Here is a 57,671-nt window from a genome sequence, read left to right as displayed (position 1 = left end):
AGTAGAAACCGTACCACAAATCTTTATTGATGAAAAACCAATCGGTGGTTGCACTGATTTTGAAGCATTAATGAAAGAACAATTTGGTATCGTTGCTTAATTTTTCTTTTAATTTACAAAAAAGCCACTTTCAATCGAAAGTGGCTTTTTTCATAGGTTAGTTTTAACCGTTATAACGTTTAAAAATTAATGTTGCATTTGTACCACCAAAACCAAAGCTATTTGACATGACAGTTTGTAATCCTGCATTTTCTTTCGTCTCAGTAACGATGTTGCAGCCTTCAGCGGCTTCATCTAAGGTTTCGATATTAATACTTGGTGCAATAAAGTCATTATCCAACATTAATAACGTGTAAATTGCTTCGTGTGCACCTGCCGCACCTAAAGAGTGACCGGTCATTGATTTAGTTGAAGAAATCGCTGGGATTTTATCACCAAATACATTTTTGATTGCACCTAATTCTTTCACGTCACCTACTGGTGTAGATGTGCCATGTACGTTGATGTAATCAATTGGGGTATCTACAGTTGCCATTGCTTGTTTCATACAACGCTCTGCACCTTCACCGCTTGGTGCAACCATATCGTAACCATCAGAAGTTGCGCCATAACCTACAATTTCAGCGTAGATTTTTGCACCACGAGCAAGTGCATGTTCTAATTCTTCCACAACCACAACTGCACCACCACCTGCAATAACGAAACCGTCACGGTTTGCGTCATAAGCACGAGATGCTTTTTCTGGCGTTTCATTGTATTTAGTTGAAACTGCCCCCATTGCATCAAACTCAGTAGCACATTCCCAAGATAATTCTTCTGCACCACCAGCAAAAACGACATCTTGTTTGCCTAATTGAATTAACTCAACCGCATGACCAATACAATGTGCAGAGGTTGCACAAGCAGAACTAATTGAATAGTTCACACCACGAATATTATAAGGTGTAGCTAAACAAGCTGAAACACTCGATGCCATGGTTTTTGTTACAGCGTAAGGACCAATCGCTTTTACACCACGAGGACCACGAACCGCATCACACGCCACTAATTGATTATGTGCAGAACCTGTACCTGCACCAATCACTAAACCAGTACGATCATTAGAAACCTGATCTTCTGTTAATCCAGAATCTTCAATCGCTTCACGCATAGAAAGATAAGCATAAGCCGCTGCATCACCCATAAAACGGAACACTTTACGATCAATGTGCTCGCTTGGGTTTAATTTGATTGTTCCGGCAACATGGCTACGCATATTCATTTCTACAAATTCAGGCACAACTTCAATACCTGATTTCCCTGCTTTTAATGAAGCCAATACTTCTTCTTTGTTGTTACCGATACTTGAAATAATCCCAAAGCCTGTAATTACAGCTCTTCTCATTGCTTCTTCCTTATTGTTTTATATGTAAAAATAACGGCTCAAAATTACTACGAAATAAAAATATTTCAAGCAATAATTCATTTGTTCGACCAGTTTAGAAAATCGCGTTATTATACGCAAATTTCATTAGGCAAGGAAGGAATAAAAAATGACCTTTAGCGTGCAACATGCTGAGATTCACTTCAATCAAAACCATATTCCCGTCTCAGATCAATTCGATGATATCTATTTTTCTAACGAAAATGGATTGGCAGAAACAAATTATGTTTTTTTGCTAGGTAATCAACTTTGGGAACGTTGGATAAGCCACAACGAGGCTAATTTTGTCATCGCTGAAACAGGATTTGGTACAGGATTAAATTTCTTTGCGGCAACCAAATTGTTCCGTGAATTTCGCCAGCAACACGAGAATCATCCTTTAAAACGCCTTAATTTTATTTCCTTTGAAAAATATCCGCTAAAAATTACCGCACTTTCGCAAGCGCATCTTGCCTATCCTCAGTTTGAAGATTTAAGCGTTCATTTGCAACATTATTGGCCTTCATTGATTCTCGGTTGCCATCGTATCCATTTTGGAGAGACAACATTAGATTTATGGTTTGGTGATATATCAGAAAACTTGCCACAACTTGGCGATTATATGAATGAACGTATTGATGCTTGGTTTTTAGATGGCTTTGCGCCGAGCAAAAATCCTGAAATGTGGAATGATGATCTCTATAACTTGATGTTTCGTTTCACGAAAACAAATGGTTCTTTTGCTACCTTCACCGCAGCAAGTTCGGTCAGAAAAGGACTTGAATCCGCAGGCTTTAACGTGACAAAACGTAAAGGCTTCGACAAAAAACGGGAATGTTTAAGTGGGCTAAAAATACACTCAAAATCTACCGCGCTTTCCACACCTTGGTATCTTGCTCAGCCTGCTAAAATGGAAAAACAAGATGTCGCTATTATCGGCGGTGGTATTGCCTCTCTTTGCGCTGCCATTTCCTTAGTAAAGCGTGGGGCAAAAGTCACTATTTATTGTGAAGATGATGTGCTCGCACTTAATGCTTCGGGCAATAAACAAGGCGCGTTTTATCCACAACTTAGCGATGATAATACGCTCACCATTGATTTTTACCTGCACGCTTTCAGCTACGGTCGCCAATTACTTGATTGCGCAATCGCACAAAACATAGCGTTTGAACACGAATTTTGTGGCGTTGCACTATGTGCTTACAACGAAAAAAGTGCGGTCAAATTAACAAAGATTTCTCAACTTGGTTTGCCGAGCGAAATCTTCCAAATGCTGAATGCTGAACAGCTAAGTGAAAAAGTGGGATTACCGCTTAATTGCGAAGGAGGTTGGATTGAACAAGGGGCTTGGCTTGCGCCAAGACAATTTGTTCAAAATTCCTTTTCATTTCTTGAAAAGCAGGGTGTCGCCATTAAAACCTCACAAAAAATTACCGCACTTTCTCAACAAGAAAATGGTTGGGAACTAGAAAATACGCAAGGCAAAAAATACCGCCATGAAGTCGTCATTCTTGCGAACGGATATAAAATTACTGATTTTGTTCAAACAGAAAAGCTACCGCTCTACCCTATCCGCGGGCAAGTTAGCCAAATTCCAACATCAGAAAACTTACTCAAACTGAAATCTGTGCTTTGTTATGATGGTTATCTCACCCCAGCCGATCAATTAAAAACCTCACATTGCATCGGCGCAAGCCATGTTCGTGATAATGTTGATCGCCATTTTAGCGAACAAGAACAACAAGAAAATCAACAAAAACTTCAACAAAATATCGCCCAACCTTGGACTCAAGATGTAGATACATCAGGTAATCTCGCTCGTGTAGGCATCCGCTGCTCCGTAAGAGATCTTGCCCCAATGGTTGGAAATGTACCTCATTTTGAACAGCAACAAGCGGATTATTACAATTTATTCAACCTCCGCCGTCGTAAACAACCTATTCAAAGTGCGGCCAATTTTCAGAATCTTTTCTTAACAGCCGCCTTAGGTTCTCGAGGTCTCACCTCCGCTCCACTATTAGGAGAAGCCTTAGTCTCAATCATTTATGGCGAGCCATTACCAATAAGCGAAGCCATATTGCATAATCTTTCAGCTAACCGAGCTTGGGTGAGAAAGTGGTTGAAAGGAAGCGTCGTGGAATAATTTTACTTCAAAAAAATAACAGCACAGGTATTAAACTTGTGCTGTTAACATAATAAACGTAAATTTTACTTCACGCTTCCACAATTCAAACAATACAAATATTGACCTTTAGGATCATTAAATTTAGTTAATACATTCAATTCTTTTTGTAATTTTTGAATTGGAGCTGGTATCCCTATCCAGCTAGAAAAAGCACGTTGCGTTGTTTTTTTCGTATCGTGTAATAATGTCTTTACAAAACTATTGCTATCATCATCTATCAACCATTCTACGCTAAAAGATTCCATTGCTTTTTCTTGACGTTGATTTACTAATTGTTCAGCTTTATTGATTACTTCATTAAAAGAACCAATCTCATCCACTAAACCATTTTGGAATGCATCACTGCCTAACCAAACCTGACCTTGAGCAAGTTTATCTACTTGTGTTTTTGAAATTTGGCGGCCTTTGCTGACAATTTCTAAAAACCGGTCATAACCATGCTCAATCTCTGTTTGATAAATATCTTGCACTGATTTTGCTAACGGAGAAAACGCTGATGTATTAGCTAATTCAGTAGTTGAAACACCATCTGCATTCACTCCTATTTTCTTAATGCTATTTTCGAAAGTCGGGAACATCGCGAAAATACCAATAGAACCCGTAATGGTGTTTGCATCGGCAATAATATAATCCGCAGTAGATGAAATCCAATAACCACCAGATGCCGCCATTGCCCCCATAGAAACAATCACAGGCTTTCCAATTTTCTGTAAATTTTCAGTCTCTTGTCGGATAATTTCAGAAGCAAAAGCACTACCGCCTGGTGAGTTGACTCGTAAAACAACAGCTTTTACGGAGTTGTCATCATGAGCTTTACGAAGAATTCGTGCAATGGTATCCCCACCTGCATTTTCTTCATCACTTTCCCCATCGATAATCGTTCCCTCAACATTCACGACTGCAATTTTATTCGGTACATTGTAATGTTCTAAACGATCAGGCAGTTGAGTTAAATAATCATCCAGTTCAATAAGATTCGCTTTTCCATAACTCCCTTTACCAAAAAGTGCGGTGAGTTTTTTATCTAAATCTAAACGAGTTACAACATCGGTTACTAACCCACGTTGTTGAGCATAACCAGTACTATTGCCTTTTAATGCTTTAAGATCCGATAAATATTGTTTCGCATTCGGCAAAACGTTCTCTTTCTTAATCTTGCGATTTTCGCTGACTGATAAAACATAGTTGTTCCACATTTCACCTAACCAACGCTGCATATTTGCTTTTGCCTCAGCCGACATATCGTTGCGTAAAAATGGTTCAACTGCTGATTTATACGTTCCCACGCGGAAAATATGTGGTGTAACGGCTAATTTGTCGAGCATCTCTTTGAAATATAAATTCTCTTGCGATAAACCATGAATATCCACACTCCCAATTGAATTTAGATAAATTTCATCAGCAAAGCTCGCTAAATAATATTGTCCTTGAGAATAATTATCCGCATAGGCGATCACTGGTTTCCCTGCATCTTTAAAGTGACTGATAGCGCCACCAATAAAATCTAATGCGGGTAAATCTGCCCCTTCAAAATAATTGAGATCGAGCACTAATCCTTTAATTTTAGGATCATCTTCCGCTTGTTTAATGGCAAATACCACATCAAACGTCGAAATTTTTCTAGGAACGTGCTCGCCATTCAATTCGCTTAACGCATCTTGCCAACGAAGTGTTTCATCTCGGTTGTCCGCTAGATAGCCATCTAAATTCAGTAATAACGCGCCTTCCCCTGTTAATGTTGTAGATTTTTTTCCACCGCTTGAAAAGCTAATAATCGCCACTAGCAATAGCACAAATCCTAAAAACACAACATTCATCACAAGATCACGAATGAAACACAGCGCTTTCCAACATAATTTCAATACTCGAAACATAAAAATTACCTTTAAAAAATTTGCGCTAGCGTATCACAAAGCCTTGTCAAAAACTATGCTATAATCCACCGCACTTTTACTTATAGGGGATAATAAAATGGATGCGTTAACTCTTTTAATAACAAGAAAATCAAACAAAAAATTGACCGCACCTGCGCCTAATGCAGAACAACTTGAACTTATTCTCCAAGCAGCAATGCACGCACCAGATCATGGAAAATTACATCCTTATCATTTTGTTGTAATGGAAAATGATGGATTAAATAAATTGGAAACGCTACTTAAAGCAGCCGTTGTGGAATTTGATTTGGGTGAAGAAAAATTAAAGAAAGCCGAAAATTTAGCACATCGAGCACCTATGGTAATCGGTGTTGTAGCAAAAGTTGATCCTACAATCGCAAAAGTACCAGGATGGGAACAAATGCTAAGTGCAGGTTGTGCAACTTACGGAATACAGTTGGCAGCACAAGCACAAGGATTTGATAATGTTTGGATTTCAGGTAAATGGGTTAATGGCACTGCATTACGAGAAGCTTTCGGATGTCGTGAACAAGATCGTGTGATTGCGTTAGTCATGATTGGCACGGGTATAGAGAAAGCTGAACGCGAATGCCGAGTTATCGATATAAAAGATTTTGTAACCTATCTATAAAATATTGCTTGCTTTCCTCAAGACTTAGAGGAAAGCAAGATATTGCCTATTCTTCTTCCAATTCATCCGCCATTGCTGCCAATATTTCTCGTGTAAGAAGGGCTAATGCACGATAAAAAGGCAAAGTTGCTTGATTTTCTACTTGAGTTAAAAACTTCGCTGCACAAGGCAATAAAAAGGTTTCAAAGAATTCTTGCTGAGCCACTAAAGAATCCGAATTATCTTCAAGCCAAGAGGCTGTTAGCAATAATAAAGCAAAATGATCCGCACTTTCCACCTCTGGCATATTGCGTACAAGGCGAAAATTCACAAATTCTTCAACATCAATGCCATAAGCTGAAATAGCGGTCATGACTTTGCCATTGGTACCAAACAATTTTTGATACTCTTCGTTCAATAAATCGAGATCAATTTTAGCTTGTAGGCTATTCAGAGCTAATTCACTTTCTTTATCAGTATCTAACGCCCAAACTTGACTCAAACCTTTTTGTTGTAACCAAGCAAATGCGCCTGCTAGCACTTCATCGGTAGGAGAACGATAAAAAAGATTACCGAATAATCGACTAATTAATGAAAAATTATTAATTTTTTTTTCAGACATTACGCTTTTTCCTTTAAAAGTGCGGTCAATTTTTCTTTTGTTTTTTGAGCGGCAAGTTCAATCATTGCTTTACGCGCCTCATCATCAATTAAATGAATATCACCGAATAATTCAAACTCAACATTTTCAATGCCACAGTAATTAAATAATCCATTAATTAAACAATGATTAAGCGATTTATCCACACCAAATTCTTTATATTTATCAACATTACTGCCAATCGTAATAAATTGCTGCATTTGCTTATTTTTGAGCAAACCCACTGATTCGCCGTTTTCCGTTTTATAGGCAAAGCCATGACTTAATACGCGATCCAAATAACCTTTTAATATTGATGGAAACCCCATCCACCAAAGGGGATAAACCAACGTAATTAAATCCGCTTGAAGGATAAAATCATGCTCTTGCTGAATATCTTCTGGAATAATACCTTTGTTAGCATTCTGCAATTCTTCATGAGATAAAATTGGATTGAAATTCATTTCATAAAGATCACGAAAAAATACATTTACCCCCTTCTCTTGACTGATTTGCTCAATACGATTGGCAATCGCTCGTCCAAAACTACGCGCTGAATTAGGATGAGCAAAAATAATTAAGTGGTTCATTTTTCTTATCTATTTGTAGGGAAATAAGACGTGGCAGAAGTCTATCAAAATAGACCGCACTTTGCATATAAAATCACATAAAAAAAGCGGGCATAGCCCGCTCTCTTATTTGCATCATCATTATGCTGCGTTTTTACGTTCTTCTTCCATACATACTGCCGCAGTAAATAATACGTCAGTTGATGAGTTTAATGCCGTTTCAGTTGAGTCTTGTAAAATACCGATAATGAAACCAACACCGATCATTTGTGCAGCGACATCATCAGAAATACCAAATAAGCTACATGCTAATGGGATTAATAATAATGAACCACCCGCCACACCAGATGCACCGCAAGCACAAAGAGAAGCGACGATACTTAATAAAATCGCACTAACAAAAGATACTTCCACACCTAATGTGTGTACTGCTGCTAAAGTTAAAATAGTAATCGTGATTGCAGCACCCGCCATATTGATGTTCGCACCCAATGGAATAGAAACAGAATAAGTTTCTTCATCAAGGTTTAAACGTTTTGCTAATTCAATATTCACTGGGATATTTGCCGCAGAACTACGTGTGAAGAATGCAGTTACACCACTTTCGCGTACACAAGTCCATACTAATGGGTACGGATTACGACGAATTTTCCAATAAACTAATGCAGGGTTAATAACAAAAGCAGTGAATAACATTGTACCGATTAATACTGCAAGTAATTGCACATAACCTCCTAATGCGACTAAACCTTTATCAGATAAGGTTTCAGCCACTAAACCGAATACACCAAATGGCGCAAAAGAAATAATGACGTGAACAATTTTTGATACGCCTTCAGCGAAATCAGATAATACGTTCTTAGTTGCATCAGATGCATGACGTAACGCCAAACCTAAACCGATAGACCATGCTAATACACCAATAAAGTTTGCTTTGAAAATCGCATTTAATGGATTATCTACCACATTTAAGATAAGGGTAAATAAAACTTGGCCAACAGCTTGCGGCGCTGAGCTTGCATCTTCTTTGGTTGCAAGAACCACTTCCGTTGGGAATACGAAACCCGCAATAACTGCAACAATCGCTGCCAAGAATGTACCAAGAAGGTAAAGCACAATGATTTCTTTCATGTTGCTTTTCGTACCAATCTTACGGTTTGCAAGCGCAGCCATAACAAGGAAGAAAATCAAAATTGGCGCAACAGCACGCAACGCTTTAACAAAGATGGTACCTAAAACGCCTACTTTTTCCGCAATATTAAAACCTAAAGCACCTTCAAGTGCAGGTCCAACAAGCGCAATAATGATCCCTAGAACTAAACCAGTTGCAATTCTTTTTACTAAATTGCCCTGGAATAACAGACGAAATAAACGAGATGTGTTCATACTTTTATCTTTCTTTTTAATAAATTTAACTTCAGATTGTTACCAATCCACCTACAAGGGAATTAAAGATAGCGTAAATTCTTATCGAAAGAAAATATTTTTTGTTATTTTTTATCCAATAAGTGAACTTTTTTCTAAATTTGTTAGATATTTTCTAAAAACATACTTATAAAAAAATTTTTTATTTAACCTATTGACACCCTGTATGAAAAACCAGTAAAATTTAACTGTACAAAAAAACAGGGTAAAAGGTTATTTATCCATATTATTTAACAGGAGATAAGAGAATGAACAACCAAACTTTGACTGCGCAATATGAAATGGATTTTTCTTATAATCCACTCCCCTTTTTCAGTGATATGGATGACACCCTTAAATTCAATAAAAAACTAGACTTGAATCTTTATTGTATTAAACGTCCAAAGCAAACTTGTTTTATTCATGTAACCAATCCAAATATGTTAGCTTGGGGAATTGAAAGTGGAGATATGCTAGTCGTTGAAAAAAATGACGATCTTTATTCAGGTGATCTTGTTGTACTAGAAGAAAATAACGAATTTCATGTCTATGAATTTATGGCGAATAACGGCAATTACCTTTTCATGGCATTGGATTCCACCACACCAAATATAAATACCAAAGATTGGTCGAATTTACCTATTGTCGGCACAGTAACCAATACGATTCATCAAATGAAACGTCGCGATAAAATGAAATGGACTGCGTAGTTAAAGGCAAAATAAAAAAGTGCGGTGAAAATCAACCGCACTTCTATCTAGTATCTAGATTATATTTCAATTAATTACTCGTCGTACGTCTAGCAATAATTGCATCAGAAAGTTGTTGCAATAATCTTTCAGAATCTTCCCATCCAATGCATGCATCCGTAATACTTTGTCCATAAGTCTGTGCTTTGCCATCAACTAAATCTTGACGACCTTCCACTAAATGGCTTTCCACCATTACGCCAAAGATTTGTTTAGAACCAGATGCAATTTGATTACATACATCTTGGCAAACGTCCATTTGTTTTTTAAATTGTTTACAGCTATTTGCATGGCTGAAATCAATCATTACATGAGGGATTCGGCCAGATTTCTCAATATCTGCACACACTTTTGCCACATCTTCAGCATTGAAGTTTGGTCCTTTATCTCCGCCACGTAGAATAATATGGCAATCTTCATTTCCCTTAGTTGAAACAATTGCAGAGTGACCAAATTTAGTGACAGATAAGAAATAATGAGGTGCTTCTGCTGCGCCAATTGCATCTAAAGCGACTTTCACTCCTCCATTGGTTGCATTTTTAAATCCAACAGCACAAGATAAACCTGAAGCTAACTCACGGTGAACTTGTGATTCAGTCGTGCGAGCACCAATTGCGCCCCAGCTCATAAAATCTGCAACATATTGTGGCGTGATCATATCTAAAAATTCGCCAGCAGATGGCACACCTAAATCATTAATATCAGAAAGTAATTTTCGTGCAATGCGTAAACCATCATTTAAACGATAAGTATCATTTAAATACGGATCGTTAATTAAACCTTTCCAGCCCACCGTTGTACGTGGTTTTTCAAAATACACACGCATAATAATTTCAAGGCTATCTTTATATTTTTCACGTAATGGTTTTAAACGGTTTGCATACTCAATTGCCGCTTTAGGATCATGAATAGAGCAAGGACCGATAATCACTAATAAACGATCATCTTTACCATGAATAATATTATGTGCCTCATGACGGGTTTGCTTCACTAATGCCGCTGCATGTTCACTAGCTGGGTATTTTTCTAATAAGGCAATGGGTGGTAACACCTGATCGACTTTTTCAATTCGCGTATCGTCGTTTGCCACGACAATTTCAATTTTCTCTTTAGCCATATATCACTCTCAAACTTTCAAACGTTGTGTTTTAATTATGTAGGTAATCTACACCTATTTCTTGTACTAGTAAACTAGTTCGTTGTATTTTTTTAAGAATAAAACCTACAGATTCTCTATTAAACTATCTTTGGCGCATGCTTGCAAGCTGAATAAAGTGAAATATTGAGTGAATAAAAGACAAAAAAATACCGCACTTTCATGCGGTATTCACAAAATTAATGGCTACTTAATACCTGGGCTGGTTGTAATTTAGCGGCCCTACTTGCTGGATAAAGACTAGCAATTAAACTCAATACTAGAGCTGCAACTAAAACCATCAAAACATCCAACCAATGTAACTCGCTTGGCAAAAAATCGACAAAATACACATCGCCCGATAATAATTTCTTACCGATAACCCACTCAATGCCTTGAATAAAGGTTGTAAGATTTAGTGCAAGTATAATGCCTAACACAATACCAATTAAGCAACCTTTCATTCCTGCCTGTAAGCCATACCAAATAAAAATACGTTTAATGAACGCATTGTTCGCCCCAAGCGTGCGCATAATAGCAATATCACCCTGCTTATCTTTTACCGCCATAATCAACGTAGAAACGATATTAAAACATGCTACCCCAATCACGAGCACCATGGCGATGTACATCACTGTTCTAATAAGTTGAATATCACGATACATATAACCAAATTTACCAATCCAATTTTGAATATAAAGCATCTGCGGATAATCATTAAGCATAGATAAATCCAGATTTTTCACAGAAAAAGGATCATCTAATTTCAATTCAACACCTGTTATTTGATCAGATTTATAAGTCAAAAATTCTTGTGCTTGAGCAAGCGGCAATAAGGCATAACTATAATCAAGTTGTCCATCTAAACGCAAAATTGCAGTGACTTGCACGCGTTCACGAGTTGGTTGAGCAAGTTGTTCATCGCCGTTTTGCTGAGAAATAAGTAAGGTAACCCAATCACCCGCTTTTACATCGAGTTCTCTAGCAATACCTGATCCCAAGACTAATCCACCTTCTTTCCCAAATTTATCCCAGCCTTGCTCTTGTACGAAATTACCAAGAGAGCTCACGCGATCTTCTGCTTGTTTTTCAATGCCCTTCACCTGAACCACTTTCAGTTTTGAGCCATTTTCTACCAATGCAGTAAAGCTAACAAAAGGAGAAATACCTTTAATTTGGGCATTTTGTTGTAAGCGTTTTTCTAAATTTTGCCAATGGTGAATGGTTGGATCCGTCGCATTGGGCGCAGATAAAATCTCTGAATGGGGAACTACTGCAAGAATTCGTTGGTTAAGCTCACGCTCAAAACCATTCATCGCACTTAAACCAACAATTAAAACAGCAACACCCAGCGCAATACCGATAGCTGAAAATTTTGCAATTAATGCAACTAAAGGATTTTTCTGCTTGCCACGTTGATAACGCCAACTAATGAAAAAAGGCGTATTCATTATGCACCTTCCTTCAAAATACCATCTTGCATAACTAAACGGCGTGATAATTTTTCAGCAAGTCCCATATCGTGAGTAACTAATAAAAAAGCGATATTTTGCTCTTGGTTAAGTTGTTGAATGAGTTCAAAAATGCTTTCTGTGGTCTTGTGATCAAGATTCCCTGTTGGCTCATCCGCTAAAACTAACGATGGATTATTCACTAAAGCACGCGCAATCGCCACGCGCTGACGTTCCCCCCCAGAAAGCGCAGAAGGACGATGCGTAATTCTATGACTTAATCCCACCGCACTTAGCATTTTTTCGGCACGATCTTTCGCTTCTGTTTTATTTTGATGACCAATCAACATCGGCATCATCACATTTTCAAGTGCGGTAAAATCTGCCATTAAATGATGGAATTGATACACAAATCCTAAATAGCGATTACGCAAAGCAGCTAATTCATTAGCCGATGCTTTTTGCAAGGATTGTCCATTAATAAACACTTCCCCACTACTTGGCTGATCAAGTCCCCCTAAAGTATGCAATAAAGTACTTTTTCCTGAACCTGAACTCCCCACAATCGCCACCAACTCTGCAGGTTCCATAGAAAAAGAAACGCCTTTTAACACTTGCGTTTGATTTTCACCTTCTTGATAAAATTTATTGATGTTTTCGCATTTTAATAAATAGTTATTCATTTTTTACTCGTTTTAACCGCACTTTAGCAGCAAATCATCTCATTAAAAACTTGCTCGAGTCTATCACACTTTTCCCTGAGCTTAAATTTCAATGCGCCCAAAGTATTCAAATCCCGTCTCAGGAAAATATCTTTTAAGATAACCTTTTAAATAGCCTTGTGTCTCTTGACTAATGATTGGATCATATTCCGGATAACCATTATACATCACGCTTAACACTGACACCCCATGGGAACGGCAAGCCTCTAAACTTAATAATGTGTGGTTGATGCTACCTAATTTTCCCGATGTCACCAAAATCAAAGGGTAATTGTTTGACTGGATATAATCTAACGTCGTCGCATCGTCACAATAAGGCACCATTAATCCTCCCGCCCCCTCCAACAATACACAATCATATTTTTCTGCCAAAAGTGCGGTGGATTTTTCAATAATTTTTTCATTAATTTCTCGCCCTTCGAGCTTTGCCGCTAAATGAGGAGAACAAGGATATTCAAAAAGATAAGGGCAGGTTTCGCCTTGTAAATCTTCTTCCGTCAAATCAATGCCTTGAATCTTTCGATGTACAAGCAAATCATCAGCAATATTTTTACAGCCTGTTTGAATCATTTTTTGTGTAATAACGGAAAAGCCTTGCTCCATCAACTTTTTAGCATAAATGCCTGTTGCAACCGTTTTACCTACATCGGTATCAATGCCCGATACAAAAATAACCTTGCCCATAAATACGCCTTACTGATTTCTAGCACGAGAATAACGTGCGATAAAAAACAATGGATGATAAGTTAACTGCACTTTACCCGATGGCAACATAAAAGCCTGTAAGTAATCATCAATAAATTTGTTGAGATTTTTTCTTGTCCAATTTTTCTGGTTAGTCGCTGTTACACCGGTATATTTCAGATGTTTGAGTACATCCAATGGCGTATCAAACTCTAGTATTACATTAACATCGTCATGCCATAAAAGATCAAAATCATTGGCTAACCAATTTTGCCATTGAGATAAATTCGGATAACTTAACCCCACATTAGTCATTTGGCGAATCTCTTTTAAATTATCTTCACCAAAGCCCGTAATCGCCAATAAACCATTAGGTTTCAATCCTGTTTTACAATGGGAAATAAAATTGTCAGGATGATGGAACCACTGTATAGCTGATGCACTTGCAATCAAATCAAATTGTTGTTGAAAAGGAAAGTTCTCTGCATCACCACAATAAAAATCAAAAGGTTGAATCAGCTTTTCAGCGAGTAGAGAGCGCACATCGCACAAATCATTAAATAACCAATAATTGGCTGAAATCTGTTTTTGCAACAATGAACTCAACATACCAGAACCACAACCGAGTTCCAAAACGCTATCTAGTGGCCCATTTGGTAAATAGTCTTGTAAATGCATCATTAACTTAATATTCATTTTTTGTTGAATTAACGCATGTTCATCATAGCTATTTAAGGCTTTTTGGAAGGCGTGTTGAATGCGCAATTTATCTACAGAAGTTAATGATTCCATAATGCCGACCAGTGGGTAAATCTTGAAAACACATAATGCTCCCCCTCTATTTCCCGAATCGCACAACGCGATGCCCAATATTGGTGCTGATTAGCCGGCATAAAAATTTTATCGCGAGAACTAACCCATGCATTTGTCCAGTGAATAAGATCTGTGCGTTTATCCTGCTGAATCATCGCAAAAAGTGCGGTGAGTTCTTGATGAATTTTGTTAAATGGTCGTGCAGAAAATTGTTGATAACGTTCAAAAGATACTTTATCACCACAGATTCTACGTTCAAACTTTGAACGAGTATTTTCTGTGAGATTATCTAACGTACCTTTAAAAATAGCGTAGGGAATACCGAAGCTATCATCACAAGGTAAACCTGTACCATTCACTGCTGTGGCAGATTGTACGGTGATTCCTTGTAATACTCGTTCTGCCACCCAAACACCCATTGACCATGCCACCACACGAATTTGCTGATAGGCAGAAAAATCAAAATCTAACGTCAAATCTTGATAATCGTAGCAAATTAATAAATCATGATCTGTTGGCAAAATCAAATGAGCCACAGCATCAAGAGGTGTCCCCCAGCCAGCAAAATAAACTATTAAATACTCACCTTGATGATCATAAAATTTCGTTTTCACATTATTTCCTTATAAGCATGCCACAAACTGTTTTACTTCATCCATTGTCATATCTGCCGTCAAAGACAATCGTATTCTGGATGTACCTTTTGGTACTGTCGGTGGTCTAATCGGCAAGCAATAATAACCTTCCTCTTGCAGATCTTTCGCCTTGGCAAGAGTTGCTTCGTTCTCACCTAAAATATAGGGAATAATGCAAGTTTGGCTTGGCATTATTTGCGTTCTATGCTCCACTTCTTGGCGTAAAAATGCACTTAACTGCTCAAGATGCATTCTTTCTTTTGAAAGTTGTGGTAATCGTTCAAAAATAAAATGAGTCCAAGCTACATTAAATGGTGGAAGTGCGGTTGAAAAAATCAATGGGCGCATTTGATTAATCAAGCACTCTTTTAATATTTTATCACAGACGACATAAGCCCCCATTGAAGCTAAGGCTTTGCCAAAAGTGCCAACTAATAAATCTATATCAGCTATCACATTAGCTCGCTCAGCAATACCTAATCCGTTTTTACCGTAAACGCCTATTGCATGGGCTTCATCCACATAAAGATAAGTATTTGGAAACTGTTTTTTTAATTGAGCAAGATACTTCAAATCAGCTACATCGCCATCCATACTAAAAACCGATTCTGTCACAATAAAAGTCCGGTCAAATTTTCCGGTATTTTTTTCGAGCAGACTCTTTAGATGTTCATAATCATTATGACGATAACGAAAGAACTCACATTGGCTTAAACGAATGCCATCAATCATGCTGGCATGCACTAATTTATCTGCCAAAATTAAACTTTTTGTTGTCGTCAACGCTGGTAAAATACCAAGATTGGCGTGATAGCCACTATTAAATAATAAAGCGCTTTCTCGTTGGAAACGTTGAGCAATAAGCTGCTCAAGATCGGTATAAACAGGAAAATTTCCCGTTAATAAACGAGACGAAGAACTGGTAAAAGAGGGGAAATTACCGCCATATTGCTGTAAAAAAGACTGGCGTAAGTTTTCATTTGATGCCAAACCTAAATAATCATTAGATGACATATTCAACATTGTGCGATTTTCTCGCGTAATATATCGTCCTTGATGAACTAAATCAGGAATTGAACGATATTGATTTTGTGCCCTAAGCTGTTCCAGTTGCTGTTTAAAAGCATCCATTTTTTATCCTAATGTTCATATTCCTGAGTTAAAACCAGAATCATGCCTTCTGTTAATTTCTGAAGTTCATCATCTTTAATCACAAATGGTGGCATCACATAAACCAATTTTCCGAAAGGTCGAATCCAAACACCTTGTTCCACAAAACGTGGGACTAAAGTTTTCATATTTACCGCACTTTTCATTTCGACCACCCCAATCGCCCCTAATACGCGAACTTCTTTGACATACTCTTTTTCAGCTAAAGGCGAAAGCTGTTGTTTTAAGGAATGCTCAATTCGCTGAATATTTTGCTGCCAAGGGCTTTCCAACAATAAACGGATAGATTCTGCTGCAATCGCACAAGCCAACGGATTTGCCATAAAAGTGGGTCCATGCATAAAACATTTAGCCTCACCGCGACAAATAGTTTGCGCAATTTCAGTGGTCGTAATGGTTGCCGATAAAGTTAAATAACCACCGGTTAAGGCTTTACCGATACACATAATATCTGGCGAAATCCCAGCATGCTCGGCAGCAAATAATTTCCCTGTACGGCCAAAACCCGTGGCTATTTCATCAAAAATTAGCAATACACCATATTGTTTACAAAGCGCTTGCGCTTTCACTAAATAAGTTGGCGAATAAAAATACATACCACCTGCACCTTGCACAACAGGCTCTAAAATAAGTGCGGCGATTTCGCTACCTTTTTTCTTAAGTAAATCAGCTAAAGGTTCAATGGCACCATCATTCCAAGATTCATTAAATGGAATATTGGGTTGAGGAAGGAAATATTGTACGGGCAGGCTATGATGAAATAAATGATGCATACCTGTGGTTGGATCACACACCGACATCGCATTCCAAGTATCACCATGATAACCCGAACGGATGGTGGCGAATTTTTGTCGTTGTACTTCCCCTTTAGCGTGCTGATATTGAATAGCCATTTTCATCGCTACTTCTACAGCAACAGAACCACTATCAGCAAAAAAGATCTTATCTAATCCATTTGGCAAAATTGGTACCAATAATTGAGCTAATTCCACCGCGGGTTCATGGGTAAAACCGCCAAACATAATATGGCTCATTTTTGCCAACTGATTCTGTGCCGCTGCATTTAAACGAGGGTGATTATAACCATGCAACGCCGCCCACCAAGAAGACATGCCATCAATCAAACAACGTCCATCTTTTAAGGTTATCATCACGCCATCTGCACGTTCTACCGCATAAAGCGGCATATCAGAAGAAACGGAAGAATAAGGATGCCAAATATGTTGTGTATCAAAAGCTAAAAGTGATTGTTCATCTATCATTCATTTACCATTAAAAAACTTATTCGTATCGCAAGGCAGTGGCAGGTTCTACTTTTGCAGCTCGATAAGCGGGATAAAGTGTAGAAAGTAAAGAAAGTAACAAGGAAAATCCAATGACAAAAATCATTTGAACAAAGGATAATTCTGTCGGTAAAAAAACACCTTGTGGATTTACCGCACTTACAATGTCTGTTAAGTTCAAGGTGACTAAGACACCTAAAATAGCACCGAGCAATGTGCCAACAAATCCCACCAGTAATCCTTGATAAATAAACACTGAACGCACTTGGGATTTTGTTAAGCCCTGAGTTTGCAAGATCGCAATTTCCCCTTGTTTATCCACCACCATTAAACTTAATGAAGTCACGATATTAGAAATCGCCACGACAATGATCAAACTAATCAGCAATCCCATCATATTTTTTTCCATCCTCACCGCTTGGAAAAATTCACCTTTTTGTACGCGCCAATCCGTGATTTTTTGTGTTGGGAAATATTGTGGGAGTTCTGTAATTTGGAACGGATCATTCAGAAATAAACGATAGCCCTGCGCTTGCTGCGGTTGAATACGCATTAAGCGACCAATATCTGTAATATTAGCAAAGGCTTCATAACCCGATGTTTCGCCATAATCATAATAAATATCGCTAACAGTAAATAAACGCTGCATTGGCACCCGACCGAATGGTGTATATTGGCTATTTTCCGTAATCATCAAACGGATTTTATCCCCAATATTCACGCCCAATTTTTGCGCCAGTTGATCACCAATGACCACTTTAAATTCACCACTAGGTAAAATTTCGTTAAATTTAGCCTGATCAAAAGATTCAACCAAAGGATCATCAGAAAATGATTGAATACCAATAATTTGTCCTGCACTCACGCCTTTTGTCGTTTGGTAAATCACATTTGTTGTATTGATCGGCACCGCTTTTTGGACAAAGTGCGGTAAATTTTCTAATGTTTTTTCTGTCGAAATAGGCTGTTCTTCACTCACAATCGCATGAGGAATAGAAGATAGTACCTGCTGTTTTTGGTAACCTTCTAATCCATTCATCACAGAAAGCACGATGATCAATGCCATCACACCTAGCACAATCCCCAGGCTTGCAAGATTAGTCACTAATCGCCCAAAACGATCCGCACTTTTCGCACGCCAATAACGTAGCGCAATATAAAGAGAAATAGGAAAATTCATTATTTTTGATTTAGTTGTTGTACAAATTCTTCGATGTTTTGCATTACTTTGCCAACTAATGTTGTCACTGCACTATCACTCGCCCAAGCAATATGCGGGGTGATAATTAAATTAGGCATAGTTTTTGCAGCTAAAATTAACGGATTATCTTTTTCTGGTGGCTCTTTTACCATTACATCCAAAGCCGCTCCGCCTAAATGCCCCGTTTTTAACGCATCAACTAATGCAAATTCATCAATTAAAGGCCCACGCCCTGTATTAATCAAAAATGCACCTTTTTTCATTTTGGATAAGGTTTCTACATTAATTAAATTCTTTGTTGTTTCAGTTAATGGGCAATGCAAAGTCACAATATCCGCTTGTTTTAAGACTTCATCAAAGGGCGTATAACCTTCACGGCAAACAGTGGCATCTTTATGTTCTGCATAAAGCACTTTCATTCCCACTGCATTAGCCAAACGCCCCACATCTGTCCCTAAGCAACCTTTACCAAATACGCCTAATATCGAACCTCGCATATCTGTAATTGGGTAATCAAAATAACAAAACTGTTTACTTTCCGACCATTTTGCTTCCATTTGATCGCGTAACCAACCTGCTAAACTATGTTTTAAAGCAAAAATTAATCCCATGACATGTTCTGGTACTGTCGTGCTGGAATAACCTGTCACATTACGCACGGTGATTCCCATTTCTTCTGCGGCCACAAGATCAACATTATTTGTACCGGTTGCAGTAATCGCAATTAGCTTTAACTTAGGTAATTGTTTTAACGTTTCTCGATCAAAAATGACTTTGCTCGTAATAACAATATCAGCATCTTTCGCTCGTTCAATCGTTTCTGCAGAAGAAGTATGCTCATATTCAGTCCAAGTATGCGCAAAAGTTGGACGAGGAATAGGGATATGCTTCGGGATAGCCGTACTATCTAAAAAGACGATATTCATCATTTCTACTTTTATATACACAGTGATCTGCCCCCCAAAAGTTGGACAGGTTAGTTAACTTAAATATTGAGCTCGGTATTGCACTGGGCTCAATCCTTTGAAAGCAAGTTTAATTCGTTTTTAGTTGTAATACACTAAATATTCTTCAATTTCAGCCTGTAATTCAGCGATTGAGTGATAAGTCCGAGAGTGGGGTGCAGATCACTTAAGCCGATTATTTATCTAATTGAACAGGAAGAAATAAGCTTAATGGACGTTTTTTCACAATTTGACAAACTTCATACCAAATTGGCCACCAGCTATCAATTTCCGCATTCAAAGAACGCAGTGCAACCCAAAGCGTTAATGAAAAACTGACAACTAAATTCACTAAACCAATCAGCAACACAAAACCAATGCATTGTAAAAGCAATAAATAGGTGAATTGTCCGCTCACTGCAATATAGCCTACATTCGCAGATGAAAATGCTACATGACGAATATCTAACGGAAGATGCGTTAAGTAACCTACCACACCGGTAATCCCAAGTAACATACCAAAGCAAAGGTTACCGATAAGCGAGCCATAATTCTCATGCATATAATTAGCAAATTTAACGCGAGATTTCTCAGACATTAATTTTTTCAATAACGGATGTTGGGTTAAACGCATACGCATATTCAAATAATTGCTGCGGTTATCAAAATAACCCGAAATAATCCCTGAACAGAATAACCATACACCCGCAATGGCTGCAAACCATAAAGTTCCCGCAAAAGGATCAATGCTATGCAACTGATAAGCGATTTGATCAGCATTCATCAACGGCTCACCTGTTTTATATTGGTAACCAAAAGCAATCAATGCAGCCAATCCCATCGCAATGAGCACATTACCTAGCACCGCAATACTTTGAGAGCGAAATACATCCACTAATAATTGAGCTAATTTCATATTGACGCTTTTACCTTGAGGTGTTTTCTCAACAGCCTCAGCAAAACGGGCTGCAGTCATGGCTGGCTGTTTCGTTGCAACCGTAAAATGCAACATAAAGATCACCATAAAACCTAAGCCGTAATTTAAGCCTTCGGCAATCCCTTTCCAGACTTTGTCATCAATAATGCTGCCTAGATAGATTTTAAATAGCGCCATCAGTGCAATTAATACACCACCACCTGCCGCAGAATAAAACATTGCCCAATACTCTTTTTTATCTCGAGTAATGTAATGCTCTCCGTGATCGCCCGCATTTTGGGTAATACTACGTGAAATTAATCCTGAGCTTTGTTTCCATAATCGGATGATGCTATGTTTTTCTGCTGCTGCGCGGGCAAAACAGCCAGTTAATAACAATATTCGGCGTGGTAAATAGCGATTTGAAACAAAAATCGCCATCAAGGTTTCTAATCGTTCTAAGGTCTGAGAAAGACGCTCCAATAAATAAGCCGTATTTAAAGAAGAACCCACCACTGCTCCACGTTTTTGCAAACGCTCAACCAATTTTTTACATTGGCTAAACATTACCTGTAAATGGCTATCATCAAAAACGGTTGATTGGCGGCGCGCCTGTAACCAATTCACCAGTTCATGGTGTAATGCCACAAAAGGGGAATCTGCGTTCAACAGAGAGGGCTCCATTCGCATCAGCTCAGGATCCATATCTTCAGCAGCAATCCAAATTGAAAGCATCTCAATGGCAAATAGCCCTTCACTTTCAATATGATTTTTTAAACGCTCACGATCTTTTTGTTCTGTACAACGGGTTAAGACGCCAAATACGCCTCGCCACGTTTTTAAAGGAACGGCATCAATCCAGCGTGCATCATTTTTATCGCTAAATAATAAATAAAAAATATCACGTAAATCATTAATATCTTTAAAAGAGGGGTTAAAACGCTCATAAATACGCGTTTTCATCTCCTGTCCAAAACCGCCACGTGTAAGAATACCGCTACTAATAAACAAGGGGTAAAGGCGTAAACCACATAACCAACCACATAATAATTTCGAAACAGAACATCCTAATTCTTTATCTTTCTTTAAGATAAACTTAAACAAATGCAAGGTCGGAGAAATTTTTTCTGTGGAGCTGCTACGTAATAATTGGCACAAGCCCTCCACGAGACCAAAGGCATCGTTTTCCGCCACTTTGTTACGCAAAAATTGCGGTAAGGTATCGATTTTAATCATGAGCTTCCCCCTCATATCGTTTATATTCAAAAGCGTGACATTATACAGCGCTGTTGGATAAAGTAAAAATTAACGGAAAAAGCGATCTGCCCCCCAAAAAAGTTGGACAGGTTAGTTAACTTAAATATTCTTCAATTTCAGCCTGTAATTCAGCGATTGAATGATAACTCCGTGAGTAAAAGCACTCTGATTTTAGTATCGCAAAAAAACTTTCAATCACCCCATTATCGTAGCAATTTCCTCGGCGACTCATACTTTGAACCGCTTTACCTTTTGGCGTAATTTGAGCGTCATGGGGCGATAACCATCTCGGTTTTTGTTCTTTTTATACGGCGATAAAATAGCTTCTTTAGCTTCGTGATAGTTTCGCTTAATCTCTTTATAGTAAAAGCTTGAGCGAGGCATTTTAGCCACTCGAAATAAATCATTTAACGCGTGGTTTGGCTTCAAGCTTTCAATGATTTTTCTTTTTTCTGTCGCTGTTTTTGACGGTCGAGCGCCTCTAACTCCTTTAGGTAGGCAATCTCCGCACTAGCCAAGTGCGAGCTCTCGTTGTAACTTTTTAAACGCTTTAGGTGAAAAGTCTGTGGTTTCTTGAATTTCAATGTCTTTCTTTTTCATCTTTGGCTTCACTATTTTCGGTGTTTTAAGGTTTGTATAAGGCGATTTTACGCCATCAAGCCCTCTTTCCCGAAATGCTTTTAGCCAATAAATGACGAGAACGTGGGAAATTTGATGAAGTTTAGCCACCTCACGGATACAATAATCCTGTTCAGTGACGAGTTTGATAATTTTCAAACGAAATTGATAAGAGTAGGACATAATCTGCACCTCAAAATAGGTGTCCAGGTTTTGGGGTGCAGATCAAAGTGCGGTCAAAATTAACCGCACTTTTGCTTAAATATTTTCTTAGATAGAAGTATCCAATTCTGGGAAAGATTTTACTAAATCATCAATCGCTTTCATTTGAGACACAAAGCCTTCAAGAGCAGAAAGAGGCAATGCAGAAGGGCCATCACATTTCGCTTGATTTGGATTTGGATGCGCTTCTAAGAATAAACCTGCAATTCCTACCGCTAAACCTGAACGCGCGAGTTCGGTTACTTGTGCGCGACGGCCACCTGATGCCGCTCCAAATGGATCACGGCATTGAAGTGAATGGGTTACATCAAAAATAACTGGGCTACCCTTAGATGCTTTTTTCATGACGCTGAAACCAAGCATATCCACAATTAAATTATCGTATCCAAAGTTTGTTCCACGATCACAAAGAATGATTTTATCGTTACCACATTCTTCAAACTTATCGACGATATTGCCCATTTGACCTGGGCTTAAGAATTGTGGTTTTTTCACATTAATCACTGCGCCTGTTTTTGCCATTGCTTCAACGAGATCTGTTTGACGCGCCAAAAAGGCTGGAAGTTGAATAATATCGACAACATCTGCAACAGGCTGACATTGATAGATTTCGTGTACATCAGTAATAATTTTTACACCAAACGTATCTTTTAATTCTTGGAAAATTTTTAAGCCTTCTTCCATGCCTGGGCCACGGTAAGAATGAATAGACGAACGATTCGCTTTGTCAAAAGAAGCTTTAAACACGTAAGGCACGCCAAGTTTCTCCGTCACTTTCACATAAGCTTCACAGACTTGCATTGCCATATCTCGGCTTTCAAGTACGTTCATTCCACCAAAAAGCACGAAAGGTTTATCATTTGCAACATCAATATTGCCGATTTTTACAATTTTATTTTGCATAAATTTTCCTTAAATCAATGGAGGGCAAAATGATCTTTATCAATCTCGCCCTTAAGTTCTAAAAGTTGAGTTCGGATTAAAGCCGCAGTTGGGTCTTCCGGACAACGTTCCACAAAAAATTCTAAATCTTTTAATGCCGAAAGGTAAGCACCCATCTGAGCTAAAACTAAACCGCGATCACGGATGTGATAAGGATCTTCATCATTGCCAATCAATAAATTCTCAATATAACGGTATGCCATGTCGTTATGTTCTTCGCGGATGAGCGCATTCTTCGCCAGTTGCTCAAAACGAGAATAAAGTAAAGAAAGATCAGCTCTATCAAGTTCTTCAGGTTGAATTTGCACACCAAAGCCAAATGCCCCTTCATAAAATTGCTGTAATTTTTCTTGCGATATATAAGTGCCATCCCAAGGATCAATAAAAGCCACTTCATCTCTTACTTCAGCACGTAAAATGAGCTGTGTTGGGAAATTTACTGGGTAAATCGGTAAATCCAATACCTCAGCTAAATAAAGCACAATTGCCCCAAGAGTCACTGGCATACCTTGACGATTTTGAAACACATAAGGCAAATATAAATTGCGAGCATAAAAATAATCTTCTGGATCGCAATGAAAGCCCCAATCACCATAAAATAACTGTAATAACTGATGAATTTGCTCTTCTTTCGGCCAATCTGGCGAAATTTCTTTACGCGCTCGACGCACAAGCCCACCGATTTTTCCCCGAAGTTGCGCTTCTGATGTGCCATCATCTGAGATGGTATTATAAAAATGCACAAATTGATCGTATAACGCACGTCGATAATATTTCATTACTTCTTCCAAAAACCTAAAGTGACGCGCTCATTGTCGCCATAATCACGCACGGTTTCAACCATTTCCCAATGATTTTCTTGGAAAATTGACCGCACTTTTTCGCCTTGTTGCCATCCGTGTTCAAGTAATAATGCGCCATTAGAATTCAAATAACTCGGCGCTAATTCAATAATATGACGCAAATCAGCATAACCCGCATCATTGGCAACTAATGCAGAAAGCGGTTCAAAACGCACATCGCCTTGACGTAAATGTTCATCTTGAGCATCAATATAAGGCGGATTGCTGACAATAAGATCAAACTGCCCTGTTATATTTTCAAACCAACGGCTCTGCAAAAATTGTACATTTAACTTATTTCTTTCTGCATTAGATTGAGCTAACTCCACAACATCAGGCATAAGATCAACACCAATTATTTCTAATGAAATTTGTCGTTTTTGACAAATAGGTGAAAGCTCCGATGCTAATGCTAACGCGATAGCGCCTGTGCCTGTGCCAAGATCAAGAATACGAAAGTGCTGTGGATTTTTTTCCAGTTTTTTCAAAGCAATTTGTAATGCTTTCTCTACGAGAATTTCAGTATCTGGACGAGGAATTAATGTTCCTTCAGAAACATTTAATGTCAACGACCAAAATTCTTTTTCACCAAGAATATAAGCGATAGGTTCGCCTTTTAGACGACGATCTAAAAGTGCGGTCAAATTTAACCGCACTTTTTCATCAATCTCGGTATCATCAAAAGCAAGGATTTGGGTACGCGATTTACCAGTAGCATGTTGAAGAAGTACAAGCGCATCAATTTTACTATTTTCAGTGGGATTTTTTTGTGCTAAATCCGCAATCGCTTGTGCCAGCCATTCTTTATAATTCATTATTTTTCGTCTTTTAACACAATTGTGCCAGCCAATAAATCAGTTAAAGAACGACGATCATCGCGCACAAGTGCAACAATACCGCTAATAATCAATAAGAAACTTGTCCATGCCAATAAAATATCAATAATCTCACGGCCGATGTATTTACCAAATTCAACAGGCTGATTAGTATGATAATTAAATACTCGCAAGCCTAACCAGCGTTTTGCCATTGTCTGGCCATAAGTTTTCATGAAATATAACTGAAAACCAGCATATACAATCGTCCCCACTACACCAGCAAAATCCCCCAATGCAAAACCGAGACCAACCATTATCCAAAGTACAAGCCCATTAATCATACTCGCAAGCCAACGTTTAAAACGGCTCGCTTGAGCGGGTTGAGAAGGTTTGAAAGCAGAAGAAAATTCAGCATCTTTTTGATTTTCAATGATCATTTTATTTCCCTGTAAAGTTAAAAAGGACATCTGAAACCAGATGCCCCTATCATTAATTCTGTTCAGACAATGCCGCCAACTGATCCGCTTGATATTCGGTAATAATCGGCTGAATCAGTTCATCAATTTTACCATTCATCACTTCATCCAAACGGTAAATAGTGAGATTAATACGGTGATCGGTTACTCGACCTTGCGGATAATTATATGTACGGATTTTATCGGATCGATCGCCCGAACCTAATAAGTTACGGCGCATATCTGTTTGTTCTGCAGCTTGGCGTTCTTGCTCTGCTTGAACAATACGTGACGCTAATACCGACATTGCTTTCGCTTTATTTTTGTGCTGTGAACGCTCATCCTGACATTCCACCACAATACCTGTTGGAATATGTGTAATACGCACCGCAGAATCCGTTGTATTTACGTGCTGACCACCAGCGCCTGATGAGCGGTAAGTATCAATACGTAAATCTGCTGGATTGATTTCTGGCATTTCAGATTCAGGTAATTCTGGCATAACCGCAACAGTACAAGCAGACGTGTGGATACGCCCTTGCGATTCGGTTTTTGGTACACGTTGCACACGATGACCACCAGACTCAAACTTTAACTGACCATACACACCTTCGCCAGTGACTTTAACAATCACCTCTTTATAACCGCCTTGCTCACTTTCGTTAGCACTTAGCATTTCTACACGCCAGCGTTTACTTTCTGCATAACGGCTATACATACGGAATAAATCACCTGCAAAAATACCCGCTTCATCACCACCAGTTCCCGCGCGGATTTCTAAATAGCAGTTATATTCATCATTAGGATCTTTCGGCAATAAAAGAATTTGAAGTTGTTGTTCTACTTCTTCAATTTCCGCTTTGGATTCTTCGATTTCCATTTGCGCCATTTCTTTCATTTCAGGATCGTCGAGCAATATTTCAGCTTCTTCGATATTTTGATTTAATTGCGTCCAACGATTAAAACATTTCACCACTTCTTCAAGTTGCGAATATTCTTTAGAATACGCACGGAATTTATCCTGATCACTAATTACAGAAACATCGCCCAATAAGGCTTCTAGCTCTTCATAACGTTCTTTTAAACTTTCTAATTTTGCAATAATGGAATCTTTCATCATTTATAAGTCACCGAAAATAAAATCGGCGTATTCTAGCCGATTTTAGGGAAAATTGACAGTGTCAAAAGTGCGGTTAAAAATCACCGCTCTTTAAATACGCGTCACATCAAATTTACTTAAATCAATACGATCTTCTGTGCCATAAAACATAGCAAGCGCATGACGTAGCGTTTCAGCTCGTTTTGGTAAACCTTTTTCCGCGTAGATTTTCACTTGCTCATACACGGCTTGTTTAAAAGGCTGTGTATCACCCGGATTGCCATTCAAATTATCCGCACTAGCAAAATAACGAAAATCTGCCGCCGTCGCCAAAATCCACTCTAATGCTTGCGGTTTAACTTCAACTTTTTCAAAATCACGCTGACGTTCTTCTGAACGTCCATCTGGCTCATACCAATAACCAAAATCTTCTAGTTTACGGCGTTCTTTGCCTGCTACTAACCAATGGGCAATTTCGTGCAAGGCACTGCTGTAAAAGCCTCTAGCAAAATAAATCGCGTTATAAGGCACTTCATTATTTGCGGGTAAATAAATCGGCTCATCACCGCCTTTGACTAAGCGAGTGTTGTATTCCTCTTCAAAACATTGATTAAAAATTGCAATAATATCTTCTAATTTATGTTCCATAATATCGACTCCTAAAAAGCTGTGAGATTATATCACCAGAGGCTCATTTGTTCTTGTTTATTTTCTTCAGGTAAATTGACATGTAGCCCAATTAAACGAATCGTTCGCCCTTTTGCTCTCATAAAAATTTGAGGAAGTAATTGCTGAAAACTCTCCAAAGAAAGAGGCAAACCAGTTTTCTCTAAAGTGGTTACTTGAAAATCTTCAAATTTAAACTTTACGCCAATTTTATGGAATGAAGATAACGGTATATTAGGACTAACACGTTCAAGGCGACGAATTAACTCTTGATAAAGATTATTCAATAAGGCTGAAGCTTGCTCAATTGTGTGAATGTTTTCAAGCAAAGTTTGTTCTACGCCAACTGATTTACGTTCACGATGGGCTTGTACTTCACGATCATCAATGCCATGACTAAAATCCCAAATACGTTTACCCGCTTTACCAAATTGATTTAATAAGACGATTTGATCAAAGTTTTGAATGTCAGCACAAGTTTCTAATCCCATATCAAGTAATCGTTGTGATGTTACTTTACCCACACCAGGAATTTTATTTAAAGGTAAGGTTTTAATGAATTCACTGACTTCGTTCGGCTTAATCACAAATTGCCCATTAGGTTTATTCATATCCGAGGCAATTTTGGCAAGGAATTTTAAAGGCGCAATACCCGCTGAAGCCGTTAATTTCAATTCATCAAAAATAGCTTGGCGGATTTCTTGTGCGATCCAAGTCGCTGAACCTGAACATTTTTGGCAATGCGTAACATCTAAATAAGCTTCATCTAAAGAAAGTGGTTCAATAATATCGGTATAACGCTGGAAGATTTGATGAATTTGCGCCGAAACTTGTTTATACAACGTCATATTCACAGGCACAAGAATAAGATTAGGACACTTTTTTATGGCCTGAGCCGTTGGCATTGCACTATGCAAACCAAATTTTCTCGCCTCATAATTACAAGTTGTTAATACACCACGTTGACGAGAAGAACCACCTACAGCAACAGGCTTTCCCTGCAAATTAGGATTTTCACGAATCTCAATCGATGCGTAAAAACAATCCATATCAATGTGAATAATTTTTTTATCTTGTAGCATAAAAAAAGTGCGGTTAAATTTTATTTAGTATAACCGCACTTTAATTACTGTTCAAGTATACATGATTAATTATCAGAAACGACTCTCTTATCTTTAAACATGACTGAACGTTCAATTTTATACACATGAATAGGTTCTTGTGTATTCATAAAAATTGAACGGTATTTTTCATCAATTTGAGCAAATGGAATTTGTAAATTGATTGTCAGAGACTTGCCTGGTAATAAGGTATTTTCTAATTCTATTTGCATATCTTGGCTATGCACAACTTGACGATTATGCACATACACACTCATCCATTGAATATTTTGAATCGGGAATTCACTTTTATTCGTAATGGTATATTTAAAGCGAGAAAGCGCTTGACCATCCTCACCTACCACAATATCTCTATCGCCAACATCAATAGAAATAGCATAGTTAACATACTTAGGGTAGCTTTTTTCTTCAGTTGCAGTTTTTTCTACACTTTTAGGTTTTTCCTTTGAAACATTTTCTTTTGCAATTGCAGAAGAAATTGAACAACTAGCTACAAACAAAGCGAGTACTAAATATTTAAAAAATGACATTATTTTCTCCTATAAAACGCCGAAATTTTACCCTAACTCTCGCATTTAATAAATACCGCTCTTTTTCTTCTGCTTGTTTTTTGTTAGACTAGTCTACAATTTTGGGGCTGATTCTGGATTCGACGGGATTAGCGAAGCCCAAGGTGCACGTCGAGGTGCGGTAGGCCTCGTAAATAAACCGCAAAAAAATAGTCGCAAACGACGAACAATACGCTTTAGCAGCTTAATAACCTGCATTTAGCCTTCGCGCCCCAGCTTCCGCTCGTAAGACGGGGATAACGCGGAGTCAAACCAAAACGAGATCGTGTGGAAGCCACCGTTTGAGGATCGAAGCACTAAATTGAATCAAACTAGCTTAAGTTTAGCGTGTCTGTCCGCATGCTTAAGTGAAATTAAAGACGAGACTAAACGTGTAGTGCTGAAGGTAGAGTAATTTCGGACGGGGGTTCAACTCCCCCCAGCTCCACCAACAATCAAAATCATACGTCATTATACGACATTACAAAGCCTTGATTTTACTGGAATCAAGGCTTTTTTATTCCCTATACGCCACTATAAAACACTATTTAACCCTAGAATTTTAGGAGTAGATTTAGTAGGATCTTTTTTAACAAGGAAAAAATTATACTCCTAAAACGCTAAAACCCCTTGCAAACACTGGGTGCAACCGCTATCAGTTTTATACTACTAAAATAAGGCTGTACTACTATGGCACGTACTACTAAAACTCTTTCTAATACCCAAATAGAGAAAGCGAAACCAAAAGATAAACCCTACAAGCTAATAGATGGACAAGGTTTATTTTTATCTATAACGCCCAATGGCTCTAAGCTATGGCGATTTAATTATTACAAGCCTTTTACTACTCCACCTAAACGCACTGAAATTAGTCTAGGGTCATTCCCTGATTTATCGTTAGCAGAGGCGCGCACAATCCGTGAAGAATATCGTGCACTATTGGCGCAAAATATAGACCCTAAAACTCACAGGGAGCACCTACACAAAACAAAGACAGATGATTTAGCTAATACTTATGAATCGATGGCGTGGGCGTGGTTCGAATATCGTAAGACAAAAAAGAACTTTTCTTTGGATTATCAAAAAGACGTGGCCAGCCTAATAAGAAGAAATCTTTTACCGCACTTTGGCGCATTGCCTATCTCTGCAATTACCGCCCCTATGGCATTGAAAGCGTTCAAACGCTATCAAGATGAGGGAACGCTAGAGAAACTTAAGCGCACCATTCAAAAGCACAATGAAATAATGTCTTACGCCTTGCATAGAGGCTACATATCAAGCAACCCTACCGAAAAAATATCTAAAGAATTTGATAGCCCTACGGTAGAGCACTTTAAAACCATTAAGCCAGAAGATTTAGGGGAATTTCTTTACACCTTAAACAATGCTCAAATTCACTTACAGACTCGTTTTTTAATTCTATGGCAGATGCTCACTATGACACGCCCAAATGAGGCGGCTACCGCAAGATATGAGGATATTGATGAGCAAGCGAGAATATGGACGATTTACATCAAAAAAGGGATTAAAGAAACAGACAAAGGGCGTGAGCATAAAATCACTCTATCACGGCAAGCGATGGCATTATTGCGAGAAATTAAAAAACGAAGTGAAAGTAAGGTTTATTTATTCCCTAGCGCAAAGAACCCTCAAACCCACGTAAACACACAAACGGCAAATTCTGCAATAAAGCGCATGGGTTATCACGGTAAATTAGTTGCGCACGGATTGAGAGCTATCGCAAGCACCTATTTGAATGACAAAGGCTATGATAGTGAATTAATCGAGGTTGCTCTATCGCACATGAAATCAGACAGAATCAAGGCGGCCTATGACAGGGGAGAACGATTAGAGCAACGTTTTAAACTCTTACAGGTATGGGGCGATTTTATCGAGGAATGTTCAAACGGTGCATTGCCTAAGCATCATTTGAAAATGGTTGTTTAAGCCACCACCGATAGCCGATAACAAGTAACGTTATCGGTTATTTTTTTGTCTATTTTTTTATATACCCCTTGTGATTTTTTTTATAAATCTTAATCACTTATTCACTTATTCACTTCTAATATTTATATCTTTTTGATTTTAAATAAAAAAATAGAGTAAAAAGAGAAGTGATTAACAAGTGATAAAGTGATTACTGGAATAGGCAAGATTATTTTTTAACCAAAAAAGTGGTAAGGCTAATTGGAGAGTGAAGAATAGAGATGCAATTGTGATGCTGGCGGCAGGTAAGGAAAGCGAAGAAAATTTATACTTGAACTGTACAAAATAGCAGGTAAAATAGGCGCTATAAAGCACTATATAACAATATAGACTAGCATTGCGATATAGATTCAAATTAAGTGCGGCTAGGTGCGGACTAATTACCCACACCGAAAGAATAAAACCCTATTTTTATTTTGCCGCACTTCCTTTCATAAATAGGGGCAACGCATAGGGGCGTTTTATGATTGATATTCAAGGCGAGCTATTACAGATAAAACAACAACGAGAGCAAAAATATATTTCAATCACTGAGCTGTTAGATTTTATAAAAAAATACAATCCAAATTCCTCATTCCAAGATATAGCGACATACCTTTTAGTAAAACTTGCACCTAACGATATTAGAAAAACGGACGAAGATATATGGGGAGATGAGCAATATGATTTCTGGCAAGAGCAAAATGGAATTGCAGTATTTAATATACCTAAATCGATTGATGAAAAAGAAACTTATATTCATCCAAATTTTTTCTTTGAGGCTTTAGAAACTGTTAGAGATAACCCAGAAGGTGTAGACTTCTATGAAGGTTGGGGATTTGCTGAAGAGGCAAGAATTTACCTAAAGAAGGGACAGCAGGATATTTATATTGATAGAGCACGTATAGAAAAACTTTTAAGTATTGATACTCTTACGCAGCATGAGCAATATAAGCCAACAGAAATAAATAATACTCACAATGAAAGTGCAGAAATTAACAAGCTAAATGCCCGGATTACTGAGCTTGAAAATACTCATATAGATACAGAAAAAGATTCAATCATTGCGCAATTACAGTTAAAAAACGCAGAACTACAAACGCGTATTTCTGAACTTGAAGACAAAGCACAACAAAGTGCGGTAGATTCTGAACCAGTTTTAGGAAATGGAAAGGTAACACGAATTAGTAAAATTCAGAGAGATATTTTTACCTTGCTTATATTGAAAAACTATCAAGGAATGGAAAGTAGAAATGCGCTTTTTGATGTAATCAATGCAGATCTAAAAGAGCAAGGAATCAACAATAAGGGCGCAAGCTATCAAACCTTTGATAATCTAATTGATGAAAATATCCGTTTAACTAAAATAGGTTTAGATGGAAAGCAAATATCGCATAGCCCGTTCCCTAGCAAAATTACAAAGTAACTTTTAAATTAAGCCCTTTAATGTTTTAAATTAAGGGCTTTTTTATTGCTATTCTTTTAAATTAAGCCTTAATTTAAAACCACTTTCTTAATAACAAACCAACAAATAGAACCCACCTAAATAATTCCCCACAATACCCCTCGAACCGCAAATGACACTATAAGGCGGTATATGTATCTATCTACAACATAAGGGGGCATTATGCCAGACAAAACGATCACACCACCAAACGACACAGAACAAGCACCACGCTTTTTAAGACGTAAATCAACTGCTGAACGATTAGGCGTGAGCCTTACCACCTTAGACGACTGGCGCAATCCAAAAGCCAAACGCTATCGCCCTGACTTCCCTAAGGCAATCAAGGTAGCAAACGGGGCGACTTGTTTCCTTGAATCTGAAATTAATGCTTACGTTTTAAAACTCGCCAACGAATGTAGAGTTAGCTAAGGCGGAAATGATGGCAATCAATACAACTAGCGTTTATGAGCAACAGAAATACATTTTACAGCGCTTATATGTGCGCCCGCATAGTACCAACGAATTGCGAGAGCTAGGGATTTACTTCCCACCTGCACGAATTAAGGAACTCAGAGATAAAGGTTTTCATATTGATACCTTTTACCGCAAAGAAACCGACTCAAGCGGATTGGCGCACCGCGTGGGCGTGTATGTACTGCACCAAAATGAAGTAAGCCAAAATCATCAATATAACGACTAAGGAAAAATTAAAAATGACCGATTGCAAAGACTGCACAACAGAACAAGGGCGTAAAGATTTAATTAATACCCCGATTTCAATTACTTATTCAAAGGCGCAATTTCCGCATTTAACGGTAACTTCTGAAGATTGGGAGGTAAATACCGTTTTATGGCTTGATGTGGGCGATTTTCTGCCGTTAGGCATTGACGCTGACACAATGCAAGAGGCGTTGATCATGATTGCTTTTCTTCAACAAAGCACAAAAGCCCCATTACTGATTGATGAGGAAATGCAACAAGAGCTTACCGCACTTTCTGAAAATGGCATGGCATTTAACCCGATGAAAAAAGGAAATGGCGCACTCATTCCACTTGCTGAAATCCTTTCCACTGATACCAAACAAGAAACCATGCGACACCTTGAACAACAATTTTGCCAAGATGAAAAACTGACATTTACCGAAATGGGCGGAATGTTGAATTAAACGAGCAAGGAGCGACTGAAAAAATGGCTAATACAAATCAACAGACCAACACCCAAAAATGCAAGCACGTAACGCTATGGACGATTTCGGACACGTTAGACCGCTTACGATACCTAACCGATACTGCAATCAACGGCACGATTCTTGATTATCCCGATAAAGATGGGAATGAGCCACCAGCAACCCCTAAGCAAATCTATGAATTAATCCTTGAAGAAGTAGATTGTGCCATTGAGCAAGTAAACGACTTAAAACGGCAAATCGAAGTGTTGGCTATTCATCAAGAACATAGAGCCGATGCGAATTATTTACCGCTGGTGGATTAACAGGAGTTTTGCGACCAGTACGCGCGCGCGAGGGGTGCGCCCAAATTTAGGCATACCCAAAGATAAGAGGTTTAAAAAATGAGCTACGGAAAAGAGATAGAAAGCCAATTTGCGAAAGCCTATGCCCGAATGGGTAACGCTAAGCACGCTTTATTGGCAGTTTTAGGTGATGAGCGAGCTAATCGAATGAAACCGCACACACTACGAGCAAGAGCCAGTGACCTACTGAATCATTGCCGAGTATGGGAACAAATTGAGCAGGAAAAAGCAGAGATGCAACAACGTGGGGAGACCTTACCGCATTACAGGGGAAGAACATGGCGGGCGGATTTGATCAGTAATGAAGTCTATGAGCCGATAAAGATACCGCCCCGCCCTTTTGTTATTCCTCGTGGAATGAAAGGGTTGTTTAAGGAGATGGGGCGGTTAAAAAGATCCACCATGAAAACCCCATGATTTTTTTAATTAGTAACAAGAAGATCCGCTAATAAAAGGGTAAGTATTTAATGAAATGCACCATAGCAAAAAAACAATCTTTTTCTACTTAAACAAGCAATTCAACACTATAGAAAATCGCATCAAATCTTCACGTTTATGAGCCTATACAGCGATAACGAGCCATACCCGATAGATGAGGTTATTGAAGTGTTAGAACAGCGCCTTGTAGCGATTCAGTGCGAAATAGACGACTTCACGAAGATGACAGCGGGGCTACGGAAGAATGAGCGATTAGAAACGAGTTTTTACACCACGAAAAAACACTTAGAGATGATGAGAAAAAGAAAACAGGAGTTAGGCGATTAAAAACTTAGATTATTCAGACGATTTTAGACGGCTCAATTTCCAGCCGTCCTATTATCAGAATGAACACAATAAACGCCAGCCAATGTACCAAACAGCGCAAAGCAGTGTAAGGAGATAGACAATGAAAAATAGAATTGAACTAGATTTATCGGAGCTTGATACAAGCAAAGCAGAAATTATCAACCTATTAGCTAATCCGCAGAACCGTTTTAATGGCGTGAGCGGAATCAATGCCCGAGATGTGCACCGATTCTTAAAAGTGGGGCGGGATTATTCAAAGTGGATTAAAGCACGAATCGAACAAGCTGGTTTTATTGAAAATCAGGATTTTGTAATTGTTCAAAATTTAATTATTGATTTGCCAAAATTGGCAAGTAAAAGCAGTGATTATTTTTTGCACGACAAAACGGACGAGCAAAAAGAAACACGAGGCGGGCATAATCGTTCTGATTATATTGTTTCTTTAGATATGGCAAAGCACCTATGTTTAATGGAAAAGAACGAAATAGGGCGAGCAATAAGACAGCATTTTATTGAGGCTGAAAAACAGCTAAGAACTTCATCACCTGCCATATATAAAAACACCCTATCAAAAACTATAGAGCGATTGGAAAGCATAGACCGAAACAGGGAAATGACCGATGCAATCAAGGCTCAATTAGTGCGGGCGGGCGTGAAACCTAAAGCCTATCACTACAGCCAAAACCAAGAAATGCTAGATAGCCTTGTTATTGGTTCAAATGTGCGGAAATGGAAAGCTAAAAACGGCATTGTAGGCAATGTTCGAGATGCGTTTAATGTATCGCAACTGAAGCTATTAAAAACATTACAAACAACGAACACAGCCTTAATCAATCTTGATATGAGCTATCACGAGCGAAAAGGCAGATTATCCGAACTGGCAGAGCGTGAAGGAGCGGCATAAGGAAAAACACAATGAACGACTTTACCGAGATGATTCAATTTCTAATCTTTATCGCCTTATTGCTGGTGGCTTTTAGCCTTGCATCAACCCTATAAAACAAAACGCCATAGGGAAATAATCAACCCTACGGCGTAACTAAGGAATTATCTTATGCAACCAATTAAACTAGGAATTAATATGAAGTTAATTCACAAGCATTATAGCAATGATGAAAACTTTTACAATTTAAACCCTTTACAAAGTGCGGTGAAATTTGGCATTATTTCCCTGCAGTCGCAAAAAACGATTGCCGAGCCTGGAAACTCGACTTATTTACATACGGCGCAGAGCACGCCTAAAGCGTGTTTTTTTATGCGTAACATTCGCACACCTAAAGAATTTGCGGATTTTGTTTTTATTCATCAAATCTACAAATCTCTCTCAATGGTAGCGTGTAGCGGTAAAGGTTCGCCCTTTGCTGCTAACCGTATGTGGCAGTTTTCCAGACCGTTACACGTTACCGCCAAAGCCTGGAAACTTTCCGCGGTAACTCTCAAGTGTTTACATACGGAGTTACGCAAAATGTATCAATTCATTTTCGCGCTTATTCGCGCACCTCAAATCAAAATCAGACTTCTTGCCGATACTGAACAACAAGCACGCTCACGTTTTACTGATGGCGACACCTTGTTATTTGTTGGCAGAATTAATCAAAACCCTAAACTTACACCAGCGGTGGATGTTAAAGCTGAATCTTACTCTGTAAATAATCACAGATTGCCAGCGTTCCAGAAAGTCGCTATGATTTCCCCGCAATCAGAAAAAGTGATTGCCAGCCGTGGAAAGCTGAACTATTTACCAGAGGCGAACGATAGCACGCCATTAAACCGTGCTTTTTTTGTTCGTAACATTCACACACCTAAAGAATATGCGGATTTTGTTTTCAATCTAAATCCGATCATTCTCTCAATGGTAGAGCGTAATGGGCCGTCTTTGACGGGCTGTCTTCCTTTGGTGGCAGTTTTCCACCCTGTTATGCTCTACCGCCCGACCGTGGAAAGTCTAGCGGTAGTTCTTATAAATCAACCAAAGGACACCGCAGAAATGATCTACAAATTTCTTTGCGTCAATCGCACACAATCGCATTTTAACTTATGCGTCATATCCCTTAATTCTACCACCGAAGAACAGGCACGTTTGAGCCTATCTGCTGATTATCGTTTTATTGCGGTGGTGGCAAGAATCAATCCTCAAAACAACCGCACTTTAGCGGCACTTCCTACCCTTTCAACCTCTGCTGCAATGGAGGTGGCACATGCGTAATGAAGAAATTACCAAAGCACTTGAAGGATTGTGGGAAGCTCAAGCAATTTCAGAACTAATTAGCAAAGGCGATAGAACGATTGATAAGGGCGAGCGCGCCACCTATGAAGCCGCCTTCCGTGCCGTATCAAAATTAATCCTCACTTCTGTAATGTCGTTAGAAGAAGAGCTTTAGGGGGAATGATGAGTAACACTAAATTCCCTTATAGCCTTGTTTTTACCTATGACGATGGCGACCAATTCATAGCGGGCAAATATGGCACGCTTAGAGAGGCGTTACAGGCAAAAATCAGATGTAAGCACGAAATAGGACAAGCTGATATTTGCGGTCGAGTGTTAGAAGTTATTACAGTTTTGAAAGGGGGAGACAATGAAACCAACTAATGCAATGGCACAGCTTGAGCAATGGAAAGCTAACCACCAGCAAGGGAAAATAAATCAGTTCGTAAATGAAATGAATCAAACCCATTTAGGGGCGGTTAAAAACTGCGAAAGTGCGAAACGATTTACTAAAAACTTAATTTCTCCACAAACCCTTGTAAATACTGGCGTTGTGAATGAAAACTGCGAAAGCAAACTGCGAAACTCTGAAGCAATTTGCGAAAAGAGCAAAGCGGTTAAAAATACGCAAGGAAACGCACGTAGCGAGGTTAAAAGCAAATATCAAGGGAAACTATACGCTAACCCTTTAGCCTTTCAGTTTGCCCAGCTTACACGCCAATTTAAGCTGATTTTAGATAGCAACCGTAAATGTTTAGAGGTTTACCCTGATGATTTTCATCATAAGCTCAAAATGCGTGATGAGATGGTGGACTTAATCGACCGACTAAAAGCGGGTGGCAAGCTCTTTAATGCGCTGGCTAAATCTCAAGGGATAACATTTTGCCGAGACAATCAATCTACCCTAAAAGACTTTAATCAAGCTAACGGCTATTTGATTCATAAGTTTGAAGAAGTGATTACACAAATAAACAGCCTCAATATTGAACGAGTTGATGGCGAGAAATTACAGGGGGTGAGCAATGAGTAAAACCGCCTTTATTTTGACTGCTGGCTATCACGTTTTTGAGGATGCTTTTATGCCGATTGTTGTTGCAATGCGAAAAAGCAAAGGGGATATTTTAATTCTTCATCGCGCTTATACCCAGCAGGGGAAACTTACGAAGATTAAGGAAATTAATTTAAATCACTACACGCTAGAAATTAGTTTAGGCAATGCACGCGCGCCCATTATTCACGCAGAGGGGAGAAGAGGACGTGCGGAGGCTGAGGAGGCGATAGAGCCTTTTAAAACACTCTACCCTACTGCACAAATTCGAGTGATTCAGTTCAAGGACGCATTTTTATTTAAGCAATGTGCGGGAATTGGATTAGGGATTGATGCAGCACAAGGGGGCAAGAAATGGCTAAATTAATCAATGCCCCTTACGCTAAACAGCAAGACCCCACAGGTCAAAGTCTTGTGACTATCTGCATAGGCACGCAAGCACAAACCATAGCAAAACATTTTAATGAAATGGGTAAAAGTGCGGTAGAAATTGAGTTAGAAAATGCACTAGGCGAGCAAGGGAAATCATTCCCTTGTGTGGTGGTGGATAGTGAGATTTTAGAGCAGATAGAAAGCTATCGCATTGCGCCTAAAAATACCCAGTCTATCCGCTTAATACAGGCAAATAATGGCGTAGCGCTCTCAAATGAAACGCTTGAGCGCATTTATTTGAATATCGTGCAGACCACCAGCGCAGAGAGTGTCATTTATTGCAATGAGGCGGGCGAAATGCTGGGAGATGTAAGCCGATATATTCAACGGTTACGTAATGGGGAAACCTATCACGGAGAGATTAAAGAAGTTGATGATAATTACGCCAAGATGTTTGACCATTTAAGCGATAATCTCAAAGTGAGGGATTTTTTAGCGTGGACAGGCGAAACCTTAAAGGTTGATAGCGTTAATACACTGGCTTATTTATGGACTGGCAAAAAGTGGCAATTCCTCACGGATAAAAAATTAGGGCGAGAAGTAAAAAGATTCTTTGAGGAGAAAGAGATTGGTTACAGCAAGCGCAAAATAGAAAATATGGTGGGGCTTATGCTGGATTATTATCTTGAGCCAATGGGCGAGCGCAGAAAGAATCTGTTGGCATTTTCTAACGGTGTACTTGATACGAAAACAGGGGAATTTTTACCGCACTCGCCTGATTATTATCTTACTTCCTATATCGATATTGATTACAGCGAAACGCCAATCTTTACGCCTAATTTTGATAAATGGCTTGATTGGGTAAGCGGTAACGATGAACGCAAGGCTAAGCGCATTTTAGCGGCACTCTACATGGTGCTAACCAATCGCTATGACTGGCAATTATTTTTAGAAATTACAGGCGTGGGCGGTAGTGGTAAAAGTATCTTTAATGAATTGGCGAAGATGTTGGTTGGTGCCGATAATACCGCATCAATTACCCTCAAAGAATTAGAAAATATCAATCATAGAGCGAAACTCATTGATAAAACATTAATCTATTCAAGCGATCAAGAAAATTACATAGGCGATGGCGCAGAATTAAGGGCGATAACAGGGGGCGATACTATTAGCGTAAGATTGCTTTATCGAGACCCTTTCGATACGACTATCAATGCAGTGTATATGATGACAAACAACAAGAGCGCAACATTCAAAGAGCATAACGGAGGTATTGCTCGTAGACGCGTAATCTATCATTTCAATAAAGCCGTTCCTGAATCAATGATTGATACAAAGCTGGTGGATAAACTGCTTTCAGAATCGGCTGGCATTGTGCGCTTGTTATTAGATACGTTCAAAGACCCGAAAGAGGCAAGGGCATTACTACTTGAGCAGAGGGAATCAATGGAAGCCTTAGAAGTGAAACAGAAAGCCGACCATATTCTAGATTTCTGCCGACACTTTACCGCACGAGAAGAAATGAACGGTTTGTATATGGGCAATGCAAGGGCGCAAATTAAAAACGCTGAACGGCAATATCTTTACGCATCATATCTTTTCTATTGTGATTGTATGGGCATCAATAAACCACTAGGGCGCAGTCGTTTTCTTGATTCGTTTAGACAAGCAACCAAAGAAAGCAAATACCCCCACGAGTTCAAAAAGCGATTAAAGGACGGTAAGAACGTTACCAATATTTACTACATAAACATAGGTCAAACTATGGCAGAGTGGCAAGAATAACTGCAGATGGATAACTAAAAGGCTTAGTGCAGTGCATTGAGCCTTTTTTATTGAGTTTCGGGATCAGTACGCGCGCGAGGAAATAAGCATTGAATAAAATGTTTACTTCATACCCTTAAAGCGTATAATAAGTAACAAACAACACCCAGTCTATTTATCGTGAAACTATCGTTTATTGAATTACCGCCCTTTGAGCGTTACAGAAAAGCGCATTTATCTGATGATGAATATCGGGCTTTCCAGAATGAGCTATTAGAAAACCCTGAAAAGGGAGACGTGATACAAAATGCTGGTGGCTTGCGAAAAATTAGGATTGCCGATAGTGAGAGAAATAAAGGGAAACGTGGTGGCGCAAGGGTGATTTATTACTACTTTTTAGACGGTGCGCAAATATGGCTTTTTAGTGCTTACGGAAAAGGTGAAAAAGCAGACTTAAACGAAAGCGAGAAACGCGCATTTAAAGTGGTATTAGAGAATTTAAAGGCAATGGCAAGGGGGAAAGAATGAGCCGTTTATTTGATGATTTAATGGAAGGCGCGCAAGCTCTTGAGCAACATTTACAAGGTAAAATCACACTACGCACAGAAACGCGCGAGCGAATCGAACCCGCAAGCATTAGTGCGGAAGAAGTGAAAGCAATTAGAGAGAAATTAAACCTTTCTCAAGCTGTCTTTGCGCAGAAGTTACGAACCAGTGTAAGAACCTATCAAGGCTGGGAGCAAGGTAAAACCAAACCTAGCGCGCACGCCTCTTTATTGTTACGCATGGTGGATAAAGCCCCGCAAACCTTCGAGCTTATCGCAGGGATATAATAATCAATCATCAACGCTATTAATGATAGAACGCCTACTTTAGGCGTTTTTTTATTGAGTTTTGCGACCAGTACGCGCGCGCGAGGGGGTAAAATCGCTATGGGCTTACCTGTCAAAACCGTACATTCAACTCAATTTTTACAACCGCGAAATTAAGATTTTAGATGAAAGATGATGATGCCTAGAAACCTAAAAATTAGCCGAAAACCGCGCGCCCGAAACCCCGTGGAAAGGGATATCCCTTAGGAGTACCTTTTAATCTCTAGCTACTTGCGATAATCATCACTCATCATTGCACGACAAGCAGAAACAAGATGCTTTATCCCTTCCCTTTGTGAATTAGAAAATTTGTCAGATAGATCGCATTTTTCTTTTTTGCTGGCGGCTAGAAGTGATTAAATGGCAAAAAAAAGTGATAAATCACTTTCATTAATCACTTTATCACTTGTGTATCACTTGTTAATCACTTGTCTTTTTCTTTTTTATAATCAAACAGTTATAGTGGAAAATGACCGTTAGAAGTGAATAAGTGATTAAACTTCACAAAAAAAATCTCCCGCGAAAATTTTTATTTTTTACAGATAACCGCCCTATCATTCCCTATCTGAAAAAAAACATAGATTGAAATTTTGAATCTTAAATGATGATGAATAGTTATTCGCAAAAATGAATAGAATTTAGGGGGTACTTTGGATTTTAGGAGTAGATTTAGGAGTATATTTTAACTTTGAATTTTAAATAATCCTTATAGAATAAGGCTTGAACCGCATCAGTTCAGATGACCCCAGCCCAAAACAAAAAAACTAAAGCCTTGATTATCAAGGCTTTAATTTTATCTAATCATTAACAAATTCTTGGCAATGGTTCATTTGTTGGTAAATCTAACAATCGACTTTGTCCAAAAATGCCTACTAAACGCACTTTTTTATCGGTTGTTACTTCACCAATCACAGCCGCATTTTCACCTAATGGATGACGACGAAGTGCGGTCAAAATTTCTGGTGTTTTTTCAGCGGAGGCAACAATAACCAATTTCCCTTCATTAGCGAAATTTAATGCTTCAAGACCAAGTAATTCACAAATTCCCCGCACTTCTTGGCGAATTGGTAAGGCTTGTTCATCAATGTTCATGCCTAGCTGTTGCGCCTGTGCAAATTCATGCAAAACAGCATTGACTCCCCCACGAGTCGCATCTCGAACTGCTTTCACGCCATCTACTTCGCGTAAATTTTCAATCAATGGGTAAAGCACGGCGCAATCACTGTGAAGATCCGTTTGGATACCCAGTTTTTCACGTAAATTTAAGATTGTTGCGCCATGATCCCCAATAGTGCCACTCACAATGATTTTATCGCCAGCCTGAATTTTATGAACACCCCAATCCAAATTTTGAGGAATAACACCAATTCCACTGGTATTGATAAAAATCTTATCCACTGCACCTTTTTGTACCACTTTTGTATCGCCAGTAACAACCTGAATGCCTGCCGCTTTTGCGGTTTCTGCCATTGATTGAATAATTGCTTTAAGATCCGCAAGTGGCAATCCCTCTTCCAAAATAAAGCCACAGGATAAATATTTTGGTATCGCCCCGCACACCGCCACATCATTTGCCGTGCCGCACACTGCTAATTTCCCGATGTTACCTCCAGGGAAAAAAATGGGATCAATCACAAAACTATCTGTGCTAAATGACAGTGTTTCGCCTTGCTTTGCTAATTCGGTTAATGGAATTCTTGCCTGATCTTCCCCTTGCGCCAAAATAGGATTGGCAAAGGCTTCCACAAAATAATCTTGGATCAATTTCTGCATGGCAGCACCGCCATTACCGTGCGCCATAGTGATAAATTCGCTCATTTTATTCTCTCCGATATTGATAATAGGCTGCACATGCTCCTTCGGAAGAAACCATTAATGCGCCATAAGCATTATCAGGATTACAACCTGTGCCAAATAATGGGCAATCAGATGGTTTACAACGCCCAGTCAAGACATCGCCACAACGAGAATTAGGATCATCCGCCACCTGTTGCGCTTGGCTTTGGAAATAAATTTCGGCATCAAATTCACGATAAGCCTCCGTCAATTCCACGCCTGATTGTTCAATTTCCCCCAGGCCACGCCATTCACTGCTTGCTTTAAGCTGGAATACTTCTTGCATTGAACGTTGGGCTAAAGCATTTCCGTGATCATCAACAATGCGTTTATATTGATTTTCGATTTCACAACGACCATCAACAAATTGCTGCACTAACATCACAATCGCCTGCAAAATATCTAAAGGTTCAAAACCGGTAATCACAAAAGGTTTGTGATATTTATCGACAATCCCTTGATAAGGCGATGAACCAATCACCATACTCACATGCCCTGGCGCAAGAAAACCATCAATTTTGACTTGATCTTGTGCCAGCAAGCTATGTAACGTTGGAATAATCGTGATGTTTTGGCAAACAATCCAGAAATTTTTTGATCCTAGTTTTTTGGCTTGTTGAAGCGTCACTGCTGCGCTCGGCATCGTCGTTTCAAATCCTAAGGAAAAAAAGACGACTTTTTTATTCGGATTATTTTGTGCAATATTCAATGCATCCAAAGGTGAATACACAATGCGAACATCTGCGCCTTTCGCTTTTGCTTCCAAAAGTGAACCTTGGCGACCTTTCACTCGCATTGCATCACCAAAGGTACAAAAAATGACATCAGGTTTCAGCGCAATTTCAATACAAACATCAATACGCCCCATAGGAAGCACACAGACAGGACAACCTGGGCCATGAATAAATTCGATACTTTTTGGCAATAGCCGATCCAATCCAAATTTAAAAATCGTATGGGTATGCCCGCCACACACTTCCATTAAATACAATGGATTCTGCGCCGTAAAGTGCGGCATTTTTTCCATCAATTTTTCAAGTTGCGCCACTAAACTACGGGCAAGTTCAGGATCGCGAAATTCATCAACAAATCGCATTGATTATCCTTGTTTACGTTGCTGTTCTAGCCAATTTAACCACTCACTGAGACCTTGTTCAGTGGTAGCGGAAAGTTGAATCACTTCAATATTCGGATTCACTCGTTTTGCATTGGCAATGCATTGTTCTACATCAAATTTCAAATAAGGTAATAAATCCACTTTATTTAAAATCATCAAACTTGATGCGGCAAACATATGTGGGTATTTAAGCGGTTTATCTTCGCCTTCTGTCACCGATAAAATCACTACTTTCGCTTTTTCACCAAGATCAAATTCAGATGGACAAACTAGATTTCCCACATTTTCGATAAACATAATGCTGTCAGCTTGTGGTCTTAATTTCACCATAGCTTCGCTAATCATTTGCGCATCTAAGTGGCAGCCTTTGCCTGTATTTACTTGAATAGCTGGTACGCCAGTCGCACGAATACGATCTGCATCATTTTCAGTCTGTTGATCACCTTCGATTACATAACAAGTGCGGTCATTCTTGAGGGCATTTAGCGTCGTCGTTAAAAGGGTGGTTTTGCCTGAACCCGGACTCGATACAAGATTTAAGGCTAAAATATGTTGTTTAGCAAAGAATGCTCGGTTGTGATCCGCTAGTTGATTATTTTTTCCGAGAACATCTTGTTCAATTTTTAACAAACGTTTTTGAGTATCGTCTGCATCGACTGGTTTATTGAAATGAAATGTTGAATGTGAAAAGTTTGGCGTACCTGATTGATGACTTCCTTGATCATCATGAGTATGAGGCAATTCACCAATACGGACTTGCTCTGGATGTCCGCAGCCACAGGTTGTACACATAAATCCTCCGTTTTAATGTGCTTATTTGGGCTGAGGTTTCAAACTGACTTTCCATAGAAATAAGGTCTAAAAAACTCAAAGCCCTGAGCTTTGTCAATAAATTTGCAACAAGCATAGCACAATCAAAATTCGGCTTTTTGATGAAGATCATAAACTGATAATTTCTGTGGCTAATTCGTTAATAAATCCATGATGATGGGATGAAATCAAAATGGGTAAGGAAAGTTCACGTAAAAGTGCGGTCAATTTTTCAGTATTTTTTCGATCTAATCCATTGGTGGGTTCATCTAATAATAAAATTTTTGGCTGCATCGCTAAGACACCTGCAAGTGCTGTGAAATTTTTCTCACCGCCAGATAAGGTATGTACCATACGATCTTTTAAACGTGTGATACCAAGACGTTCTAACTGCTGCTCTGCAATATGATACGCCTGCTCTTTGGGCACATTTTGATTTAATGGACCAAAGGCAATATCATCCAACACTGTTGGGCCAAAAAGTTGATCATCGGCATTCTGAAAACAAATACCAATCGTGCCACGAAACGGTGCAAAATCTTTTTCTTCACGACAAACTTGGCCAAATAGTTTAATTTCCCCTTTGGTTACAGGAACAAATCCCAACAAAGCTAGAAGTAATGTCGTTTTTCCAGAACCTATCTCCCCTTGTACAAAAAGACGTTTTTGTCCTTCTAAGGTAAAACTCAAATCTTGAATAATCATTCTACCATTGCGTTCTATATAAAGATTATTTACAGCTAACATGTTATTTTTCTCTCTTTTTGCCAAACTGAAAACCACGACATTTTAAAGCCATTTGCGCCGTTTCGGCTTTCAATAGGGCATGAATCAATAATAAAGCGACACTTTGAGCCGTCACATAAAGGGTTCGGTGATTAAGTCCAGGACGAAATCCACGAGCGCGCATGGCAATATCCATTTTTTGACGCAATTCGCCAAGCAGTGCAATGTAACGTACGGTCAGCACAAAAAGTTGAATTAATTTTTCTGGCAAAGGCAATTTACCAATGGCTTGAACAAACACCGCATCATTAATATTCCACAAAAAAAGCCAAAGCGAAATCAGCAATAAATGAGTCCGTAAACTTAACTTTTCTGCTAATTCTATGCCTTGAAAATTGAGTTCAATGCCATTTTCTCCAATTTTCCAACTTAATGTCGCCCACATTAAAGCAATAAAAATGATTAAAGCAAACCAACGTTTAAGATAGGGCAAAAAAGATCTTTGACTGAACTGCAGTGAAATAAAAAAGAGAGAAACTGCAAGCGCATTAAGGGGGATAAGCCAAGTGAGATCACTCAATCCACTAATGATTAGCCCCCAGATAAATAGATAAATCAACCTAAAGTGCGGTTGAAATAAGCGGTGAATTTTCATTAAGAGACATTCTCGGTACGATTCATGACTTCAGGATACATTTTACCAAGCAAGGTAATTACCCCTACGCTGATAATACTATCCAAAATAAATACCGGAATATGAGAGACTAGCAAGAGCCAAACAAGATTCAGATAACTTTTACCACCATCTAACATCAGCACAAAAGAAGCAAGCGCGCCTGCCCCGCCAACGCCAATTACGCCAGAACCAATACCGACTAATAAGCGATCTTTTAAAGCCATGTGTGGTTGTAAACGAGAACGGAAAAGATAATGAGCGATCACCGCAGGCGTTGCCATCACGCAGAGATTAACTCCCAATACTGCAAATCCGCCAAAAGAAAAGAAAATAACTTGCAATAAAAGTGCGATGAGGAATGCAGGAAAAACAGCCCACCCAAGAAATAAACCAGCCATGCCATTTAAAATTAAATGCACGCTACCAATTCCTACGGGCACATGAATGGTTCCTGCCACAAAAAATGCAGCTGCAAAAAGTGCGGTGAGCGGTAAACGTTCTGATTCTAAACGACGTAACCCCACGGCAATGCCCGCAACAGCAAGCACTGCGCCAGCTAATAAAATAGGCGTATGTAACACGCCTTCAGATAAATGCATTAAATACGTCCTTGTTTAATTTTACGCGCATTACGTAAAGCAATAAGTCCAGCAATACCAACGATATAACCGATTCCACCTAAAATATCATGCAAATAAATTTTATCTTTTAAATGCGCAATATCTTCACGAAGCAGCATTAAATCTGCACCGCTTTGATTTTCGGCAGATGTATGAGCGGCAACCACTGACGCACGGTGTCCTTCATCGCCTTCCACTACAACTTTTAAGGTTGTATGTGGCACATCAGCAATAGAAAGCTTAAATGCGCCTTGACGGTCAGTCTTTCCAGTTAAAACGGGATCAGCAACTCCTGAGCGGAAAACTTCTAAATAAGTTTCAGCTGCCGGGGTCATATCAGAATAATAGGATTTGCCAGATAGTGTTTGCCCATCATATTGGGCAAACACATAAAGCGCGTGGGCATAAGCATTCGGGAGATAACAAGCCGCAAAAAGTGCGGTTAAAAAAACAATTTTCTTCATCCCAAATCCATATTATTGCGCATCAAAAGTTAACATATATTCTACAGAGCGACGATCGTAATCCGCATTATTTGTTACTTTTTCCTCAAACTCTGCCCATACTTTGTTGAAACCTTTGGTTGGCGTAAATTGAGCGATACCTTTTTCATTGGTTAAATTGAACGGTGCATCTTCACTTACACCCACTTTAATGCCTTGAACTGGTTTACCGTTATGTAAAACAAGGATAGAAAGTGGTTTGTTCGCTTGTGCTTTTTCTTGAGGAATCAATTCGTAAGCTTGTTGATGAGATTTGAAAGATTCAGCATCCCATTTCAAAATCGCTTTACCAAATTTAACAGGATTTGTACTAAATTCTGCCGTTGGTTCTTCACGTTTTGTTTTTTCAACGTATTTACCGCTTGGTAATTTTGACCATACACCATTATCGAAATGAACGAATACTAAATCTGATTTAGGCATAAGATAGGCTTCGCCATTTCTGAATTGGTAATCAACTGCAGTTAATTTTCCTTGCGCATTTAAGGCTTGGATAGATTTAAGTTTAGATTCTGGATAGGTTTCAGTTTGTTCATGTCCAAATTTCACCACGTATTCACCTTGGGCTGAAGCTGGTTCAAGCCAAACATTGTGCGCGTTAGCAACAGACATACCTAAAAGTGCGGTTAATCCCACTGCGATTTTTTTTAATTCCATTTTGGATACTCCTTGTTTGTTTTTGTTTAAGAAAATCTGAACGCATGATAAAATATGAAGTAACTTTAGAGTCAAGTCATTTTTTAAGGAAATTGATGAAAATTGGAGCACTTGCTAAAGCCCTAGGCTGTACCGTAGAAACCATCCGTTATTATGAACAACAAGGTTTAATCCCGCCCCCAAAACGTACTTCAGGCAATTTTCGGCAATATAATGAAGAACACTTGCAACGTTTATCATTTATTTGTAACTGCCGAAATTTAGATATTTCATTAAGTGAAATAAAAAGCCTACTGAATTTAGAAAATGCTTCAAAACAGCAAGCAGAAGAAATTAATCGTGTGTTAGACAAACATATTAAAGAAGTGGCAACACGAATTCATGAACTCGCTCATTTGCGGATGAAATTAATTGAATTACGTGAAAAAACAGTCTCGAATGATGAAGATCCAATGAAATTGCTATTGCAACATAGTGGCGTGAAATTTGTGCGATTAAAATAACCGCACTTTTAGATTATGGCTGACTAGATAAACGCTGTTTTGCTTCCTTATTGCCTAATTCAGCAGCTTTCTTCAGCCATTCCAATGATTTTTCAGGTTGGTTTTGCGAGCGATAAATATTACTTAACATCATCATCGCATCCGTATCTTTAGCTCGAGCTGTACGCTCAAAAAGCTTAATAGCTTGCTCTGTATTTTGTTTGACGTAATCGCCACGCAGATACATAACACCAAGGTTATTTAGCCCTTTCACGCTGCCCTTCTCTGCCGCTTCGCTAAACCACCAATAAGCCTTTTCGTAGTCTCTCACCGTGCCACGCCCAAGGTTATATAACATGCCTAGATTGCTTTGAGCGGTTATGTTTCCTTCTAACGCCATCGGATACATAATATCGAAAACTGAGATCCATTGTTGTTTATTGGCAAACTCTTGTGCCAAATTCATTCTTGCTTGATCATCCATTTTCGAACTTGCTGTAACATCAACGGTTTTCATCGCCCAAATAGGCAAACTACAAAAAAGTAATACTGTATGAAAAAATAACTTCAGTTTCATTTATAAGGTTGCTATTAAAAGTAAAATAAAAAACACGGCTGTAATCGCAAATTCGGTTAGTCCAACTTGCATAACAGAAAGCTTTTTAGTGGGCAGATAAACCGCTCGCACTAATCCGGGAACAAAAGCTAATGCTAAAATAAATTGTTGCGAAACCACAAAAATCAGCACACATAATAAGTGAAAAATCACTGACGCCCAAAAATAACGTGGATTTTTTCGCTCACGCATCATGGATTTCACGTAAAGTGTTGTTCCAATAAAAAATAATGTTGGATAAATCGCTACCCAAAGTATTTTTTCATCAAAAGTGCGGTCAGAAAAGTAATACGATCCCATTCCAGCTAGAGCAAAAATTAAGATCCCCGCCAAGTCATTCCATAAGTTACGCTCATCTTTTTTCTTGGTGAAATAAATGTTTACCGCAACAAACGGCAGCATGGCAAACATAAAATACAGCACTTGCCAATTATAAATTAACGCAGGAAGCGCAAAAATCACAGCGGCAGCAAAATAAATCACAGACCATTTTTTGTATAACTCAAGATTTTTACCTTTAAACAAATTCAAAAAAGGATAAGTCATCAAATAAAGCGAAAACCATCCTAATAATAAAAATACGTGCGCCCAGACAGAATTAGCAAGTAACATGCCGTAAATAAAAGGCACCAATGCCATAACAATAGCGCCATGCTGATTAGAGATAAGCAGTTTCATAATGATTAAATAATTGAGAATAATTATCGGGTATTCTAGCCTAGTAAAGAGCATTTTACAAAGTGGTAAACGCTATTTAGAATAGAAGAAAACACCCCAAAGGAGAATCCCATGACAATTCAACGCATTTTACCCAGTGCACGTTTAAGTGAAGTTTCAATTCATAACAACCTCGCCTATTTTGCAGGGCAAGTTCCAGAGCTAACCATCGAGCAAAATGCCTACGAACAAACCAAAGAAGTATTAGGTTTAATTGATAAATTGTTAGCAGAAATTGGCTCCAATAAAAGCAACATTTTAACCGCGCAAATTTTCTTGGCTGACATGCAAGATTATGCACAATTAAATCAAGCTTGGGATGAATGGGTCGATCATGTTAGTCCACCAAGTCGAGCGACAGTCGAAGCTAAATTAGCGGATCCTCGTTGGAAAGTTGAAATTGTTATTATTGCAACTTGTTAGTTTTTTAATCCGAATAAACAGGAGAATATTATGGAAAATTGGACAAATGAAATTTGGGTAGCGATTGGTATCGCTTTTATTGTTGGATTATTTATTGGTTACATTATTATGCGTTTAACCAAAGGCTCCGTAAAACATCAAGCTAAAACAGAAGCTGAATTAAAAACAGTCAAAAACCAACTTGATACACAAAAAGCGCAAATCGAAAAACATTTTGCAGAAAGTGCTGAATTATTCAAAACCTTAATTAACGATTATCAAAAACTTTATCGCCACTACGCAACCTCCTCGAATAATTTACTGGGCGAAAAAGATCACAAAGGTTTATTCACCCAACAGTTAATTACTGCAACAGATAAATCTCAAAATGAACAACCAAGAGATTATTCTGAGGGCGCATCAGGCTTATTTAAAGAAAACAAAGAAGAAAATTAAAAAGTGCGGCTAAAAATAGAAATGTTTTTAGCCGTTTTGATATAGAAACAATTTATTGTTCTCTTATACCACTCATAAAACCTAGATAAAACAAAACCCCGCGATTAGTTTCGCGGGGTTATGAAAGGGTTAGTTGGTGCAACTAGCTGGACTCGAACCAGTGACCCCCACCATGTCAAGGTGGTGCTCTAACCAACTGAGCTATAGTTGCACTATATAAATCACTTCGAATTATAGATATTTTTAATCTGAAAACAAGTATTTTTCTTAAAACCCGATATAACTGGCAAAAAAGTAAACAGTATTGCCTTAAATAACAGGGCTGTTTTTGATTTCCAAAATTTTTAAGCGTATAATGCGCACCGATTTTTCATCTGGCTAATATATAGCCAAGTAAAAATAGTATCTTTAAAATTTTGTAATTATTGACGGAGTAAATAATGTCTAGAAGACTAAGAAGAACGAAGATTGTATGTACTATGGGCCCATCAACTGACCGTGATAACAATCTTGAAAAAATTATCGCAGCGGGCGCTAACGTAGTTCGTATGAACTTCTCTCACGGTACACCTGATGATCATATCGGACGTGCTGAACGTGTACGTTCTATCGCAAAAAAATTAGGAAAAACCGTGGCAATCTTAGGTGATTTACAAGGTCCTAAAATTCGTGTTTCTACTTTTAAAGACGGTAAAATTTTCTTAAGTGTTGGTGATAAATTCATTCTTGATGCGGAATTACCAAAAGGCGAAGGTACACAAGAATCTGTTGGTTTAGACTATAAAACGCTTCCACAAGATGTTGTTCCTGGCGACATTCTTTTATTAGATGATGGCCGTGTTCAATTAAAAGTATTATCAACTGATGGTGCAAAAGTTTTCACTGAAGTCACCGTTGGTGGTCCATTATCAAATAATAAAGGTATCAACAAATTAGGTGGCGGTTTATCTGCAGAAGCATTAACAGAAAAAGATAAAGCAGACATTATTACGGCTGCACGCATTGGCGTTGATTTCTTAGCTGTTTCTTTCCCTCGTTCAAGCGATGACCTAAATTATGCGCGTGAACTTGCACAACAAGCTGGTTTAAATGCAAAAATCGTTGCTAAAGTTGAGCGTGCTGAAACAGTAGCTAATGATGAAGCAATGGACGATATCATTTTAGCATCAGATGTCATCATGGTTGCACGTGGTGACTTAGGTGTAGAAATCGGTGATCCTGAATTAGTCGGCGTACAGAAAAAATTAATCCGTCGTTCACGTCAATTAAATCGTGCTGTAATTACAGCGACTCAAATGATGGAATCAATGATTAGCAACCCAATGCCAACTCGTGCTGAAGTAATGGACGTTGCAAACGCAGTATTAGATGGTACTGATGCGGTTATGCTTTCTGCAGAAACGGCTGCAGGTCAATATCCTTCTGAAACAGTAGCGGCAATGGCTGGCGTATGTTTAGGGGCGGAAAAAATGCCAAGCATTAACGTTTCTCGTCACCGTATGGATAAAGAATTTGAAACTATTGAAGAATCTGTTGCGATGTCTGCAATGTATGCAGCAAACCACATGAAAGGTGTTGCAGCGATTGTCACTTTAACTAGCACAGGCCGTACTCCATTATTAATGTCACGCATTAGCTCTGGCTTACCGATCTTTGCTTTATCTCGCAATCAAGAAACCTTAAACCTTTGTGCACTATACCGTGGCGTAACCCCAGTTTATCATAATGAAGATAGCCGCACAGAAACCAGTGCAAAAGCAGCACTTCAATCATTAAAAGAAAAAGGTTACTTATCTACTGGTGATTTAGTGCTTGTTACTCACGGTGGTCAAGGTGCGACACAAACCAACGTATGTCGTACATTAATTGTTGAATAATCAACAATCTAAATACGTTCAACTGAAAGAGCGGTGGATTTTTCCACCGTTTTTTATTTCCTTTTTTCACCGCACTTTTCACTTAAATCCAATAGATATTTGCGGTATCATAGGCGCCATTCTAGTATCAAAATAAGTCCTATGGGATCACAACCTCAAATCAAATCTTCTGACAAAAAAACGGCACAAATAAGTATTCCACCGCACTCACTTGAGGCTGAACAAGCCGTATTGGGTGGCATCATGCTGAGCAATCAACATTGGGATGGCATTGCTGAACGTGTGATTGCTGACGACTTTTATACTTTTCAGCACCGTCTGATTTTTACAGAAATGGAACATCTGATGCGTAATCAATCGCCTATTGATTTAATTACGCTAGATCAAGCCTTAAGAAGCCGTGGTGTAAGCGATGAAGTGGGTGGATTTGCCTATCTGGCTGAACTTTCCAATAATACTCCGAACGCGATTAATATTTTGGCTTATGCAGATATTGTGCGCGAGAAAGCCATATTACGAGAACTTATTTCGGTAGGAAATCGCATTGCTGAAAATAGCTATTCTCCCAAAGGGCAAGACATCAAGTTAATTCTTGATGAGGCTGAGCGTGAAGTGTTTGCGATTGCAGAAAAACGGACGACTTCTAGCGAAGGTCCACAAAATGTAATCAATGTGCTGGAAAGTACTATTGAAAAAATCGATATTTTGAGCAAACTTGAAAATCATTCAGGCGTAACGGGCATTACGACAGGTTTCACTGATCTTGATAAAAAAACGGCCGGTTTACAACCTTCTGACTTAATTATCGTTGCGGCACGTCCGTCAATGGGTAAAACCACTTTCGCCATGAACCTTTGCGAAAATGCGGCAATGGCAAGTGAAAAACCTGTTTTAGTATTTAGTTTAGAAATGCCCGCAGAACAAATTATGATGCGTATGATCGCATCGCTTGCTCGCGTTGATCAAACCAAAATCCGAACAGGTCAAAATTTAGATGAAATTGAGTGGAACAAAATTGCCAGCGTAGTAGGAATGTTCAAGCAAAAAAATAATCTTTATATTGATGACTCTTCAGGCCTAACGCCTACCGACATTCGTTCTCGCGCACGCCGAGTTTATCGTGAAAATGGTGGCTTAAGTATGATTATGGTGGATTATTTGCAATTAATGCGCGCACCCGCATTTTCAGATAACCGAACACTAGAAATCGCAGAAATATCTCGCTCCCTCAAAGCGCTCGCTAAAGAATTACAAGTGCCAGTAGTTGCCCTTTCTCAGTTAAATCGTACTTTAGAACAACGTGCAGACAAACGCCCTGTAAACTCAGATTTACGTGAATCAGGCTCCATTGAACAAGATGCAGACTTGATTATGTTTATTTACCGAGATGAAGTCTATAACGATAACTCAGAAGATAAAGGTGTTGCAGAAATTATTATCGGTAAACAGCGTAACGGCCCGATTGGTCGAGTGCGGTTAAAATTTAATGGACAATTCTCACGCTTCGACAACCTCGCCGAACAACGTGAATATCATGATGATTATTAAGGAATAACAATGAATGTAAAACCGGCGACAGCGAAAATTAGCTCGCACGCCTTAAAACAGAATTTAGAAATCATTAAACAAAAAGCACCAAATAGCAAAATTATTGCTGTGGTTAAAGCAAACGCCTATGGTCACGGTGTTGTGTTTGTTGCATCAACTTTAGAACAAAATGTTGATTGCTTTGGCGTGGCTCGTTTAGAAGAGGCTTTGGCATTACGTTCCAATGGTATTACTAAACCGATTTTATTGCTTGAAGGATTTTTCAATGAACAGGATTTGCCCGTCTTAGCGGTCAATAATATCGAAACTATCGTACATAATCGTGAACAATTGGAAGCACTAAAACGTGCGAATTTACCAAGCCCAATTAAAGTTTGGTTAAAAATAGACACAGGCATGCATCGTTTAGGTGTTGCATTAGATGAAGTCGATTTTTTCTATAATGAACTTAAAAAACTTCCATATATTCAACCGCACTTAGGCTTTGTCAGCCATTTTAGCCGCGCTGATGAATTAGAATCCAATTATACCCAACTTCAAATCAACCGCTTTTTATCCGCCACAAAAGATAAACAAGGTGAACGTACTATTGCAGCGTCAGGCGGCATTCTTTTCTGGCCAGAATCTCATCTGGAATGTATCCGTCCAGGTATTATTATGTATGGCATTTCACCAACTGATACCGTCGGTGCTGAATTTGGTTTAACGCCAGTGATGAATTTAACTTCATCATTGATTGCCGTTCGCCATCATAAACAAGGCGATCCTGTAGGTTACGGCGGTATTTGGACAAGCCTACGAGATACCAAAATCGGCGTAGTCGCAATGGGTTATGGAGATGGATATCCTCGCGATGTTCCTGAAGGCACGCCTGTTTATTTGAATGGTCGTATCGTGCCAATCGTTGGAAGGGTTTCAATGGATATGTTAACCGTTGATTTAGGACCTGATAGTCAAGATCAGGTAGGTGATGAAGTAATTCTATGGGGTAAGGAATTACCTATTGAAACCGTAGCTAAATTCACAGGAATTTTAAGCTATGAGCTAATTACAAAATTAACACCGCGTGTTATAACTGAATATGTTGATTAATCTGTTAATCACTGCATTTTCTAAAAAGAGGGATTCACTCCCTCTCTAATAGAAATCCTAGAAAGTGCGGTTAAAATTTTGATTATTTTTAATGAAAGGAAATACCATGAAAAACATTAACCCGACTCACACCCATGCGTGGAAATCTCTTGAAGCACATAAAGCTGAATTGTCAAACACCACCATCCAAGATTTATTTAAACAAGAAAAAAATCGTTTTGACGATTATTCTTTAACATTCAATAACCAAATTCTTATCGATTTTTCCAAAAATAACATCAATCAAACAACCCTTTCACTTCTTCGTCAACTTGCTCAAGAATGCGCTCTTGATAGTGCAAAAGAAGCAATGTTTACCGGTGAAAAAATCAATCGTACTGAAAATCGGGCTGTACTACATACCGCACTACGCAATCGCTCTAATACTCCAGTGCTTGTAGATGGTAAAGATGTCATGCCTGAAGTCAATGCTGTGCTAGCTAAAATGAAAGATTTCTGTCAGCGTATTATTTCTGGTGAATGGAAAGGCTATACAGGAAAAGCGATTACAGATATTGTGAATATTGGTATTGGTGGCTCTGATTTAGGTCCGTATATGGTAACAGAAGCACTTCGCCCATATAAAAATCACCTAAATATGCACTTTGTTTCAAATGTTGATGGTACACATATTGCGGAAACCTTAAAAAAAGTCAATCCAGAAACCACTCTTTTCTTAGTGGCATCTAAAACGTTTACTACTCAAGAAACTATGACAAATGCGCAAAGTGCGCGTGATTGGTTACTAAAAGCCGCGAAAGATGAAAGTGCGGTTGCAAAACATTTTGCAGCTCTATCAACCAATGCCAAAGATGTAGAAAAATTTGGTATTGATACCAATAACATGTTTGAATTTTGGGATTGGGTTGGCGGTCGTTACTCTTTGTGGTCAGCTATTGGTCTTTCAATTGCACTATCAATTGGCTTTGAAAACTTTGAAGAGTTATTGAATGGCGCGCATGAAATGGATAAACATTTCCGCTCTACTCCAATTGAAAAAAATATTCCAACTACTTTAGCATTAGTTGGTTTATGGAATACCAATTTCCTTGGTGCACAAACAGAAGCGATCTTACCTTATGATCAATATTTACATCGCTTTGCGGCTTATTTCCAACAAGGCAATATGGAATCAAATGGTAAATATGTGGATCGTGATGGAAATGTCATTAACAATTACCAAACGGGCCCTATCATTTGGGGAGAACCTGGTACAAATGGACAACATGCGTTCTATCAATTAATTCACCAAGGCACCACTTTAATTCCTTGTGATTTTATCGCGCCGGCCCAAAGCCACAACCCATTGGCAGATCATCACAATAAATTGCTTTCTAACTTTTTTGCACAAACAGAAGCATTGGCATTCGGAAAAACAAAAGAGGAAGTCGAGGCTGAATTTGTAAAAGCGGGGAAATCTTTAGATGATGTAAAAAATATTGTTCCATTTAAAGTATTTACGGGTAATAAACCAACTAATTCGATTCTCGTTCAAAAAATCACGCCATTTACCTTGGGGGCATTAATTGCTATGTATGAACATAAAATCTTCGTACAAGGTGTGATTTTTAATATCTTTAGCTTCGATCAATGGGGTGTAGAACTAGGCAAACAACTTGCAAACAGAATTCTTCCTGAATTAACAGATTCTGAAAAAGTAGCAAGTCATGACAGTTCAACCAATGGGTTAATTAATCAATTTAAAGCATGGCGTTAATTGTTTATTTAATATAAAAGATTTAAACAATTATAATTTTATATCAAGGACTAAATTCCATATTTATTATAGGATTTAGTTCTTTAAATTTATCTTTAAGATGTTATGAATATACGTAAAATTTTTAATTAATTGTTTTTTGTATTTTTAATAATAAAAAAATCAGCGCCTTAACTGATTAAGACGCTGATTAATAATATATTAGGCGTTAACGCTATTAGTTATAGCACAGAAACATTTAAGTTTGAGCCACCACCAACAATACGAACTCGGCGACCAGCTACAAAACTGCTGTCAGCCTTTTGAACGACAACGATCTCTTGACCATCATCTTTCTTAATTACAAGTTCAGCACCGTTTACTTGACTCATTTTTTCTTCGATTTTGCTTCCAGCTACTGCACCGCCAATCGCACCAACTACTGCTGCAATAGCTTGACCACGACCACCGCCAATTGCACTACCTGCAATACCACCTAAAGCACCGCCACCAAGCGTACCAACTACGCCTTGATTATCAGCTTGGATTTTAACAGGACGCACAGAAACAATCGTACCATAAGTAATTGAACGAGCTTCTTTAGCTTGAGATGCACTATAAACATCACCGCTGAAAACATCAGTATTCGCACAACCAGTCACTCCAAAAGCAACTAACAGTGCTAATGCCATACTTGTTTTTTTCATATGCTATGTTCCCTCTGAAAAGGAATTAAAGTGGATTTCTCGGAGAAAAAGTTGAAATGTTTTTAGTATTACCATTGTCAGATACTAAAACACAAGCACCAACAACT

General features: G+C 38.6%; 62 protein-coding genes, 1 tRNA gene, 1 other RNA gene and 4 pseudogenes (1 of these 68 running past the window's edge). 28 read left to right on the top strand and 40 right to left on the bottom strand.

The features are described 5' to 3' along the window. On the top strand, positions 1 to 100 hold the 3' end of the coding sequence (locus AAX15_RS04920) for a GrxA family glutaredoxin (RefSeq protein ID WP_005628952.1). The gene continues 164 nt to the left of window position 1, outside the view; the window shows 100 of its 264 coding nt (coding positions 165-264); its start codon lies off the left edge, out of view; the stop codon is at positions 98 to 100. 63 nt (positions 101 to 163) lie between these two features. On the opposite strand, the gene fabB is transcribed toward AAX15_RS04920, so the two are convergent. Then, on the bottom strand, positions 164 to 1,384 hold the full coding sequence (gene fabB, locus AAX15_RS04915; RefSeq protein ID WP_046939384.1) for a beta-ketoacyl-ACP synthase I: 1,221 nt from the start codon (positions 1,382 to 1,384) through the stop codon (positions 164 to 166). Between the two features lie 148 nt (positions 1,385 to 1,532). Here fabB and mnmC point away from each other — a divergent pair, with 148 nt between their 5' ends. Continuing rightward, complete coding sequence (gene mnmC / locus AAX15_RS04910) at positions 1,533 to 3,545, top strand: bifunctional tRNA (5-methylaminomethyl-2-thiouridine)(34)-methyltransferase MnmC2/FAD-dependent 5-carboxymethylaminomethyl-2-thiouridine(34) oxidoreductase MnmC1 (RefSeq protein WP_046939383.1); 2,013 nt, start codon at positions 1,533 to 1,535, stop codon at positions 3,543 to 3,545. 65 nt (positions 3,546 to 3,610) lie between these two features. On the opposite strand, the gene sppA is transcribed toward mnmC, so the two are convergent. Next, complete coding sequence (gene sppA, locus AAX15_RS04905) at positions 3,611 to 5,461, bottom strand: signal peptide peptidase SppA (protein WP_046939382.1); 1,851 nt, start codon at positions 5,459 to 5,461, stop codon at positions 3,611 to 3,613. A 97-nt stretch (positions 5,462 to 5,558) separates the two neighbouring features. On the opposite strand from sppA, the gene AAX15_RS04900 reads away from it, so the two are divergent. After that, entirely contained in the window at positions 5,559 to 6,113 is a 555-nt protein-coding gene (locus tag AAX15_RS04900; RefSeq protein ID WP_046939381.1) for an NAD(P)H nitroreductase, read from the top strand. 46 nt (positions 6,114 to 6,159) lie between these two features. Here AAX15_RS04900 and AAX15_RS04895 read toward each other — a convergent pair whose 3' ends face one another. From AAX15_RS04895 to sstT, 3 genes are all read right to left on the bottom strand, one after another. Next, complete coding sequence (locus AAX15_RS04895; RefSeq protein ID WP_046939380.1) at positions 6,160 to 6,714, bottom strand: TorD/DmsD family molecular chaperone; 555 nt, start codon at positions 6,712 to 6,714, stop codon at positions 6,160 to 6,162. Next, positions 6,714 to 7,322 (bottom strand): NAD(P)H-dependent oxidoreductase, encoded by a 609-nt coding sequence (locus AAX15_RS04890; RefSeq protein ID WP_046939379.1) that lies wholly within the window; start codon positions 7,320 to 7,322, stop codon positions 6,714 to 6,716. The genes AAX15_RS04895 and AAX15_RS04890 overlap by 1 nt, the downstream gene beginning before the upstream one ends. Positions 7,323 to 7,442: 120 nt before the next feature. Next, the gene (sstT, locus tag AAX15_RS04885; protein ID WP_009500594.1) at positions 7,443 to 8,687 is read right to left on the bottom strand and encodes a serine/threonine transporter SstT; all 1,245 of its coding nucleotides are present in this window, start codon (positions 8,685 to 8,687) and stop codon (positions 7,443 to 7,445) included. A gap of 287 nt (positions 8,688 to 8,974) precedes the next feature. Between sstT and AAX15_RS04880 the strand changes: the two genes are divergently transcribed. Continuing rightward, entirely contained in the window at positions 8,975 to 9,415 is a 441-nt protein-coding gene (locus tag AAX15_RS04880; RefSeq protein WP_046939378.1) for a LexA family protein, read from the top strand. Between the two features lie 70 nt (positions 9,416 to 9,485). Here the strand turns inward: AAX15_RS04880 and aroG are convergent, their stop codons facing one another. From aroG to AAX15_RS04780, 22 genes and pseudogenes are all read right to left on the bottom strand, one after another. Beyond that, a complete protein-coding gene (gene aroG / locus AAX15_RS04875) occupies positions 9,486 to 10,571 on the bottom strand; it encodes a 3-deoxy-7-phosphoheptulonate synthase AroG (RefSeq protein ID WP_046939377.1) in 1,086 nt (361 codons plus the stop codon). 218 nt (positions 10,572 to 10,789) lie between these two features. After that, positions 10,790 to 12,040 (bottom strand): lipoprotein-releasing ABC transporter permease subunit LolE, encoded by a 1,251-nt coding sequence (gene lolE, locus AAX15_RS04870; protein WP_046939376.1) that lies wholly within the window; start codon positions 12,038 to 12,040, stop codon positions 10,790 to 10,792. Continuing rightward, positions 12,040 to 12,723: a lipoprotein-releasing ABC transporter ATP-binding protein LolD gene (gene lolD / locus AAX15_RS04865; protein WP_046939375.1), complete on the bottom strand. Its 684-nt coding sequence runs from the start codon at positions 12,721 to 12,723 to the stop codon at positions 12,040 to 12,042. Before lolD ends, lolE begins: the two co-directional genes overlap by 1 nt. Positions 12,724 to 12,804: 81 nt before the next feature. Continuing rightward, positions 12,805 to 13,446 carry a dethiobiotin synthase gene (gene bioD / locus AAX15_RS04860; protein WP_046939374.1) on the bottom strand — a complete coding sequence of 214 codons (642 nt, stop codon included), beginning with the start codon at positions 13,444 to 13,446 and terminating at the stop codon, positions 12,805 to 12,807. A 9-nt stretch (positions 13,447 to 13,455) separates the two neighbouring features. Continuing rightward, a complete protein-coding gene (gene bioC / locus AAX15_RS04855; RefSeq protein WP_046939373.1) occupies positions 13,456 to 14,238 on the bottom strand; it encodes a malonyl-ACP O-methyltransferase BioC in 783 nt (260 codons plus the stop codon). After that, positions 14,226 to 14,873: a DUF452 family protein gene (locus AAX15_RS04850; RefSeq protein ID WP_046939372.1), complete on the bottom strand. Its 648-nt coding sequence runs from the start codon at positions 14,871 to 14,873 to the stop codon at positions 14,226 to 14,228. The genes bioC and AAX15_RS04850 overlap by 13 nt, the downstream gene beginning before the upstream one ends. Before the next feature lie 9 nt (positions 14,874 to 14,882). Further along, positions 14,883 to 16,025, bottom strand: a complete 1,143-nt coding sequence (gene bioF / locus AAX15_RS04845; RefSeq protein ID WP_046939371.1) for an 8-amino-7-oxononanoate synthase — start codon at positions 16,023 to 16,025, stop codon at positions 14,883 to 14,885. A gap of 8 nt (positions 16,026 to 16,033) precedes the next feature. Beyond that, on the bottom strand, positions 16,034 to 17,323 hold the full coding sequence (gene bioA / locus AAX15_RS04840; protein WP_413540588.1) for an adenosylmethionine--8-amino-7-oxononanoate transaminase: 1,290 nt from the start codon (positions 17,321 to 17,323) through the stop codon (positions 16,034 to 16,036). A gap of 22 nt (positions 17,324 to 17,345) precedes the next feature. Continuing rightward, positions 17,346 to 18,527, bottom strand: coding sequence for a lipoprotein-releasing ABC transporter permease subunit (locus AAX15_RS04835; protein ID WP_046939369.1), 1,182 nt, complete (start codon positions 18,525 to 18,527; stop codon positions 17,346 to 17,348). Continuing rightward, positions 18,527 to 19,474: a 2-hydroxyacid dehydrogenase gene (locus AAX15_RS04830; RefSeq protein WP_046939368.1), complete on the bottom strand. Its 948-nt coding sequence runs from the start codon at positions 19,472 to 19,474 to the stop codon at positions 18,527 to 18,529. The genes AAX15_RS04835 and AAX15_RS04830 overlap by 1 nt, the downstream gene beginning before the upstream one ends. Before the next feature lie 54 nt (positions 19,475 to 19,528). Then, positions 19,529 to 19,627 (bottom strand): annotated as a pseudogene (locus tag AAX15_RS09720) (IS3 family transposase); the annotation flags it as partial. 61 nt (positions 19,628 to 19,688) lie between these two features. Next, complete coding sequence (locus AAX15_RS04825; RefSeq protein ID WP_046939367.1) at positions 19,689 to 21,644, bottom strand: site-specific recombinase; 1,956 nt, start codon at positions 21,642 to 21,644, stop codon at positions 19,689 to 19,691. Positions 21,645 to 21,765: 121 nt separating this feature from the next. Then, positions 21,766 to 21,906: pseudogene (locus tag AAX15_RS09320) on the bottom strand (integrase core domain-containing protein); the annotation flags it as partial. Between the two features lie 184 nt (positions 21,907 to 22,090). Further along, a pseudogene (locus AAX15_RS04820) lies at positions 22,091 to 22,466 on the bottom strand (transposase). Between the two features lie 87 nt (positions 22,467 to 22,553). Then, complete coding sequence (gene kdsA, locus AAX15_RS04815) at positions 22,554 to 23,408, bottom strand: 3-deoxy-8-phosphooctulonate synthase (RefSeq protein ID WP_046939365.1); 855 nt, start codon at positions 23,406 to 23,408, stop codon at positions 22,554 to 22,556. 14 nt (positions 23,409 to 23,422) lie between these two features. Continuing rightward, the gene (locus AAX15_RS04810; RefSeq protein WP_046939364.1) at positions 23,423 to 24,226 is read right to left on the bottom strand and encodes a SirB1 family protein; all 804 of its coding nucleotides are present in this window, start codon (positions 24,224 to 24,226) and stop codon (positions 23,423 to 23,425) included. Further along, positions 24,226 to 25,104, bottom strand: a complete 879-nt coding sequence (gene prmC, locus AAX15_RS04805) for a peptide chain release factor N(5)-glutamine methyltransferase (RefSeq protein ID WP_046939363.1) — start codon at positions 25,102 to 25,104, stop codon at positions 24,226 to 24,228. The genes AAX15_RS04810 and prmC overlap by 1 nt, the downstream gene beginning before the upstream one ends. Continuing rightward, positions 25,104 to 25,544 carry an RDD family protein gene (locus tag AAX15_RS04800; RefSeq protein ID WP_046939362.1) on the bottom strand — a complete coding sequence of 147 codons (441 nt, stop codon included), beginning with the start codon at positions 25,542 to 25,544 and terminating at the stop codon, positions 25,104 to 25,106. The genes prmC and AAX15_RS04800 overlap by 1 nt, the downstream gene beginning before the upstream one ends. A gap of 52 nt (positions 25,545 to 25,596) precedes the next feature. Further along, positions 25,597 to 26,679 (bottom strand): peptide chain release factor 1, encoded by a 1,083-nt coding sequence (gene prfA / locus AAX15_RS04795; protein ID WP_032803489.1) that lies wholly within the window; start codon positions 26,677 to 26,679, stop codon positions 25,597 to 25,599. 93 nt (positions 26,680 to 26,772) lie between these two features. Beyond that, positions 26,773 to 27,309: an elongation factor P hydroxylase gene (locus AAX15_RS04790; RefSeq protein WP_046939361.1), complete on the bottom strand. Its 537-nt coding sequence runs from the start codon at positions 27,307 to 27,309 to the stop codon at positions 26,773 to 26,775. Between the two features lie 32 nt (positions 27,310 to 27,341). Further along, positions 27,342 to 28,409 carry a DNA polymerase IV gene (gene dinB, locus AAX15_RS04785; RefSeq protein ID WP_046939360.1) on the bottom strand — a complete coding sequence of 356 codons (1,068 nt, stop codon included), beginning with the start codon at positions 28,407 to 28,409 and terminating at the stop codon, positions 27,342 to 27,344. 65 nt (positions 28,410 to 28,474) lie between these two features. Further along, complete coding sequence (locus AAX15_RS04780; protein WP_046939359.1) at positions 28,475 to 28,978, bottom strand: hypothetical protein; 504 nt, start codon at positions 28,976 to 28,978, stop codon at positions 28,475 to 28,477. Positions 28,979 to 29,081: 103 nt separating this feature from the next. On the opposite strand from AAX15_RS04780, the gene ssrA reads away from it, so the two are divergent. The 17 genes from ssrA (at position 29,082) to AAX15_RS04690 (ending at position 40,948) form a co-directional block, all read left to right on the top strand. Next, positions 29,082 to 29,447: a transfer-messenger RNA gene (gene ssrA / locus AAX15_RS09310) on the top strand. A gap of 239 nt (positions 29,448 to 29,686) precedes the next feature. Further along, entirely contained in the window at positions 29,687 to 30,943 is a 1,257-nt protein-coding gene (locus tag AAX15_RS04775) for an integrase arm-type DNA-binding domain-containing protein (protein ID WP_046939358.1), read from the top strand. Between the two features lie 502 nt (positions 30,944 to 31,445). Continuing rightward, on the top strand, positions 31,446 to 32,387 hold the full coding sequence (locus AAX15_RS04770) for a hypothetical protein (protein ID WP_046939357.1): 942 nt from the start codon (positions 31,446 to 31,448) through the stop codon (positions 32,385 to 32,387). Between the two features lie 201 nt (positions 32,388 to 32,588). After that, positions 32,589 to 32,837 carry a helix-turn-helix transcriptional regulator gene (locus AAX15_RS04765; RefSeq protein WP_005641968.1) on the top strand — a complete coding sequence of 83 codons (249 nt, stop codon included), beginning with the start codon at positions 32,589 to 32,591 and terminating at the stop codon, positions 32,835 to 32,837. A 10-nt stretch (positions 32,838 to 32,847) separates the two neighbouring features. Further along, positions 32,848 to 33,108 (top strand): helix-turn-helix domain-containing protein, encoded by a 261-nt coding sequence (locus AAX15_RS04760; protein WP_046939356.1) that lies wholly within the window; start codon positions 32,848 to 32,850, stop codon positions 33,106 to 33,108. A 13-nt stretch (positions 33,109 to 33,121) separates the two neighbouring features. Continuing rightward, positions 33,122 to 33,574, top strand: a complete 453-nt coding sequence (locus AAX15_RS04755) for a hypothetical protein (protein WP_046939355.1) — start codon at positions 33,122 to 33,124, stop codon at positions 33,572 to 33,574. A gap of 23 nt (positions 33,575 to 33,597) precedes the next feature. Next, positions 33,598 to 33,900: a hypothetical protein gene (locus AAX15_RS04750; RefSeq protein ID WP_046939354.1), complete on the top strand. Its 303-nt coding sequence runs from the start codon at positions 33,598 to 33,600 to the stop codon at positions 33,898 to 33,900. Between the two features lie 78 nt (positions 33,901 to 33,978). Next, the gene (locus AAX15_RS04745) at positions 33,979 to 34,356 is read left to right on the top strand and encodes a hypothetical protein (RefSeq protein WP_046939353.1); all 378 of its coding nucleotides are present in this window, start codon (positions 33,979 to 33,981) and stop codon (positions 34,354 to 34,356) included. A 469-nt stretch (positions 34,357 to 34,825) separates the two neighbouring features. Further along, positions 34,826 to 35,629 (top strand): antA/AntB antirepressor family protein, encoded by an 804-nt coding sequence (locus AAX15_RS04735; protein WP_046939352.1) that lies wholly within the window; start codon positions 34,826 to 34,828, stop codon positions 35,627 to 35,629. A 150-nt stretch (positions 35,630 to 35,779) separates the two neighbouring features. After that, positions 35,780 to 36,931, top strand: a complete 1,152-nt coding sequence (locus tag AAX15_RS09625; RefSeq protein WP_080950428.1) for a host cell division inhibitor Icd-like protein — start codon at positions 35,780 to 35,782, stop codon at positions 36,929 to 36,931. Further along, entirely contained in the window at positions 36,924 to 37,106 is a 183-nt protein-coding gene (locus tag AAX15_RS04720) for a hypothetical protein (protein WP_046939351.1), read from the top strand. The genes AAX15_RS09625 and AAX15_RS04720 overlap by 8 nt, the downstream gene beginning before the upstream one ends. 5 nt (positions 37,107 to 37,111) lie before the next feature. After that, positions 37,112 to 37,315: a hypothetical protein gene (locus tag AAX15_RS04715; protein ID WP_080950427.1), complete on the top strand. Its 204-nt coding sequence runs from the start codon at positions 37,112 to 37,114 to the stop codon at positions 37,313 to 37,315. Next, entirely contained in the window at positions 37,302 to 37,961 is a 660-nt protein-coding gene (locus tag AAX15_RS04710) for a hypothetical protein (RefSeq protein WP_046939349.1), read from the top strand. Before AAX15_RS04715 ends, AAX15_RS04710 begins: the two co-directional genes overlap by 14 nt. Then, positions 37,954 to 38,346 (top strand): hypothetical protein, encoded by a 393-nt coding sequence (locus AAX15_RS04705; protein WP_046939348.1) that lies wholly within the window; start codon positions 37,954 to 37,956, stop codon positions 38,344 to 38,346. Before AAX15_RS04710 ends, AAX15_RS04705 begins: the two co-directional genes overlap by 8 nt. Next, on the top strand, positions 38,334 to 40,136 hold the full coding sequence (locus tag AAX15_RS04700; RefSeq protein WP_046939347.1) for a DNA primase family protein: 1,803 nt from the start codon (positions 38,334 to 38,336) through the stop codon (positions 40,134 to 40,136). The genes AAX15_RS04705 and AAX15_RS04700 overlap by 13 nt, the downstream gene beginning before the upstream one ends. A gap of 159 nt (positions 40,137 to 40,295) precedes the next feature. Next, complete coding sequence (locus tag AAX15_RS04695; protein ID WP_046939346.1) at positions 40,296 to 40,643, top strand: type II toxin-antitoxin system RelE/ParE family toxin; 348 nt, start codon at positions 40,296 to 40,298, stop codon at positions 40,641 to 40,643. Beyond that, complete coding sequence (locus AAX15_RS04690) at positions 40,640 to 40,948, top strand: helix-turn-helix domain-containing protein (RefSeq protein WP_005702039.1); 309 nt, start codon at positions 40,640 to 40,642, stop codon at positions 40,946 to 40,948. Before AAX15_RS04695 ends, AAX15_RS04690 begins: the two co-directional genes overlap by 4 nt. Positions 40,949 to 41,791: 843 nt before the next feature. On the opposite strand, the gene hypE is transcribed toward AAX15_RS04690, so the two are convergent. From hypE to AAX15_RS04650, 8 genes are all read right to left on the bottom strand, one after another. Continuing rightward, positions 41,792 to 42,805: a hydrogenase expression/formation protein HypE gene (gene hypE / locus AAX15_RS04685; protein WP_046939345.1), complete on the bottom strand. Its 1,014-nt coding sequence runs from the start codon at positions 42,803 to 42,805 to the stop codon at positions 41,792 to 41,794. A gap of 1 nt (position 42,806) precedes the next feature. After that, entirely contained in the window at positions 42,807 to 43,919 is a 1,113-nt protein-coding gene (gene hypD, locus AAX15_RS04680) for a hydrogenase formation protein HypD (protein ID WP_046939344.1), read from the bottom strand. Positions 43,920 to 43,922: 3 nt separating this feature from the next. Then, entirely contained in the window at positions 43,923 to 44,732 is an 810-nt protein-coding gene (gene hypB / locus AAX15_RS04675) for a hydrogenase nickel incorporation protein HypB (protein ID WP_005645020.1), read from the bottom strand. A gap of 147 nt (positions 44,733 to 44,879) precedes the next feature. Next, a complete protein-coding gene (locus tag AAX15_RS04670; RefSeq protein WP_046939343.1) occupies positions 44,880 to 45,497 on the bottom strand; it encodes an energy-coupling factor ABC transporter ATP-binding protein in 618 nt (205 codons plus the stop codon). Between the two features lies 1 nt (position 45,498). Beyond that, positions 45,499 to 46,131 (bottom strand): energy-coupling factor transporter transmembrane component T family protein, encoded by a 633-nt coding sequence (locus AAX15_RS04665; RefSeq protein WP_046939342.1) that lies wholly within the window; start codon positions 46,129 to 46,131, stop codon positions 45,499 to 45,501. Beyond that, a complete protein-coding gene (cbiM, locus tag AAX15_RS04660) occupies positions 46,131 to 46,751 on the bottom strand; it encodes a cobalt transporter CbiM (protein WP_005638017.1) in 621 nt (206 codons plus the stop codon). The genes AAX15_RS04665 and cbiM overlap by 1 nt, the downstream gene beginning before the upstream one ends. Continuing rightward, positions 46,751 to 47,236, bottom strand: a complete 486-nt coding sequence (locus AAX15_RS04655) for a hypothetical protein (RefSeq protein WP_005642909.1) — start codon at positions 47,234 to 47,236, stop codon at positions 46,751 to 46,753. The genes cbiM and AAX15_RS04655 overlap by 1 nt, the downstream gene beginning before the upstream one ends. Positions 47,237 to 47,248: 12 nt before the next feature. Continuing rightward, the gene (locus AAX15_RS04650) at positions 47,249 to 47,932 is read right to left on the bottom strand and encodes a DUF4198 domain-containing protein (protein ID WP_046939341.1); all 684 of its coding nucleotides are present in this window, start codon (positions 47,930 to 47,932) and stop codon (positions 47,249 to 47,251) included. A 95-nt stretch (positions 47,933 to 48,027) separates the two neighbouring features. Between AAX15_RS04650 and AAX15_RS04645 the strand changes: the two genes are divergently transcribed. Then, the gene (locus tag AAX15_RS04645) at positions 48,028 to 48,435 is read left to right on the top strand and encodes a Cd(II)/Pb(II)-responsive transcriptional regulator (RefSeq protein WP_005633867.1); all 408 of its coding nucleotides are present in this window, start codon (positions 48,028 to 48,030) and stop codon (positions 48,433 to 48,435) included. A gap of 13 nt (positions 48,436 to 48,448) precedes the next feature. On the opposite strand, the gene AAX15_RS04640 is transcribed toward AAX15_RS04645, so the two are convergent. Both AAX15_RS04640 and AAX15_RS04635 read right to left on the bottom strand, forming a co-directional pair. After that, entirely contained in the window at positions 48,449 to 48,991 is a 543-nt protein-coding gene (locus AAX15_RS04640; protein WP_005638025.1) for a tetratricopeptide repeat protein, read from the bottom strand. After that, the gene (locus AAX15_RS04635) at positions 48,992 to 49,708 is read right to left on the bottom strand and encodes a YwiC-like family protein (protein WP_046939340.1); all 717 of its coding nucleotides are present in this window, start codon (positions 49,706 to 49,708) and stop codon (positions 48,992 to 48,994) included. A 111-nt stretch (positions 49,709 to 49,819) separates the two neighbouring features. Between AAX15_RS04635 and AAX15_RS04630 the strand changes: the two genes are divergently transcribed. Together AAX15_RS04630 and AAX15_RS04625 are read left to right on the top strand one after the other, a co-directional pair. Beyond that, positions 49,820 to 50,170, top strand: coding sequence for a RidA family protein (locus AAX15_RS04630; RefSeq protein WP_005629055.1), 351 nt, complete (start codon positions 49,820 to 49,822; stop codon positions 50,168 to 50,170). 30 nt (positions 50,171 to 50,200) lie between these two features. Then, complete coding sequence (locus tag AAX15_RS04625) at positions 50,201 to 50,605, top strand: Z-ring associated ZapG family protein (protein WP_046939339.1); 405 nt, start codon at positions 50,201 to 50,203, stop codon at positions 50,603 to 50,605. A 134-nt stretch (positions 50,606 to 50,739) separates the two neighbouring features. Here the strand turns inward: AAX15_RS04625 and AAX15_RS04620 are convergent. After that, positions 50,740 to 50,816: transfer RNA gene (locus AAX15_RS04620), tRNA-Val, on the bottom strand. A 229-nt stretch (positions 50,817 to 51,045) separates the two neighbouring features. Between AAX15_RS04620 and pyk the strand changes: the two genes are divergently transcribed. The 4 genes from pyk to pgi all read left to right on the top strand — a co-directional run bounded on the left by pyk (position 51,046) and on the right by pgi (position 56,878). Continuing rightward, a complete protein-coding gene (gene pyk, locus AAX15_RS04615) occupies positions 51,046 to 52,482 on the top strand; it encodes a pyruvate kinase (protein ID WP_046939338.1) in 1,437 nt (478 codons plus the stop codon). A gap of 132 nt (positions 52,483 to 52,614) precedes the next feature. Beyond that, on the top strand, positions 52,615 to 54,030 hold the full coding sequence (locus AAX15_RS04610; RefSeq protein WP_268988589.1) for a replicative DNA helicase: 1,416 nt from the start codon (positions 52,615 to 52,617) through the stop codon (positions 54,028 to 54,030). Positions 54,031 to 54,039: 9 nt separating this feature from the next. Further along, entirely contained in the window at positions 54,040 to 55,122 is a 1,083-nt protein-coding gene (gene alr, locus AAX15_RS04605) for an alanine racemase (protein ID WP_046939336.1), read from the top strand. A gap of 106 nt (positions 55,123 to 55,228) precedes the next feature. Then, positions 55,229 to 56,878, top strand: a complete 1,650-nt coding sequence (gene pgi / locus AAX15_RS04600) for a glucose-6-phosphate isomerase (protein ID WP_046939335.1) — start codon at positions 55,229 to 55,231, stop codon at positions 56,876 to 56,878. Positions 56,879 to 57,099: 221 nt separating this feature from the next. Here the strand turns inward: pgi and AAX15_RS04595 are convergent, their stop codons facing one another. Continuing rightward, complete coding sequence (locus AAX15_RS04595) at positions 57,100 to 57,564, bottom strand: outer membrane lipoprotein (protein WP_046939334.1); 465 nt, start codon at positions 57,562 to 57,564, stop codon at positions 57,100 to 57,102. Between the two features lie 25 nt (positions 57,565 to 57,589). Then, a pseudogene (locus AAX15_RS09300) lies at positions 57,590 to 57,671 on the bottom strand (glucose-6-phosphate isomerase); the annotation flags it as partial.

This window comes from Haemophilus haemolyticus (genome assembly GCF_001008275.1).
Lineage (GTDB): Bacteria > Pseudomonadota > Gammaproteobacteria > Enterobacterales > Pasteurellaceae > Haemophilus > Haemophilus haemolyticus_P.
The sequence above is the reverse complement of the archived record's forward strand: the minus strand, read 5'-3'. Positions and strand labels throughout refer to the sequence as shown.

Coding starts and splice junctions, on each gene's coding strand:
- fabB (WP_046939384.1), bottom strand. CDS start 1,384: ATGAGAAGAGCTGTAATTACAGGCTTTGGGATTATTTCAAGTATCGGT.
- mnmC (WP_046939383.1), top strand. CDS start 1,533: ATGACCTTTAGCGTGCAACATGCTGAGATTCACTTCAATCAAAACCAT.
- sppA (WP_046939382.1), bottom strand. CDS start 5,461: ATGTTTCGAGTATTGAAATTATGTTGGAAAGCGCTGTGTTTCATTCGT.
- AAX15_RS04900 (WP_046939381.1), top strand. CDS start 5,559: ATGGATGCGTTAACTCTTTTAATAACAAGAAAATCAAACAAAAAATTG.
- AAX15_RS04895 (WP_046939380.1), bottom strand. CDS start 6,714: ATGTCTGAAAAAAAAATTAATAATTTTTCATTAATTAGTCGATTATTC.
- AAX15_RS04890 (WP_046939379.1), bottom strand. CDS start 7,322: ATGAACCACTTAATTATTTTTGCTCATCCTAATTCAGCGCGTAGTTTT.
- sstT (WP_009500594.1), bottom strand. CDS start 8,687: ATGAACACATCTCGTTTATTTCGTCTGTTATTCCAGGGCAATTTAGTA.
- AAX15_RS04880 (WP_046939378.1), top strand. CDS start 8,975: ATGAACAACCAAACTTTGACTGCGCAATATGAAATGGATTTTTCTTAT.
- aroG (WP_046939377.1), bottom strand. CDS start 10,571: ATGGCTAAAGAGAAAATTGAAATTGTCGTGGCAAACGACGATACGCGA.
- lolE (WP_046939376.1), bottom strand. CDS start 12,040: ATGAATACGCCTTTTTTCATTAGTTGGCGTTATCAACGTGGCAAGCAG.
- lolD (WP_046939375.1), bottom strand. CDS start 12,723: ATGAATAACTATTTATTAAAATGCGAAAACATCAATAAATTTTATCAA.
- bioD (WP_046939374.1), bottom strand. CDS start 13,446: ATGGGCAAGGTTATTTTTGTATCGGGCATTGATACCGATGTAGGTAAA.
- bioC (WP_046939373.1), bottom strand. CDS start 14,238: ATGGAATCATTAACTTCTGTAGATAAATTGCGCATTCAACACGCCTTC.
- bioF (WP_046939371.1), bottom strand. CDS start 16,025: ATGGATGCTTTTAAACAGCAACTGGAACAGCTTAGGGCACAAAATCAA.
- AAX15_RS04835 (WP_046939369.1), bottom strand. CDS start 18,527: ATGAATTTTCCTATTTCTCTTTATATTGCGCTACGTTATTGGCGTGCG.
- AAX15_RS04830 (WP_046939368.1), bottom strand. CDS start 19,474: ATGAATATCGTCTTTTTAGATAGTACGGCTATCCCGAAGCATATCCCT.
- AAX15_RS04825 (WP_046939367.1), bottom strand. CDS start 21,644: ATGATTAAAATCGATACCTTACCGCAATTTTTGCGTAACAAAGTGGCG.
- kdsA (WP_046939365.1), bottom strand. CDS start 23,408: ATGCAAAATAAAATTGTAAAAATCGGCAATATTGATGTTGCAAATGAT.
- AAX15_RS04810 (WP_046939364.1), bottom strand. CDS start 24,226: ATGAAATATTATCGACGTGCGTTATACGATCAATTTGTGCATTTTTAT.
- prmC (WP_046939363.1), bottom strand. CDS start 25,104: ATGAATTATAAAGAATGGCTGGCACAAGCGATTGCGGATTTAGCACAA.
- AAX15_RS04800 (WP_046939362.1), bottom strand. CDS start 25,544: ATGATCATTGAAAATCAAAAAGATGCTGAATTTTCTTCTGCTTTCAAA.
- prfA (WP_032803489.1), bottom strand. CDS start 26,679: ATGAAAGATTCCATTATTGCAAAATTAGAAAGTTTAAAAGAACGTTAT.
- AAX15_RS04790 (WP_046939361.1), bottom strand. CDS start 27,309: ATGGAACATAAATTAGAAGATATTATTGCAATTTTTAATCAATGTTTT.
- dinB (WP_046939360.1), bottom strand. CDS start 28,409: ATGCTACAAGATAAAAAAATTATTCACATTGATATGGATTGTTTTTAC.
- AAX15_RS04780 (WP_046939359.1), bottom strand. CDS start 28,978: ATGTCATTTTTTAAATATTTAGTACTCGCTTTGTTTGTAGCTAGTTGT.
- AAX15_RS04775 (WP_046939358.1), top strand. CDS start 29,687: ATGGCACGTACTACTAAAACTCTTTCTAATACCCAAATAGAGAAAGCG.
- AAX15_RS04770 (WP_046939357.1), top strand. CDS start 31,446: ATGATTGATATTCAAGGCGAGCTATTACAGATAAAACAACAACGAGAG.
- AAX15_RS04765 (WP_005641968.1), top strand. CDS start 32,589: ATGCCAGACAAAACGATCACACCACCAAACGACACAGAACAAGCACCA.
- AAX15_RS04760 (WP_046939356.1), top strand. CDS start 32,848: ATGGCAATCAATACAACTAGCGTTTATGAGCAACAGAAATACATTTTA.
- AAX15_RS04755 (WP_046939355.1), top strand. CDS start 33,122: ATGACCGATTGCAAAGACTGCACAACAGAACAAGGGCGTAAAGATTTA.
- AAX15_RS04750 (WP_046939354.1), top strand. CDS start 33,598: ATGGCTAATACAAATCAACAGACCAACACCCAAAAATGCAAGCACGTA.
- AAX15_RS04745 (WP_046939353.1), top strand. CDS start 33,979: ATGAGCTACGGAAAAGAGATAGAAAGCCAATTTGCGAAAGCCTATGCC.
- AAX15_RS04735 (WP_046939352.1), top strand. CDS start 34,826: ATGAAAAATAGAATTGAACTAGATTTATCGGAGCTTGATACAAGCAAA.
- AAX15_RS09625 (WP_080950428.1), top strand. CDS start 35,780: ATGCAACCAATTAAACTAGGAATTAATATGAAGTTAATTCACAAGCAT.
- AAX15_RS04720 (WP_046939351.1), top strand. CDS start 36,924: ATGCGTAATGAAGAAATTACCAAAGCACTTGAAGGATTGTGGGAAGCT.
- AAX15_RS04715 (WP_080950427.1), top strand. CDS start 37,112: ATGATGAGTAACACTAAATTCCCTTATAGCCTTGTTTTTACCTATGAC.
- AAX15_RS04710 (WP_046939349.1), top strand. CDS start 37,302: ATGAAACCAACTAATGCAATGGCACAGCTTGAGCAATGGAAAGCTAAC.
- AAX15_RS04705 (WP_046939348.1), top strand. CDS start 37,954: ATGAGTAAAACCGCCTTTATTTTGACTGCTGGCTATCACGTTTTTGAG.
- AAX15_RS04700 (WP_046939347.1), top strand. CDS start 38,334: ATGGCTAAATTAATCAATGCCCCTTACGCTAAACAGCAAGACCCCACA.
- AAX15_RS04690 (WP_005702039.1), top strand. CDS start 40,640: ATGAGCCGTTTATTTGATGATTTAATGGAAGGCGCGCAAGCTCTTGAG.
- hypE (WP_046939345.1), bottom strand. CDS start 42,805: ATGAGCGAATTTATCACTATGGCGCACGGTAATGGCGGTGCTGCCATG.
- hypD (WP_046939344.1), bottom strand. CDS start 43,919: ATGCGATTTGTTGATGAATTTCGCGATCCTGAACTTGCCCGTAGTTTA.
- hypB (WP_005645020.1), bottom strand. CDS start 44,732: ATGTGTACAACCTGTGGCTGCGGACATCCAGAGCAAGTCCGTATTGGT.
- AAX15_RS04670 (WP_046939343.1), bottom strand. CDS start 45,497: ATGTTAGCTGTAAATAATCTTTATATAGAACGCAATGGTAGAATGATT.
- AAX15_RS04665 (WP_046939342.1), bottom strand. CDS start 46,131: ATGAAAATTCACCGCTTATTTCAACCGCACTTTAGGTTGATTTATCTA.
- cbiM (WP_005638017.1), bottom strand. CDS start 46,751: ATGCATTTATCTGAAGGCGTGTTACATACGCCTATTTTATTAGCTGGC.
- AAX15_RS04655 (WP_005642909.1), bottom strand. CDS start 47,236: ATGAAGAAAATTGTTTTTTTAACCGCACTTTTTGCGGCTTGTTATCTC.
- AAX15_RS04650 (WP_046939341.1), bottom strand. CDS start 47,932: ATGGAATTAAAAAAAATCGCAGTGGGATTAACCGCACTTTTAGGTATG.
- AAX15_RS04645 (WP_005633867.1), top strand. CDS start 48,028: ATGAAAATTGGAGCACTTGCTAAAGCCCTAGGCTGTACCGTAGAAACC.
- AAX15_RS04640 (WP_005638025.1), bottom strand. CDS start 48,991: ATGAAACTGAAGTTATTTTTTCATACAGTATTACTTTTTTGTAGTTTG.
- AAX15_RS04635 (WP_046939340.1), bottom strand. CDS start 49,708: ATGAAACTGCTTATCTCTAATCAGCATGGCGCTATTGTTATGGCATTG.
- AAX15_RS04630 (WP_005629055.1), top strand. CDS start 49,820: ATGACAATTCAACGCATTTTACCCAGTGCACGTTTAAGTGAAGTTTCA.
- AAX15_RS04625 (WP_046939339.1), top strand. CDS start 50,201: ATGGAAAATTGGACAAATGAAATTTGGGTAGCGATTGGTATCGCTTTT.
- pyk (WP_046939338.1), top strand. CDS start 51,046: ATGTCTAGAAGACTAAGAAGAACGAAGATTGTATGTACTATGGGCCCA.
- alr (WP_046939336.1), top strand. CDS start 54,040: ATGAATGTAAAACCGGCGACAGCGAAAATTAGCTCGCACGCCTTAAAA.
- pgi (WP_046939335.1), top strand. CDS start 55,229: ATGAAAAACATTAACCCGACTCACACCCATGCGTGGAAATCTCTTGAA.
- AAX15_RS04595 (WP_046939334.1), bottom strand. CDS start 57,564: ATGAAAAAAACAAGTATGGCATTAGCACTGTTAGTTGCTTTTGGAGTG.